This is a genomic window from Actinomycetospora cinnamomea (assembly GCF_003096675.1).
Lineage (GTDB): Bacteria > Actinomycetota > Actinomycetes > Mycobacteriales > Pseudonocardiaceae > Actinomycetospora > Actinomycetospora cinnamomea.
In genome coordinates this window covers 1-56,969 of record NZ_QEKW01000016.1, presented here as the reverse complement: position 1 = coordinate 56,969, position 56,969 = coordinate 1, and the positions used below count along the sequence as shown (strand labels likewise).

Annotated in this window: 52 protein-coding genes, 2 tRNA genes and 1 rRNA gene (1 of these 55 running past the window's edge); 23 read left to right on the top strand and 32 right to left on the bottom strand. The window is 74.6% G+C overall.

Going from position 1 to position 56,969, the window contains the following annotated elements:
• Positions 1-363, top strand: the final stretch of a protein-coding gene (locus tag C8D89_RS23070) for a class I SAM-dependent methyltransferase (RefSeq protein WP_207787378.1). The gene continues 435 nt to the left of window position 1, outside the view; 363 of the gene's 798 nt are visible here — the last part of the coding sequence; its start codon lies off the left edge, out of view; it ends in the stop codon at positions 361-363.
• 39 nt (positions 364-402) lie between these two features.
• Here C8D89_RS23070 and C8D89_RS23065 read toward each other — a convergent pair.
• Positions 403-476, bottom strand: a tRNA-Pro gene (locus C8D89_RS23065).
• A 350-nt stretch (positions 477-826) separates the two neighbouring features.
• Here C8D89_RS23065 and C8D89_RS23060 point away from each other — a divergent pair.
• A tRNA-Gly gene (locus C8D89_RS23060) sits at positions 827-900 on the top strand.
• Positions 901-1,159: 259 nt separating this feature from the next.
• Here C8D89_RS23060 and C8D89_RS23055 read toward each other — a convergent pair.
• Complete coding sequence (locus C8D89_RS23055; RefSeq protein ID WP_133252029.1) at positions 1,160-1,717, bottom strand: dimethylsulfonioproprionate lyase family protein; 558 nt, start codon at positions 1,715-1,717, stop codon at positions 1,160-1,162.
• 386 nt (positions 1,718-2,103) lie between these two features.
• Here C8D89_RS23055 and C8D89_RS23050 point away from each other — a divergent pair, with 386 nt between their 5' ends.
• Complete coding sequence (locus tag C8D89_RS23050) at positions 2,104-2,511, top strand: RidA family protein (RefSeq protein ID WP_116710486.1); 408 nt, start codon at positions 2,104-2,106, stop codon at positions 2,509-2,511.
• Here C8D89_RS23050 and C8D89_RS23045 read toward each other — a convergent pair.
• A complete protein-coding gene (locus C8D89_RS23045) occupies positions 2,472-3,125 on the bottom strand; it encodes a TetR/AcrR family transcriptional regulator (protein WP_116710485.1) in 654 nt (217 codons plus the stop codon). The two genes, C8D89_RS23050 and C8D89_RS23045, sit on opposite strands and share 40 nt — an antisense overlap.
• 135 nt (positions 3,126-3,260) lie before the next feature.
• Positions 3,261-3,530, bottom strand: a complete 270-nt coding sequence (locus tag C8D89_RS23040) for a helix-turn-helix domain-containing protein (RefSeq protein WP_116710484.1) — start codon at positions 3,528-3,530, stop codon at positions 3,261-3,263.
• Between the two features lie 52 nt (positions 3,531-3,582).
• Between C8D89_RS23040 and map the strand changes: the two genes are divergently transcribed.
• On the top strand, positions 3,583-4,410 hold the full coding sequence (gene map / locus C8D89_RS23035; protein WP_116710483.1) for a type I methionyl aminopeptidase: 828 nt from the start codon (positions 3,583-3,585) through the stop codon (positions 4,408-4,410).
• Here the strand turns inward: map and C8D89_RS23030 are convergent.
• Positions 4,364-5,224 carry a helix-turn-helix transcriptional regulator gene (locus C8D89_RS23030; RefSeq protein ID WP_116710482.1) on the bottom strand — a complete coding sequence of 287 codons (861 nt, stop codon included), beginning with the start codon at positions 5,222-5,224 and terminating at the stop codon, positions 4,364-4,366. The two genes, map and C8D89_RS23030, sit on opposite strands and share 47 nt — an antisense overlap.
• 187 nt (positions 5,225-5,411) lie before the next feature.
• Here C8D89_RS23030 and C8D89_RS23025 point away from each other — a divergent pair, with 187 nt between their 5' ends.
• The 3 genes from C8D89_RS23025 to C8D89_RS23015 all read left to right on the top strand — a co-directional run bounded on the left by C8D89_RS23025 (position 5,412) and on the right by C8D89_RS23015 (position 8,819).
• A complete protein-coding gene (locus tag C8D89_RS23025) occupies positions 5,412-6,215 on the top strand; it encodes a DUF3159 domain-containing protein (protein WP_165825892.1) in 804 nt (267 codons plus the stop codon).
• Between the two features lie 43 nt (positions 6,216-6,258).
• Positions 6,259-7,221: an SDR family oxidoreductase gene (locus tag C8D89_RS23020; RefSeq protein WP_116710480.1), complete on the top strand. Its 963-nt coding sequence runs from the start codon at positions 6,259-6,261 to the stop codon at positions 7,219-7,221.
• A gap of 224 nt (positions 7,222-7,445) precedes the next feature.
• Entirely contained in the window at positions 7,446-8,819 is a 1,374-nt protein-coding gene (locus C8D89_RS23015; protein ID WP_133252028.1) for a PP2C family protein-serine/threonine phosphatase, read from the top strand.
• Here the strand turns inward: C8D89_RS23015 and C8D89_RS23010 are convergent.
• Positions 8,804-9,979 carry a serine hydrolase domain-containing protein gene (locus tag C8D89_RS23010; protein WP_116710478.1) on the bottom strand — a complete coding sequence of 392 codons (1,176 nt, stop codon included), beginning with the start codon at positions 9,977-9,979 and terminating at the stop codon, positions 8,804-8,806. The genes C8D89_RS23015 and C8D89_RS23010 overlap by 16 nt on opposite strands.
• Before the next feature lie 168 nt (positions 9,980-10,147).
• On the opposite strand from C8D89_RS23010, the gene C8D89_RS23005 reads away from it, so the two are divergent.
• The 3 genes from C8D89_RS23005 (at position 10,148) to wsfD (ending at position 12,705) form a co-directional block, all read left to right on the top strand.
• A complete protein-coding gene (locus C8D89_RS23005) occupies positions 10,148-10,708 on the top strand; it encodes a DinB family protein (RefSeq protein WP_116710477.1) in 561 nt (186 codons plus the stop codon).
• A 64-nt stretch (positions 10,709-10,772) separates the two neighbouring features.
• Positions 10,773-11,174 (top strand): PPOX class F420-dependent oxidoreductase, encoded by a 402-nt coding sequence (locus C8D89_RS23000; RefSeq protein WP_243418320.1) that lies wholly within the window; start codon positions 10,773-10,775, stop codon positions 11,172-11,174.
• Between the two features lie 64 nt (positions 11,175-11,238).
• Complete coding sequence (gene wsfD, locus C8D89_RS22995; protein WP_116710475.1) at positions 11,239-12,705, top strand: glycan biosynthesis hexose transferase WsfD; 1,467 nt, start codon at positions 11,239-11,241, stop codon at positions 12,703-12,705.
• Here wsfD and C8D89_RS22990 read toward each other — a convergent pair.
• On the bottom strand, positions 12,702-13,061 hold the full coding sequence (locus tag C8D89_RS22990; RefSeq protein WP_116710474.1) for a DUF3140 domain-containing protein: 360 nt from the start codon (positions 13,059-13,061) through the stop codon (positions 12,702-12,704). The genes wsfD and C8D89_RS22990 overlap by 4 nt on opposite strands.
• 69 nt (positions 13,062-13,130) lie before the next feature.
• Here C8D89_RS22990 and C8D89_RS22985 point away from each other — a divergent pair, with 69 nt between their 5' ends.
• Together C8D89_RS22985 and C8D89_RS22980 are read left to right on the top strand one after the other, a co-directional pair.
• Positions 13,131-14,039, top strand: coding sequence for an NADP-dependent oxidoreductase (locus C8D89_RS22985; RefSeq protein WP_116710473.1), 909 nt, complete (start codon positions 13,131-13,133; stop codon positions 14,037-14,039).
• Between the two features lie 257 nt (positions 14,040-14,296).
• Complete coding sequence (locus tag C8D89_RS22980) at positions 14,297-14,575, top strand: hypothetical protein (protein WP_116710472.1); 279 nt, start codon at positions 14,297-14,299, stop codon at positions 14,573-14,575.
• Positions 14,576-14,691: 116 nt separating this feature from the next.
• Here the strand turns inward: C8D89_RS22980 and C8D89_RS22975 are convergent, their stop codons facing one another.
• Genes C8D89_RS22975 through C8D89_RS22960 form a run of 4 tightly spaced genes read right to left on the bottom strand, consistent with a single transcriptional unit; the run spans position 14,692 to position 18,150 of the window.
• Positions 14,692-16,074: a uracil-xanthine permease family protein gene (locus C8D89_RS22975; protein WP_116710471.1), complete on the bottom strand. Its 1,383-nt coding sequence runs from the start codon at positions 16,072-16,074 to the stop codon at positions 14,692-14,694.
• A gap of 43 nt (positions 16,075-16,117) precedes the next feature.
• Positions 16,118-16,690: a TetR/AcrR family transcriptional regulator gene (locus C8D89_RS22970; RefSeq protein ID WP_116710470.1), complete on the bottom strand. Its 573-nt coding sequence runs from the start codon at positions 16,688-16,690 to the stop codon at positions 16,118-16,120.
• 45 nt (positions 16,691-16,735) lie between these two features.
• Positions 16,736-16,930: a ferredoxin gene (locus C8D89_RS22965; protein WP_116710469.1), complete on the bottom strand. Its 195-nt coding sequence runs from the start codon at positions 16,928-16,930 to the stop codon at positions 16,736-16,738.
• 23 nt (positions 16,931-16,953) lie between these two features.
• Complete coding sequence (locus tag C8D89_RS22960; RefSeq protein WP_207787377.1) at positions 16,954-18,150, bottom strand: cytochrome P450; 1,197 nt, start codon at positions 18,148-18,150, stop codon at positions 16,954-16,956.
• Between the two features lie 120 nt (positions 18,151-18,270).
• Between C8D89_RS22960 and C8D89_RS22955 the strand changes: the two genes are divergently transcribed.
• Complete coding sequence (locus C8D89_RS22955) at positions 18,271-18,978, top strand: SDR family NAD(P)-dependent oxidoreductase (RefSeq protein ID WP_116710467.1); 708 nt, start codon at positions 18,271-18,273, stop codon at positions 18,976-18,978.
• Positions 18,979-19,017: 39 nt separating this feature from the next.
• On the opposite strand, the gene C8D89_RS22950 is transcribed toward C8D89_RS22955, so the two are convergent.
• The gene (locus tag C8D89_RS22950; RefSeq protein ID WP_116710466.1) at positions 19,018-19,905 is read right to left on the bottom strand and encodes a LysR family transcriptional regulator; all 888 of its coding nucleotides are present in this window, start codon (positions 19,903-19,905) and stop codon (positions 19,018-19,020) included.
• Positions 19,906-20,048: 143 nt separating this feature from the next.
• Here C8D89_RS22950 and solA point away from each other — a divergent pair, with 143 nt between their 5' ends.
• Together solA and C8D89_RS22940 are read left to right on the top strand one after the other, a co-directional pair.
• Positions 20,049-21,257 (top strand): N-methyl-L-tryptophan oxidase, encoded by a 1,209-nt coding sequence (gene solA, locus C8D89_RS22945; protein WP_165825891.1) that lies wholly within the window; start codon positions 20,049-20,051, stop codon positions 21,255-21,257.
• A gap of 91 nt (positions 21,258-21,348) precedes the next feature.
• Positions 21,349-22,263: a GDSL-type esterase/lipase family protein gene (locus C8D89_RS22940; RefSeq protein WP_116710464.1), complete on the top strand. Its 915-nt coding sequence runs from the start codon at positions 21,349-21,351 to the stop codon at positions 22,261-22,263.
• On the opposite strand, the gene C8D89_RS22935 is transcribed toward C8D89_RS22940, so the two are convergent.
• From C8D89_RS22935 to C8D89_RS22910, 6 genes are all read right to left on the bottom strand, one after another.
• A complete protein-coding gene (locus C8D89_RS22935; protein WP_116710463.1) occupies positions 22,260-22,976 on the bottom strand; it encodes a PIG-L deacetylase family protein in 717 nt (238 codons plus the stop codon). The genes C8D89_RS22940 and C8D89_RS22935 overlap by 4 nt on opposite strands.
• 33 nt (positions 22,977-23,009) lie before the next feature.
• Positions 23,010-23,393, bottom strand: coding sequence for an MmcQ/YjbR family DNA-binding protein (locus tag C8D89_RS22930; RefSeq protein ID WP_116710462.1), 384 nt, complete (start codon positions 23,391-23,393; stop codon positions 23,010-23,012).
• Positions 23,394-23,401: 8 nt separating this feature from the next.
• The gene (locus C8D89_RS29480; RefSeq protein WP_165825890.1) at positions 23,402-23,539 is read right to left on the bottom strand and encodes a hypothetical protein; all 138 of its coding nucleotides are present in this window, start codon (positions 23,537-23,539) and stop codon (positions 23,402-23,404) included.
• A 37-nt stretch (positions 23,540-23,576) separates the two neighbouring features.
• A complete protein-coding gene (locus C8D89_RS28820) occupies positions 23,577-25,001 on the bottom strand; it encodes a hypothetical protein (RefSeq protein ID WP_133252027.1) in 1,425 nt (474 codons plus the stop codon).
• A gap of 142 nt (positions 25,002-25,143) precedes the next feature.
• Positions 25,144-25,926, bottom strand: a complete 783-nt coding sequence (locus C8D89_RS22915; protein WP_116710459.1) for an Fpg/Nei family DNA glycosylase — start codon at positions 25,924-25,926, stop codon at positions 25,144-25,146.
• Positions 25,927-25,966: 40 nt separating this feature from the next.
• Positions 25,967-26,437 carry a ribose-5-phosphate isomerase gene (locus C8D89_RS22910; RefSeq protein WP_116710458.1) on the bottom strand — a complete coding sequence of 157 codons (471 nt, stop codon included), beginning with the start codon at positions 26,435-26,437 and terminating at the stop codon, positions 25,967-25,969.
• A gap of 95 nt (positions 26,438-26,532) precedes the next feature.
• On the opposite strand from C8D89_RS22910, the gene C8D89_RS22905 reads away from it, so the two are divergent.
• From C8D89_RS22905 to C8D89_RS22895, 3 genes are all read left to right on the top strand, one after another.
• Positions 26,533-29,115, top strand: a complete 2,583-nt coding sequence (locus tag C8D89_RS22905) for a glutamate--cysteine ligase (RefSeq protein ID WP_116710457.1) — start codon at positions 26,533-26,535, stop codon at positions 29,113-29,115.
• An 86-nt stretch (positions 29,116-29,201) separates the two neighbouring features.
• Complete coding sequence (locus C8D89_RS22900; protein WP_116710456.1) at positions 29,202-30,977, top strand: N-acetylglutaminylglutamine amidotransferase; 1,776 nt, start codon at positions 29,202-29,204, stop codon at positions 30,975-30,977.
• Positions 30,978-31,032: 55 nt separating this feature from the next.
• The gene (locus C8D89_RS22895) at positions 31,033-32,877 is read left to right on the top strand and encodes a prolyl oligopeptidase family serine peptidase (RefSeq protein ID WP_116710455.1); all 1,845 of its coding nucleotides are present in this window, start codon (positions 31,033-31,035) and stop codon (positions 32,875-32,877) included.
• 52 nt (positions 32,878-32,929) lie between these two features.
• Here the strand turns inward: C8D89_RS22895 and C8D89_RS22890 are convergent, their stop codons facing one another.
• Together C8D89_RS22890 and C8D89_RS22885 are read right to left on the bottom strand one after the other, a co-directional pair.
• Positions 32,930-34,027, bottom strand: a complete 1,098-nt coding sequence (locus tag C8D89_RS22890) for an acyltransferase family protein (protein ID WP_207787376.1) — start codon at positions 34,025-34,027, stop codon at positions 32,930-32,932.
• Positions 34,028-34,032: 5 nt separating this feature from the next.
• Positions 34,033-35,454: an aldehyde dehydrogenase family protein gene (locus C8D89_RS22885; protein WP_243418319.1), complete on the bottom strand. Its 1,422-nt coding sequence runs from the start codon at positions 35,452-35,454 to the stop codon at positions 34,033-34,035.
• Between the two features lie 184 nt (positions 35,455-35,638).
• Between C8D89_RS22885 and C8D89_RS22880 the strand changes: the two genes are divergently transcribed.
• Complete coding sequence (locus tag C8D89_RS22880) at positions 35,639-36,625, top strand: hypothetical protein (RefSeq protein WP_116710453.1); 987 nt, start codon at positions 35,639-35,641, stop codon at positions 36,623-36,625.
• Here the strand turns inward: C8D89_RS22880 and C8D89_RS22875 are convergent.
• Positions 36,622-37,230 (bottom strand): mycothiol-dependent nitroreductase Rv2466c family protein, encoded by a 609-nt coding sequence (locus C8D89_RS22875; RefSeq protein ID WP_116710452.1) that lies wholly within the window; start codon positions 37,228-37,230, stop codon positions 36,622-36,624. The two genes, C8D89_RS22880 and C8D89_RS22875, sit on opposite strands and share 4 nt — an antisense overlap.
• 86 nt (positions 37,231-37,316) lie before the next feature.
• Between C8D89_RS22875 and pepN the strand changes: the two genes are divergently transcribed.
• Positions 37,317-39,893, top strand: a complete 2,577-nt coding sequence (pepN, locus tag C8D89_RS22870) for an aminopeptidase N (RefSeq protein ID WP_116710451.1) — start codon at positions 37,317-37,319, stop codon at positions 39,891-39,893.
• Positions 39,894-39,982: 89 nt separating this feature from the next.
• On the opposite strand, the gene C8D89_RS22865 is transcribed toward pepN, so the two are convergent.
• From C8D89_RS22865 to C8D89_RS22850, 4 genes are all read right to left on the bottom strand, one after another.
• Positions 39,983-40,513 (bottom strand): DUF5130 family protein, encoded by a 531-nt coding sequence (locus tag C8D89_RS22865; protein WP_116710450.1) that lies wholly within the window; start codon positions 40,511-40,513, stop codon positions 39,983-39,985.
• A complete protein-coding gene (ctaJ, locus tag C8D89_RS22860; RefSeq protein WP_133252026.1) occupies positions 40,500-40,754 on the bottom strand; it encodes an aa3-type cytochrome oxidase subunit CtaJ in 255 nt (84 codons plus the stop codon). Before ctaJ ends, C8D89_RS22865 begins: the two co-directional genes overlap by 14 nt.
• Positions 40,755-40,821: 67 nt before the next feature.
• On the bottom strand, positions 40,822-42,228 hold the full coding sequence (locus C8D89_RS22855) for an amidase (RefSeq protein WP_116710448.1): 1,407 nt from the start codon (positions 42,226-42,228) through the stop codon (positions 40,822-40,824).
• Positions 42,229-42,335: 107 nt separating this feature from the next.
• Complete coding sequence (locus C8D89_RS22850; RefSeq protein WP_207787375.1) at positions 42,336-43,010, bottom strand: HNH endonuclease; 675 nt, start codon at positions 43,008-43,010, stop codon at positions 42,336-42,338.
• Between the two features lie 232 nt (positions 43,011-43,242).
• On the opposite strand from C8D89_RS22850, the gene C8D89_RS22845 reads away from it, so the two are divergent.
• From C8D89_RS22845 to C8D89_RS22835, 3 genes are all read left to right on the top strand, one after another.
• Positions 43,243-44,238, top strand: coding sequence for a mechanosensitive ion channel family protein (locus tag C8D89_RS22845; RefSeq protein ID WP_116710533.1), 996 nt, complete (start codon positions 43,243-43,245; stop codon positions 44,236-44,238).
• A 31-nt stretch (positions 44,239-44,269) separates the two neighbouring features.
• A complete protein-coding gene (locus tag C8D89_RS22840) occupies positions 44,270-44,668 on the top strand; it encodes a globin (RefSeq protein WP_116710446.1) in 399 nt (132 codons plus the stop codon).
• Between the two features lie 62 nt (positions 44,669-44,730).
• On the top strand, positions 44,731-45,441 hold the full coding sequence (locus C8D89_RS22835) for a dienelactone hydrolase family protein (RefSeq protein WP_207787374.1): 711 nt from the start codon (positions 44,731-44,733) through the stop codon (positions 45,439-45,441).
• Between the two features lie 44 nt (positions 45,442-45,485).
• Here C8D89_RS22835 and C8D89_RS22830 read toward each other — a convergent pair whose 3' ends face one another.
• From C8D89_RS22830 to rrf, 7 genes are all read right to left on the bottom strand, one after another.
• Positions 45,486-46,070 (bottom strand): DUF8010 domain-containing protein, encoded by a 585-nt coding sequence (locus tag C8D89_RS22830; protein ID WP_116710444.1) that lies wholly within the window; start codon positions 46,068-46,070, stop codon positions 45,486-45,488.
• Positions 46,067-46,549: an acyl-CoA thioesterase gene (locus C8D89_RS22825; RefSeq protein ID WP_116710443.1), complete on the bottom strand. Its 483-nt coding sequence runs from the start codon at positions 46,547-46,549 to the stop codon at positions 46,067-46,069. Before C8D89_RS22825 ends, C8D89_RS22830 begins: the two co-directional genes overlap by 4 nt.
• Before the next feature lie 22 nt (positions 46,550-46,571).
• Positions 46,572-51,521 (bottom strand): NAD-glutamate dehydrogenase, encoded by a 4,950-nt coding sequence (locus tag C8D89_RS22820; RefSeq protein ID WP_116710442.1) that lies wholly within the window; start codon positions 51,519-51,521, stop codon positions 46,572-46,574.
• Positions 51,522-51,656: 135 nt separating this feature from the next.
• The gene (locus tag C8D89_RS30850; RefSeq protein ID WP_165825889.1) at positions 51,657-54,224 is read right to left on the bottom strand and encodes a hypothetical protein; all 2,568 of its coding nucleotides are present in this window, start codon (positions 54,222-54,224) and stop codon (positions 51,657-51,659) included.
• 12 nt (positions 54,225-54,236) lie between these two features.
• Positions 54,237-55,913, bottom strand: a complete 1,677-nt coding sequence (gene ettA / locus C8D89_RS22810) for an energy-dependent translational throttle protein EttA (protein WP_116710441.1) — start codon at positions 55,911-55,913, stop codon at positions 54,237-54,239.
• A 50-nt stretch (positions 55,914-55,963) separates the two neighbouring features.
• Complete coding sequence (locus tag C8D89_RS22805) at positions 55,964-56,584, bottom strand: single-stranded DNA-binding protein (protein ID WP_116710440.1); 621 nt, start codon at positions 56,582-56,584, stop codon at positions 55,964-55,966.
• Between the two features lie 309 nt (positions 56,585-56,893).
• Positions 56,894-56,969, bottom strand: a 5S ribosomal RNA gene (rrf, locus tag C8D89_RS31200); the annotation flags it as partial.

The following is a 56,969-nucleotide window of genomic DNA, read 5'->3' as shown; positions in this document are numbered from 1 at the left end:
GACACCCACGGGTTCGCCCGGGTCCTCGTCGAGGGCCTGGAACGTGCCCTCACCGGCGACGTCCCGGCCTTCCTCGCGCAGGTACCCCACGGTTACGCCGACCCGCAGGTCGTCGTCGGGGACCTCCGGGGAGCGGGGTTGGAGGTGGAGTCGGTCGAGACGGTGACGCTCGAGGGGCGGGCGGCTTCGGCGGCCGACGTCGCGACCGGCTTCTGCACCGGCACCCCGCTGCGCGGAGAGATCGAGGCGCGCGGTGACCTCGACGAGACGACGCGGCTGGTCGCCGCGCACATGACCGCCGTCCTGGGTGAGGGCCCGGTCTCTGCTGCGATGACGGCGCACGTGGTGCAGGCACGTCGGTGAGCACGGGCCCGCACGCGCGTTCGTGCCCGTCCCACACGGTCGGGGTGGCCGGATTCGAACCGACGGCCCCTCGCTCCCAAAGCGAGTGCGCTACCAAGCTGCGCCACACCCCGTGGCGGCGAGTCTAGGGGCGGGGGACCTGGACCGCGGAGGCGCCGCTGCCTCCCGGCCCGTCGCCGGGCGGACCTAGTCCAGACCGCGGACGATGTGGTCGTCCTCCGTGACCTCGACCTGGTCGACGGCCTTCTGTGCGTTGAACATCCCCGACTCCTCTCACTGGATGGGATCCGACGTACCCATCGTGACGATGGAGAGACGCCTACCGGGAGGTATCGGTTGGGTGTCACGCCGGCATGGATCGTTCTGGTCGACCGATCCAGACGCCGCCGACGCGGGGCGGGACCACCGGCCGGGCGGCAGGAGAGGCGTCCGCTACGGTGGAGTGGCGGGCCGAGAGGCCCACGCGGGCGTAGCTCAATGGTAGAGCCCCAGTCTTCCAAACTGGCTACGCGGGTTCGATTCCCGTCGCCCGCTCCACACTGTTGGTGCAGGTCAGAGCACTGGCCCGGCAGGACGCTTGATCATCCGGCGCCGCGTCGACCCCGCCGTCGTGCGAGCAGCGTGCGATTAGGCCGGGATCGCATCGCCGTCACCGCCCTCGCCCTGGAGTGCTCCTGGCCGTCGTCATCACCCTCGTCCTTGACGGGCCGCTCCGGGCCCGGCGGCCGGCGCGGGCACGGCCGGCCACACCCGAGACCTGATGAGCCGCCAGGTCCTCCTCGACTCGACACCTCGATCAGGCGCAGAACCGCGACGGAGTGACAACGTCGCCCGACCATATGTAGAGCAGAAGAGCGGGACGAGCGCCGACTCTCATCGAATGTGGCTGCCAAGGCACGTGATGGATGAGGTCGCCAGGCGCGACCGCCGCGGGCATTCCGTGTCGCTCGTGCGTCCACTCGATGCGTTGTAAGGGGACGTACACCTCGTCCGCCGGGTGCTGATGCGGCGGATACACCACGCCCGGGCCGAGGAGCACCAACCCGACCGCCACGCCGTTCTGACCCGAGACGTCAGACATCGGCACATCGTCAGGAGGACCCAGAAGAGTCGCGTGCGCATAGTTGTCCAGGAACTCCGCGCTCGGCGGGCACTCGACGTACGACGCCGTCTGACGCCACGACGCCGCCAGCGCAAGGACGCCAATTGCCTGCTGGATATCGCTCGAGATCGCCGGGGCCGAGTCCGCCAATGCTGCCTCTAGATGATCAATCACACTAGGCGCGGACTCATTGCATGCAGCCGGCGCCGGTGCCACTTCACCTGCTGCCAGAGCAGCGGCGTGGGCGTCCATGCCAGCACCGCGCAGTCGGTCGTGGAGGTAGCTGGTCAAACGGGACGACGCGGCCCGACGCTGCTCGATGTCTCCTTGCACACCTCCATGATGTTGCCAGTCGACGACACAGCGGCGGGGCGCTCGCCGCCCCCGCACCCCCGGCGACCTGCGGAGAGTGGGCAGGTCCTGGGCGCGAGCGCTGCTCGGGCACGACGGGACGACCTCCTCCGTGCGATTGGCGTGCGATGGCGGTTCCTGCTCCCCGTGCCTGTCGAAGGCCGCGCCGGGCTCGGGTCAGAGGGCTCCGTCGCCGGCAGGATCGTCACCACCGTGCCGCATCGGCCGACCCTTAACATTGCATTGCTGTGCTATGTTCCGGCGGCCGAAGAGAGAGGAGCACGACGATGACCGTCACGCTGGTGCATCCCGAGCGCGTCCACCGGGTCGCCGTCCACCACCAGGTCGCCGACACCCAGGGCTCACGCACCGTGTACCTGGCCGGGCAGGTGTCCTGGGACACCGAGGGCAACCTCATCGGTCGCGACGACCTCGCCGCGCAGGCCGAGACGTGCTTCCTCAACGTCGCCGCCGCGCTCGACGCGGTGGGGGCGACGATGGCCGACCTGGCCAAGATCACCGTCTACGTCGTCGGCCTCGACGAGACGAAGGCCGAGCAGCTGGTCGCCGGACGCGACCGGGCGGCCGCGACGCTGGGGGTCGAGCTCCAGCAGCCCAGCACCTGGATCGGGGTCACCGCGCTGGCCGCGCCGGGCTACCTCGTCGAGGTCGACGCCGTGGCCGTGCTGCCCTGAGGCGGGCGCAGCGCGGCCCAGCCGGCCTCGACCGAGCGTCGGCACGCCGCGGGGTCGTCACCGGCGGCGGTGATCACCGCGGCGAGGAGGGGGATGCCCGAGGCGAGGGTGCGCCGAGAGGCCACCCGACTCACGACCAGCGACACGATCCCGTGGCAGACCGTCCAGACCTCGGTGGCGAGCCGGTCGGGATCGGCGTCCTCGGCAATCCGCCCCCCGTCGCGACAGCGTCGCGCGGCACGCTCGAGGTGACCGAGGGTCGCCTCCGCGGCCTCGAGATCCTCGAGGTCGACGGTCGCATCGAACATGACCCGGTAGAGGTCGGGATGCTCGAGGGCGTTGACGACATAGGCGGCCGCCCCGGCGACGAGGTCCTCGACGGGATCGGCGGGCACGACGAGCGCCTCGAGACGGGCCGCCAGCCGCGTGAAGCCCTCCTGGCGCAGCGCACGCCACACCCCGTCCATCCCGCCGAAGTAGGTGTAGACGGCCATCGTCGAGACCCCCGTCCCGGCGACGAGCGATCGTAACGTGATCGGCTCGCGCTCACGGAGCATCCGCGCGGCACGCTCCAGCAGCTGCGTGCGCACGGCCGGGTCCTTCTGCCTCGCCACCCGGCAGACTCTATGGCATCACATTGCCATGGAAAGCTCAGGTCCTGGCTCGTGCCGCATCGCCACCGTACTGCCGGGCATCGCCGGGCCGGACCGCACCGGATCGATCCCCCGCTCACCCCGTCGGTGACGAGCTCACGCCGTCCTCGGGTGCTCCCCCGGCGCCGACTCGCAGGCCTCGACCAGCTCGTGGAGCGGTAGCGCCAGCTCGCCCGCCAGGGCGGCGATCGTGAAGAACGCCGGCGTCGGCACGCGTCCGGACTCGATCTTGCGCAGCGTCTCCACCGGCATGCCGACCGCGGCCGCCACCGAGGTCATGGACCGGCAGCCGCGCGCCTCGCGCAGCACCTCGCCGAGACGACGGCCTCGATCGCGCTCCTGGGGAGTCAACGGCACGCGGACCATGGGCGTGATAGTAATACCGGGATAGTTATCCCGAGTCGTGGAGCACCGTGCCGTGATCGAACTGAAGACCCCCGGCGAGATCGAGCTGATGCGCAAGGCGGGCCGGATCACCGCCGCCGCCCTGGCCGCCGCCCGGGACGCGGCCGACGTCGGCGTCCGCCTCGACGAGCTGGACGCCGTGGCCGCCGAGGTCATCGCCGCGGCCGGCGCCGACGCGCTCTTCCTGGGCCACCATCCGAGCTCGGCACCCTCGCCCTATCCCGGCGTGACCTGCATCAGCGTCAACGACGCGGTCGTGCACGGCATCCCCGGGTCGTACACCCTCGCCCCGGGCGACCTGGTCTCCGTCGACTGCGGGGCCCGCTACCGCGGCTGGAGCGGCGACGCCGCCGTCTCGTTCATCGTCGGCGAGCACCCCGATCCGCGGGTCACCCGCAGCGACGAAGCGCTGATCGCCACCACCCGGGCCGCCCTCGACGCCGGTGTCGCCGCCGCCCAGCCGGGCGCGAGACTCGGCGACGTCGCCCACGCGATCGGGAGGGTCGCCCGCAGCGGCGGCTACGGGCTCATGGAGAACCACGGCGGGCACGGCATCGGCCGCGAGATGCACGAGGCCCCGCACGTCCCCAACGAGGGCCGACCCGGGCGCGGGCTGCGGCTGCGCCCCGGCCTGGTCCTCGCGCTCGAACCGATGCTGATCACGGGCGGGACCGACGCCTACGTCGAGGACCCCGACGGCTGGACCCTGCGCACCGCGGACCGCAGCCGCGCCGCCCACATCGAGCACACCGTCGCCGTCACCGACCACGGTCCGGAGATCCTCACCCGGCACGTCACGGCCGTGACCGCGCCTCCGGCCGGACCCCCGGGGCGCCGATGACGGACAGCAGCTGGAGCTTCTCGTGACTCTCGCTGCCCGGCACCGCGGTGTAGACGAACAACCGGTGCGACTGCTCCGGGTCGAGCAGCGTCTGGCAGTTCAGCTCCAGCTCCCCGACCTCGGGGTGGACGAAGCGCTTGACGTCGTGTGGCCGGACGCCGATCTCGTGGGACTCCCACAGCCGCCGGAACTCCTCGCTCTGCGCGAGCAGCTGGTCGGCGAGGTGCGCCGCCCTCGAGTCGGGACCGCGCAGGGTGACGAGCCCCCGCAGGCCCGAGGCGTACATGCGTGAGAGGAACTCGTGCTCCTCGGGCGCGTACAGCGTGCGGGAGGCGGGGTCGGTGAACCACCGGTAGCCGCGGCTGCGCGCCGGGCCGGTATAGGCGGTCGCGTCGCCGGTGAGCGCGACCCCCAGGGGGCTCTGGCGCAGCGTCTCCCCCAGCTCGGTGACGATCTCCGCGGGCGTGTCCGTCAGCCGGTCGAGGATGCGCAGCAGGCCGGGACTGATGTGCTCGCTGGCCGGGCCCCGCAGCGGGGGGTGGTGCCCGGCGAGCCGGAACAGGTGGTCGCGCTCGTCGAGGGCGAGGTGCAGCCCCTGCGCGATCGAGGCGATCATCTGCTCGGACGGCTGCGGGCCGCGCTCCCGCTCGAGGCGCGCGTAGTAGTCGGTCGACATGTGGCACAGCGCCGCGACCTCCTCGCGCCGCAGCCCGCTGGTCCGGCGCCGCGGCCCGCGCAGCAGGCCGACGTCCTCGGGCTGCAGCGACTCCCGTCGGCGCCGCAGGAACTCCGCCAAGCCGGCCCGGTCGATCACGACGCGCCCCTCCCGTCCGATGTGCCCCGTTCCTACCGCGGCGGCGCCGCCCTCAGCCACGGATCGGCGATCCACCCCTCGGACCGCAGTGACGGCCCCGCGAGCCACGGATCAGCAGGCCGTGGCTCCCCTCCCGGCAGCGCGCAAATCTCGACGGCACCTCCCCACCGACGACAAGGAGCGCTCCATGACGAACGACCCCGCCACGATCGGCCCGCCCGAGCGACTCACCGGCCGAATCACCGACCGGACCACCGACCGGATCGCCGACGACGAGCCGGTCACCCTCGCCGCGACCCTGCGCCGGACGCTCGCGCGGTCCGGTGGACCGACCGGGATCCTCGTTGCGGCCGCACCTGCCGTTGCGTTCGTCGTGGCCGACGCCCTCGGCGGGCTGACCTGGGCCTTCGTCGCCCTCGCGGTGAGCTCGCCCGTGGCGTTCGGCATCCGGCTCGCCCGCCGCGAGTCCCTGCGGGGCGCGCTGATCGGCCTCCTCGTCGCCGGGGTGTGCGCGCTCGTCGCCGCCCTCTCCGGTGAGGCACGCGCCTTCTTCCTGCTCCCGGCGCTGCTCCCCGTCGGGCTCGGGCTGCTGTTCCTCGGCTCGGTGCTCGTGCGCCGGCCGGTGACCGGGCTGCTGTTCAACCGCCTCGTCGGCGGACCGCAGGACTGGCGCGGCCACGCCCCGCTGCTGCACGTCTACAGCATCACCACCCTGGCCGGCGCGGGGGTGCACGCCGTCAACGCCGTCCTCCGGATCGCGTTCTACGTCGCCGACCAGCCGGCCGTCCTGGCCGCACTCGGGATCGCCGCCGCACCCGCCTTCGCCGTGCTGGCCGCCTTCACCCTCGTCGCGGCCCGCCGCGCCGTCACCTCCTCTCCCGTCACCTCCTCTCCCGTCACCTCCTCTCCCGTCACCTCCTCTCCCGTCACCTCCTCTCCGGTCACCGCCTCTCCCGTCACCTCCCCCGCCACCGCACCGGACGCCGTCTGAGTCCGGCGCCGTCACGCCCGATCACGAACCCCAGGAGGAACCCATGCCCCGCACCCCCGACATCACCGTCCCGAGCCTCGCCGGCAGGCGTGCCGTCGTCACCGGCGCCAGCGACGGCATCGGCCTCGGGATCGCCACGCGGCTCGCCGCGGCCGGCGCCGAGGTGGTGCTGCCGGTCCGCAACCCGCGCAAGGGCGAGGCGGCGGTCGCCGCGATCCGCGAGCGGGTCCGCGGGGCGGCCGTGTCGCTGCGCGCGCTCGACCTGTCCTCGCTCGCCTCCGTCGCCGCGCTCGGCGCGACCCTGCGCGAGGAGGACCGGCCGATCCACTTCCTGATCAACAACGCCGGCGTCATGACCCCGCCGGACCGGCAGACCACCGCCGACGGCTTCGAGCTGCAGTTCGGCACCAACCACCTCGGTCACGTCGCCCTGGTCGCCCACCTGCTGCCGTTGCTACGCGCCGGCCGCGGCCGGGTGACCTCGCAGATCAGCGTCGCCGCGCGCCGCGGCACGATCAACTGGGACGACCTGGGCTGGGTGCGCTCCTACGACGGGATGCGCGCCTACAGTCAGTCGAAGATCGCGATCGGTCTCTTCGGGCTCGAGCTCGACCGGCGCAGCCGGGCCGGTGGCTGGGGCATCACCAGCAACGTCTCGCACCCGGGGATCGCGCCGACGAGCCTGCTCGAGGCACGGCCGGAGATCGGACGGGACGAGCAGGTGCGGGGCCGGAAGGTGATCGGGGCCCTGTCCGCCCGCGGCATCCTGGTCGGGACCGCCGAGAGCGCCGGGCTCCCCGCCCTCTACGCCGCGACCTCCCCCGACGCACGTGGCGGGCACTTCTACGGACCCGCCGGCCTCGGCCACCTCGGCGGGCGGCCCGCGGAGCAGGCGCTCTACGCCCCGCTGCGCAGCACCGCGGAGGCCGAGCGCGTGTGGCGCGTCTCCGAGGAGCTCACGGGCGTCTCCTTCCGCGCGCCGGAGGCGCACATCGGGCGCCCGTGATCCTGACCGGGCGCCTCGTCGGCGGTGCCGCGGACATCGCCGACGGGGCGCCCGTCGTGCTGTCGAGGAGGGCGAGGACGAGGTCGCCGATCGGCAGGACACGACCGTTCGTGACGTACTCTCGGTCCTCCGGGCATCGGGACGGTGCGGGTGCCCGGCCGCGCCTCGTCGGGCCCTCGGCGACGGCCCGACCGCACCGTTCCACCACCGGGGGGTTCGGCCGCATGGGCACTTCTCGCACGGCGGCTCTCCACGCGGACGGCCTCACCGCCGCGGCCTGCCTCGACCTCACCGACCCCGCACGCCTCCGGGCTCTCGCCGACGCGGGGCTCTCGGCGGACCCGGACCCCGACATGGAGCTGTTCGCCGGGCGGGTGCGGCGCTGGCTCGGGGTGCCCATCGCGCTGGTGTCGCTCGTGCGCCCCGACGAGCAGGTCTTCCCCGGAGCCGCGGGCCTGCCCGAGCCGGTGTCGTGGGAGCGGCGGACCCCCCTGACCCACTCGTTCTGCCAGCACGTGGTGCTCACCGCGCAGCCGCTGATCGTCGAGGACGCCCGCGAGCACGAGCTCGTCGCCGACAACGGCGCCGTCCGGGACCTCGCGGTCGTCGCCTACGCCGGCTTCCCCCTGACCGACGCCGCCGGCAACGTCCTGGGCTCGCTGTGCGCGATCGACCACGTGCCGCGTCGCTGGGACCCGGCGCAGCTCGGTGCCCTCGAGGACCTGGCGCGGATGTGCTCGGTGGCGCTGCGGCTCCGCCTCGCGACCGTCGACGCCGAGCGCGAGCGCCGCCGGCGCGACGAGCTCGACGTGCGTCTTCGGCAGCAGCTCCAGCACCGCACGACGGCCACCCACACCCTCCAGCGCGCGATGCTCACGACGCTGCCCCGGGTCGACGGCCTGGCGATGGCCGCGCACTACGCCCCGGCCGACGCGCGGGAGGACGTCGGCGGCGACTGGTACGACGTCGTGCGCCTGCCCGCGGCCGGTGACGGCAGCGAGGGCGGCGACGACGTCCTCGTCCTCTCCGTCGGCGACATCGCCGGTCACACGCTGTCGGCGGCCACCGAGATGGGACAGGTCCGCTCGATGCTGCGCCAGGCCGCGTGGGACCGGGCCGGACGCGCGCCGTCGCAGGTCGTCGCGGCGTTCGAGGACGCCAACGAGACGGTCGGACCGCGGGCCCGCGGGACGCTGGTGCTCGCGCACCTCCGCCGCGCCCCCGACGGGACGACGATGCTGACCTGGAGCAACGCCGGCCACCCGCCCCCGATCCTCGTGGCGCCGGGACGGCCGCCGCGCCTGCTCGCCGGGTGCGACCCGATGTTCGGCTTCCCGCACCTGCTCCCCCGGCCCCGCGCGGACGCCCGCGAACCGGTGCCCGAGGGGTCGCTGCTGTTCCTGCACACCGACGGGCTGGTCGAACGCCGCGGCGGGGACCTCGACGCCGGCACCGACCGCCTGCTGGGGACGCTCGCACGCCTCCGCGACGAGGACGTGGCGACGCTGCCCGAGCGGGTGGTCGCCGAGCTCTCCCCCGGCGAGGACGACGTGGTCGCCCTCGCCGTCCGCCTCGGGGAGGGCTACAGCGCCGCGTAGAGCGCCGACTCGAAGTCGCCGTAGAGCTTCCACGCCTCGTGCTCGCTGATGAACGGCAGCGAGTTGGTGTAGATCGAGGCGCAGATGCCGGTGGTGCGGTCGATGAAGAAGTGGGTGTTGAGCAGCCCGGCCCACGCGCCGCTCCAGGCCCGCCGCCGACCGGGGACGTCGTCGGTGTTGAGCAGGAGGCCGTAGCCCCACGTCCAGCCCGGGCCGAGGTGCAGCGTGTCGGTGGTCGCCGGGTCGGCCGAGGCGATCTCGGTGGGCATCGGGAGCCCGCCGAGCTGGTCCGAGAACGCGGCGTCCACGGTCTCCTGGTGCAGGATGCGCGCGCCGTCGAGCTCGCCGCCGCGCAGGAGCGCCCGCTGGAAGCGGATGTAGTCGCGGGGCGTGGAGTGCAGGCCGTGGCCGGCGGGCCACCACTCGGGCTCGTCCGGGAGGACGTTGCCCGCCGACGTCCACCGGGCGTCCTCGCCACGGACGTGCACCGGGGACTTGTTGCCCTGCCGCCCGTCGTCGAGCAGGAACATCGTCTCGTCCATGCCGAGCGGGCCGGTGACGTTCTCCTTGATCACGACGTCGAGCGTCGCGCCCGCCACGGTCTCGACGACCAGGCCGAGCCAGTCGGTGTTGATGCCGTACTCGAAGCGCGTGCCCGGGTCGGCCACCATCGGCGCGAACAGCGCCCGCCGGTCACCGGGCACCACGTTCGGCAGGCCGGTGACCTGCTCGTACTTCACCAGGTCGGCGTTCCAGAACCAGTAGCTCAGACCGGAGGTGTGCGTGACCAGCTGCCGGACCGTCGCCCGGCTCGCCGGCGCCCGCAGCCGCGGGGTGTCGCCGTCGAAGCCCTCGAGCACCTGGATCCCGGCGAACTCGGGCCGGTAGGTGTCCACCGGCGCGTCGAGGTCGAGCTCGCCGCGTTCGACCTGCTGGAGCGCGGCGGTGGTCGCGACCATCTTGGTCATCGACATGATCCGGAAGTGGGTGCCGCCGGAAACCGTCTCCGAGTCCTCACCCACGACCCGCGGGCCGGCGCCGCCCTCGTAGAACACGCCGTCGGCGTCCGCGGCGACGGCCACGGCGTGGGGCACGTGCCCCGCGTCGACCGCCGCCTGCAGCACACCGTCGATCCCGGAGCCGTCGATCGTCCTGCCCATGGTGTGGATCCTCCTCCGCCGTGATCAGCAGCACACAGTGTGCGGCCGACCACACGGGGTGCGGCCCGTGCTGTCGGCCGCGAGGACCTGCCCGAGGGGAGGGGTGACGGCGGGTGCCGCTGTCGGACCCCGGCCCTACCGTCGCGGGCACCATCACGAGGAGGAGCCATGGCGCTGGAGTGGAACGCGCTGGTGCGCGAGCAGGCCGACTGGCAGTGGCGGGAGTACCTGCGCCCGCGCCTGGACGGCCTCACCGACGAGCAGTACCTGTGGGAGCCCGCGCCGGGCGCGTGGAGCGTGCGCCCCCGGGACCGGGCCGTGACGCCGATGGCGGCGGGCGCCGGCGAGATGGTGATCGATTTCGCCTACCCCGAGCCCGACCCGCCCCCGGTCACCACCGTCGCCTGGCGGCTCGGCCACCTCATCGTGGGCGTCCTCGCAATGCGCGTCGCCGGCCACTTCGGGGGGCCGCCGGTCGACTACGGCAGCCACCACTACGCGGCCACCGCCCGCGGGGCGATCGCCCAGTTCGACGAGGCGTACGCGGCGTGGACGGCGGGGGTCCGCGCGCTCGGCGAGGACGGGCTGGCCGCGCCGTGCGGGCCCAGCGAGGGCCCGTACGCCGACGAACCCATGGCCCTGCTGGTGCTGCACATCAACCGCGAGCTGCTCCACCACGGGGCCGAGATCGCGCTGCTGCTCGACCTGCACCGCGCGCGGGCGGGGTGATCGCGCCATCGCGCGGGTAGCCGCGTGGATGGCCGACACCCGCAACGGAACCGAGCTGCACCCCATGACCGAGGAGCTGGCGACGAAGGGCCGCAACTTCGCCGCGGTCTCGACGCTGCTGCCCAGCGGCCGCATCCAGACGCAGATCCTCTGGGTGGGCATCAAGGACGGGTCGCTGGTGCTCAACACCGAGACCCACCGCAAGCGCTACGAGAACCTTCAGCGGGACTCCCGGGTCACGGTGCTCATCCGCGACGAGGACGACCCGTACCGCTACGCCGAGGTCCGCGGGCGGGTGGAGCGCACCACCACCGGGGACGAGGCCCGCCGCCACATCGACGAGCTGGCGCAGCGCTACATCGGCGGCGACTACCCGCCCGAGGCCATCAAGTCCGAGCGCGTGATCCTGTGGATCACCCCCGAGCGCCAGACGATCATCGACCAGAACGTCGACACGAGCGACTGACGCCGTCCGGCCGCGGGCCCGGCCCGGCCGGCTCCCCCGGGCCCTCGGGCATCATGACGGCGACATGACCGCGACGGCGACCGGCCCCCGTCCCCGCGACCGCGTCCTCCTCGGCGCGGCCGGCGGCCTCGCCGCGGCCCTGCTCGTGGTCCTCGCGCTGCGCCTGCCCTCCGGGAGCCCGCTGGGCGTCGAGGACAACGGGGACGGCTACCGCCTCTTCTGCGGCGCCGGACTCACCCCGCTCACCGCGGACGGGTACGCGAGCTGGCGCGGCGGGTGGACCACCGACTTCGCCGTCGGGCCGCCGACCTGTCCCGGCCCGGTCCCGTCGTCCGCGCTCGTCATCACCCGGATCACGACGTGGTTCGCCGGCGACACCTGGTCGCCGGCGATCCTCGGTTGGACCTACGCCGTGCTCGTGGGCATGGTCGTCGGCCTCGGGGCGTGGGCCGCGTCGGCGGCCGGCCGCCGGCAGGCCCTGGTGGTGGCCGTGCCGGCGCTGCCGCTGGCCGCGGCCACCTTCTCGCGGTTCTTCGTCTCGACCTACAGCGAGCCGGCCGGCCTGCTCGGCAGCCTGACGACGGCGGTGGGCGTCGCCGCCGTGCTCGTGACGCGGCGCGAGCACCGGGCGGCCCGCGTCGTGGCCCTCGTGCTCACCGCGGCCGGGGGGCTGGTCGCGACGACCGCGAAGGTGGCCTACGTGCCGGTGCTGGCCGCCGCGGTGCTCGTGTGCGCTCTCACCGCCGTCGGGGTGCGGCGGCCGCGGCGGGTGGGTCCCGCGCTGGCGGTGGTGACCGCCCTGCTGGCCGTCGCGCCGGTCGTGGACGCCCTCGAGCGCCAGCAGCAGTTCTACGCCGCCGTCAACGCCCACAACCTGGTCTTCACGACGGTGCTGCTCGAGGTCGGGCCCTCCGCCACCGCACCCCTGGGCCTGCCGCCCGACGCGGCGCGGCTCACGGGCAACGGCTACTTCAACGGTCCCCCGCGTCCCGACGGCGTGCCGTGGTGGGAGGGCGCGATCCTCGGCCGGCCCGCGGAGACCCGCGCGGCCGCGCTGGTGCTGCTCGCCGAGCACCCGACGGCGGCCGCCCGCGCGGTGGGAGTGGGGTTGCAGGCCACGACGCTCGCCGACCTTCCCTACCTCGACTCCCTGCCCGCGTCGCCGGCGAACCCCTCGGCGCCCTCGGGCCACCCGGGCTGGGCGGGAGCGCGCCAGCCCGACCTCGCGCAGGTCCTCGACGCCACGCGTCGCCCGCCGTGGCTCCCGTCCGCGCTGGTCGTCGTGGCGCTCCTCGCCGCCGCCACCGCGCGGTGGCAGGGCGCCGCGGGACGCTGGTCGCTCGCCGCCGGCCTCGCCGCGTCCACCGCGCTGGCCCTCGTCGTGGTGGCCGTGGCGGGCGACGGGTACTTCGAGGTGTTCAAGCACGTCTGGCTCGCGGCCTACCTGCTGGCCCTCGCCGGACTCTGCCTCCTCGGCGCCGCCGCCACCGCCCTCGTCACGGCCATGCGGTCCCGCCGCCGACGCGTCTAACGGTCCGTCCGCCGGTCGCCGGCCGGCCGCAGCGGGTCGTGGCCCATGGTCATGAGGAAGCGGCGCCACTGCGCGGAGTCCCCGGCATCGGGCTCGAGGTCCTCGCCGCGCTCCTGGTGGACGATGTCGACGACCCGCTGCATCACCTCGAGGTCGTGGTCGTCGAGGTCGGTCTTGCGCTTGCCGAGGATCGCGAGCACCTCCGCGCCCGTCGGCGGCATCCGCTCGCCGGGAACGAAGTCCGCGTCCTCGGTCGCTTCCTCGGTGAGCAGCCAGCGCTCCAGCTCGCGCGAGTCCATGTTCACCACGCGGTGGAACTCGCTCCAGAGGTCGTCGTAGCCGGTGCTGGACGTCATCCCCGCGGGTGCCCGGACCCGGGGCCCGCACAACCGGCCCCGTCGGGTGGGACCGGGTAGGAACACGGGGTGCGCGCGTTCGGGTTCCTCGGGGTCGGCGGCCCCGCGCAGCAGGCCTTCCTCGACGTCCCCGTGCCCGAGCCGGGGCCCGGCCGGCTGCTGGTGCAGGTGCGGGCGGCGGGGGTGAACCCCGGCGACATCCGGATGCGCCGGGGCGAGTACGACGTCACCGGGCCCGCGGTGCTGGGCCGCGAGGTCGCCGGGACGGTGGTGGCCGCCGGCGAGGGCGTGACGGCCTTCGCTCCCGGCGACGAGGTGTTCGGCGGGTGCCCGGGCATGGTCGGCGGCTGGGCGGAGCAGGCGCTGGTCACCGCGTCGTTCGCCGCGCACCGGCCGGCGGCGGTCTCGCCCGAGGACGCGGCCGCGCTCCCGGTGGCCGCCGGCACCGCGTACGACGCCCTCGAGGCCCTCGCGCTGCCCGCGGGCGCCACGCTGCTGGTCAACGGCGCCGGTGGCGGGGTCGGCCTGCCCACGGTGCAGCTCGCCCGCGCCCGGGGCCTGCGGGTCGTCGGCACCGCGGGCGCCGCCAAGCAGGACCTGCTCGCGGGGCTCGGTGTCGTCCCGGTCGTCGGGGGCGACGGTGTCGCCGCACGGGTGCGCGAGGCGGCCCCGGACGGCGTCGACGGCGTGTTCGACCTGGTCGGAGGCGAGGCGCTGCGCGCGGTGGCCGGGCTGGCCCCGCCCGGCCGGCTGTTCTCGGTCGCCGACAAGTCGCTGGTGGCCGAGCTCGGCGGCCGTGACGTGCCGCGCGACCGCAGCACGGCGGTGCTCGACGCCCTCGCCGCCCGGGTGGCGGCGGGCGGGCTGGACCCCTGGGTGCGCACCGTCGTCCCCTTCGCGCGGGCGGCCGACGCGGTGGCGCGCGTGGAGGACGGGCACGCGCTGGGGAAGGTCGTCATCGTTCTCGACGCGCCGTGATCGGGGCCCGACCAGGAGATGTCGCGCACCGTGAACTCCACCCATGAAGTTTCACTCCAACGAGCGACTCATCATCCCGTCGAGTGTTCCGGGCACCCGGGTGCCGTGCGGCGTTGCGCCGACCGCAGGTCGGCGGTCGGCCGTACGCTTGATCGAGCGTGTGTTCACTGAACGCACCCTCGATGAATCCTCGTTCAGCGACCCGGGAGACTCCTCCCTGCCGCGATCACCGCGGCGACGAACGAGAGGAGATCACCATGACCCGACTGCAGCGCCTGGCCGCGGCCACCGCCCTCGTCGGTGCCGGCAGCCTCGGCCTGTCCGGTGTGGCGAGCGCGACCGAGTCGCACGCCCACGAGGACGACACCACCACCGGGAGCACCACCGGGGACCGCGGCGGTCTGGTGACCGGCCTGGTCGGCGCGGGCGGCGAGCTCGCGGGCGGCGTCGGCGGCCTCCTCGGGGGCGTCGGCGGCGCGGTCGGCGGCGTGCTGGGCAGCGACGCGGTCGGCGACGTCGTCGACGGCCTGCTCTAGCCCCGTCCCGGTCCTCGGGGGACCGGGACGGGATCAACGGGCAGGTGGGCGGGTCCCGGTGGCGCCGGAATCGCCACCGGGACCCGCCCGGCCAGCGTGCCGGAGCCGGCCCCCTGTCAGCGTGGCGGCCGGTCCTCCGCGGCCGCGTCGGCCCCGAGACCGGGACGCTCCTCGGCGCGATCGGACGCGAGGCGGCGGAGCAGGTGGTAGCCGACGACCACGACGATCGTGCCCAGGGCGATCCCCGACAACGATCCGCCGCCGGCCGACAGCGCGACGTCCCCGATGCCGATGACGATCCCGGCCGCGAGCGGGACGAGGACCTCCGGGCGGGCGAAGTCGACCCGGTTCTCCACCCAGATACGCGCGCCGAGCAGGCCGATCATCCCGTAGAGCACGACCGTGATGCCGCCGAGCACCCCGCCGGGTGTCGCGGCCACCACCGCCCCGAACTTGGGGCAGAACCCGATCGCCACCGCGACCAGTGCCGCCACCCAGTACGCCGCGGTCGAGTAGACCCGCGTCGCGGCCATCACTCCGATGTTCTCGGCGTAGGTGGTGGTCGGCGAGCCCCCGACGCCGCCCGCCACCGCGGTGGCGATGCCGTCGGCGGCCAGTGCCCGTCCCAGGTAGGGGTCGAGGTCCTCCCGGGTCATGCTGGCGACGGCTTTGACGTGCCCGGTGTTCTCCGCGATCAGCGCGATGGCCACCGGCACCACGATGAGGATCGCCGAGGCGCTGAACGCGGGCATGTGCAGGCCCGGCGCGTCCGGCGTCCCCAGCGGCAGCCCGATCCACGGCGCATCGGTGACCCCGGAGAGGTCCACGCGCGGGTGGGCGGACACGACCCCGGACGCGTCGGGCGCGGTGATCGGCCCGAGCACCGCGTCGAGCAGCAGCGAGAGCCCGAAGCCGACGACGAGGCCGACCAGCACGCCCAGCCGACCGAGCATCCCGCGCCCGGCCACGGCGGTGACCATGACCACGAGCATGGTCACCAGGGCGACGGCCTCGTCCTGCGGCCAGTAGGTGCCCGCGACGACCGGGGCCAGGTTGAAGCCGATGAGCAGCACGACCGCGCCCGTCACCGCCGGCGGCAGCACCGCGGACACCGTCCGTGCCCCGCCGAGGTGCACCGCGAGCCCGACGAGGGCGACCACGACGCCGCACACCGCGATCGCCCCCGTGATCTCCGCGGGGGTGCCGCCGTCGGCGCGCACCGCGGCCACGACGCCGACGAACGAGGCGCTCGTGCCGAGGTAGCTGGGCACCCGCCCGCGCGTCATCAGCAGGAACAGCATCGTCGCGAGCCCGGAGAGCAGGATCGCGAGGTTCGGGTCGAGGCCCATGAGCACGGGGAAGACGAACGTCGCCCCGAACATCGCCAGCACGTGCTGGGCGCCGAGGCCCGCCGTGCGCCCCCACGAGAGACGCTCGTCGGGCCGCACCACCTCGCCGGGCGCCGGCGCGCGACCGTCACCGTGCACCGTCCATCTCATGGCTTCGCCTCGTGAGCGATCCGGGTCGTCATCACGACCCGATTCACTCACGTGCGCGGAGCGCATCGAGCAGCAGCCCGAGGAAGCGACGGGGGTCGGCGGTCACGACGGCCATGTGCACGACGGTCGGCAGGTCCTCGGGCTCCAGGTCCGCGCGCACCACGCCGGCGGCCTGGGCGCGCCGCAGCAGCTCGCCGAGGGGGGCGAGCGTGCGCGCGGCGAGCTCGGGGGTGAACGCCCCGGTGGCCGAGGCGGCGGTGAGCAGGGCGCGGTGGCGGGTGACGTCGTCGACGAGCCCCTCGAGCACCCCGGCGATCGCCTCCCACGGGTCGGCCACCTCGGCCGCCCGCGCGAGCAGCGGTTCCACCGACGCGGCGACGTGGTCCTCGAGCACGGCGGCCACCAGCTCGTCGCGCCCGGCGAAGCGTCGGTAGAGCGTCGACGGGGCGACGCCCGCCCGCCGCGCGACCTCCTCCAGCGAGACGTCCGGCCCGCACGCCGCGAGGGCGGCACCGGCGGCGGCGAGGATCGCGGCGTGGTTGCGGGCCGCGTCGGCGCGCAGCGGCCGGTCCGCACGGGTCAGCGGGCCGGACGTCGGACCGGACGTCACGGACATCGGGCAGAGGGTACCGGTGGTGACCGGTCGTGCGCGATCGGTCGCTCAGTCCTCGACGAGGCCCAGGGCTCCCGACGGGCACTGCGCCACGGCGTTGCGCACCTCGGCGACCTGGTCGTCCGACGGGTGCTCCTCGAGCACGACGACCAGGGCCTCGTCGTCCTGGTCGAAGACGTCCTCGGCGGCGAGCACGCAGTTGCCGGCGCCGATGCAGACGTCCCGGTTGGCCTCGATGCGCATGGTCCTCCTCGGGTGGTGGTGGATCACCAGGTGACGGGCAGCGCGCGCAGCCCGTGCACCACGGTGGCCGAGCGGAACTCGATCTCGTCGAACGGTATGCCCAGCGCGAGCGGGGGGAAGCGCCGGAACAGGGCGGGGAACGCCACCGCCATCTCCGCGCGGGCCAGCGGGGCGCCGAGGCAGTGGTGCACGCCGTGCCCGAAGGCCAGGTGCGGGGCGACCGTGCGGGTGACGTCGAGCTCGTCGGGGTCGGTGACGGCCGCGGGGTCGCGGTTGGCGGCGGGCAGGCTCAGGACCAGCAGCTCCCTGGCGGCGACGGGCGTGCCGCCGACCGTGGTGTCGTGGCGGACGGTCCGCGGCACGCCGGAGTGCACCACCGACAGGAAGCGCAGCAACTCCTCGATGGCCGGCGCGACGGCGTCGGGCTCGTCGCGGACACGGGCGAGCTGGTCGGGCGCCCGGAGGAGGGCGAGCGTGCCGAGCCCCAGCATGTTGGCCGTCGTCTCGTGGCCGGCGATGAGCAGCAGGTTCGCGACGCCGATGAGCTCGGAGCGCGTGAGGTCGTCGCCGTGCTCGCGCACGAGCATGCCGAGCATGTCCTCGCCCGGCTCGGCGCGGGCGCGGTCGACCAGCTCGCCCATGTACTCGCGACCCTCGACCGCGAGGCGGCCGCGCTCCTCGAGCGGACGGCTGACGTCGAGCTGGCGGGCCGCGCGGCCCTGGAACTCGCCGCGGTCGGTGTACGGGACGCCGAGCAGCTCGCAGATCACCAGGCTGGGCACGGGCAGGGCGAACGCGCTGACGAGCTCGGCCGGCGGGCCCGCGGCGGCCATCGCGTCGAGATGGTCGTCGACGATCTCGGCGATGCGCGGCTCGAGGCGGCGGATGCGCTTGACGGTGAACTCGCCGGTGAGCAGGCGGCGCAGCCGGGTGTGCTCGGGCGGGTCCTGCAGGAGCAGCTGCCCGGCGCGGCGGTCCTCCACGGACTCCTCGTCCGGCAGGGGCAGCGGCGGCATCGAGGCGTTGGAGAAGCGCTCGGCGTCGCCGAGCACCTCGCGCACGTCGGCGTGGCGCGTCACGAGCCGGGCCGTCGTGCCGAACGCGGTGCGGATCGTCGGGAGCCCCGGCTCGTCGCGGGCGGCCTGCGTCTCGGGGACCGGGGCGAACCGGTCGCGCTGCATGTGGCGGGGAATCGTGGGGGTCCCGCTCGTGGTGCTCATCGCCGCTCCCCTGCTCGGAATGGCTCGACCGTACGCGAAGTGGGAGCGCGCTGCCGTTTCTCGGTCCTGAGGTGTCCACCTCACGCGTGCGCTGTCCACGCGGCGGGCACCACCTCTCCCATGAGCGAACGCAACCGCGAGCGCGTCGTCCTCGTAACCGGCGGCGGCCGCGGGCTGGGCCCGGAGATCGCCCGCCAGCTCGTGACGGGCGACGAGCCCTGCACCGCGGTGGTCGCGGCGCGCGACGCCCAGGCCGGCGCATCGGTGGCGAAGGAGCTGGGCGAGCACGCCTGGCCGCTGACCCTCGACGTCACCGACCCCGAGTCGGTGCAGGCCGCGGTGGAGGCCGTCGACCGCCGGCACGGGCACCTCGACGCCCTCGTGAACAACGCCGCGGCGCACTACGACGCGGGCTCGGACCCCGTGGTCGAGGACCTCGAGATCGCCGACGGCGCGTGGCGCACGAACGTGCTCGCGCCCTGGCGGCTCACGCAGGCGTTCGTCCCGCTGCTGCGCGCCGGGCACGAACCGGTGATCGTCAACGTCACCAGTGGGCTGGGCTCGCTGACGCGGATGGGCGCGACCTCACCCGCCTACAGCGTGTCGAAGGCCGGGGTCAACGCGCTGACCCGGGTGTTCGCCGACGCGCTGACCCGCGACGGCATCGCGGTGCACGCCGTGTCGCCGGGCTGGACCGCCACCGACATGGGAGGCCCGAGCGGGCGCCCGGTGGCCGACGGCGCGGCCGGGATCGTCGAGGTAGTCCGCTACCCCGCCTCGTTCCCCTCCGGCTCGTTCCTCCAGGACGGCGAGCACGTGCCCTGGTGACCCATGTGAGCGGATTTCCCGGCTACAGCCGGGCCGCTCTCACGGGGCGGAGGCGCGGGCCGCGTCGACGAAGTGCGCCACGGCCGGCGAGTGGTCGTTGCGGCGCCAGGCGACCTGCAGCGACACCATCGGGACCTCGCCCGACAGCGGGCGGAACACCACGCCGGGCGGGCGCAGGTTCGCGTAGTAGGCCGGCTGCAGCGACACGCCCAGCCCGGCGGCGACGAGCCCGAGCTGGGTCTCGATGTCCGCGCCCTCGGCGACGATCCGCGGGCTGAAACCGTGGTCGCGGCAGTACGCGGTGATGATGTCGAAGAACGCCCGGCCCAGCGGGCGCGGCCAGAGCACGAAGGGCTCCTCGGCCAGGGCCGCGGGGTCGATCTCGTCCTCCCCGGCGAGGGGGTGGTCGCCCGGCAGCGCGGCCAGCAGTGGCTCGGAGACGAGGTGCTCGACCGCCACCGTCGCCGTCGGCGACGCCGCCCGCACCACGCCCACGTCGAGACGGCCGTCGGCGAGCGCGACGAGCTGCGCGGCCGTGTCCTGCTGGGAGACCTCGAGCTGCAGGTCGGGGAACGACGCCCGCATCGCCCGCAGGATGCGCGGGGTGATCGAGGCCAGCGCCGTGCCCACCGACCCGACGACGAGCAGCCCCACCGCCCCGTTCGCCGCCTGCGTGACCAGCGACTGCGCCCGCTCGGCCTCGAACAGCACGCGCGGCGCGGCGTCCAGGAGCACCCGTCCCGCCGGCGTGAGCTCGGTGGCGCGGCTCGAGCGGTCGAACAACGCCGCACCGAGGGTCTTCTCGAGCGCCCGGATCTGCTGCGACAGCGCGGGCTGGCTGACGTGCAGCCGCCGGGCGGCGCGGCTGAAGTGCAGCTCCGAAGCGACGGTGAGGAACACCCGCAGCTGGCGCAGCTCGACGTCCATGCGGTCGATCCTGCCCCGCCGGACCGCTCATAAGCCCTCCCTGATGGGAGCAGTGGCAGGGCGCATCGCCGATCCACACCGCACGGAGGGGTGACGGGCGAAGGTGAGGGCACCACCGGCAGCGCCGACCCGGAGCGATCACCGTGCACAGCACTCGATCACGGTCCGACCACCGCTACGTCGTCGTCGGCTGTGGAGGCCTCGGCTCCGCCGCCGCCTACTGGCTCTCCCGCGCGGCGGGGGGCCGCGTGCTGGTCCTCGAGCGCCACACCCTCGGCCACGACCACGGCGCGAGCCAGGACCACTCGCGGATCATCCGCTACGCCCAGCACCAGGACGCCTACGCCGCCCTCGCCCCCGCCGCGTACGCCGCCTGGCGCGACCTCGAGCGGGTCTCCGGGCAGACGCTGGTCGCCGAGACCGGCGGGCTGGTGATCGAGGACGTGGAGTCCCGGCTGGGGCTCGCCACCGTGGGCCGCAACCTCGGCGGCTACGCGGCCGTCGCCGACCGCCACGGCGTCGACTTCGAGCTGCTCGACGCCCGCGGGGTGATGCGGCGCTGGCCCCAGTTCCACCTCCACGGCACCGAGGAGGCCTTCTACCAGCGACGCACGGGCGTCGTCGACGCCCGCCGCGCCGACGCCACCCACGTCGCCCTGGCCCGCGGGCACGGCGCGGAGGTCCGCGAGCACTCCCCCGTCCGGGCCCTGCGCCCCACCGCCGGGCACGTCGAGGTCGTGCTCGACGACGAGGTGATCCGCGCCGAGCACGTCGTCGTCACCGCCGACGCCCGCACCAACGAGGTGCTCGACGGCCTGATCCGGCTCCCGCTGACGGTCACCCAGGAGCAGGTCACCTCCTACGCCACGCCGAACCTGCTCGACTTCTCGTCGGCGCGCTTCCCGGTGTTCACGTGGCACGGCGCGGACGACTTCCACGACTTCCACGGCTTCCCGGTGCACGGCGAGGTGGCCACGAAGCTGGGCCAGCACAGCGGCGGGCACGAGGTCCCCGCCGACACCCGCACCGACGAACCCGACCCCCTGCGGCGGAAGCGCCAGGAGGCCTTCCTCGCCGAGCACCTCCCCGGCTTCGGCGGCCCGGAGCTGTCCACGAGGACCCGCCTCTGCACGATCGCGCCCGACCAGCACGACGTCATCGACACGGTGCCCGGAACGCCGCGCGTGAGCGTCGCCGTAGGGGCGGGGCACGCGTTCACGTTCGCCTCGCTGATCGGGCGGATCCTCGCCGACCTCGCCACGACGGGGACCACCCGCCACCCCATCGGCGCGTTCGCCCTCGACCGCCCCGCCCTGACCGATCCGTGCGCTCCGCGCACCTCGTGTGGGTGATCGTGCCGCCGCGACGGCGTGACGTCCCGGCCTCCTGTGGGTGTCGAGGCCGACACTGACCGGCGTCGATCTCGGGCGGAGGGGTGACGCGATGCGGACGCGGTCGGTCGTGGCGGCGGTGCTCGTGGGCGCGGCGCTGGCCCTGGTCCCGGCGGTGCCCGTCGCGGCGCTGCCCGCCGGGAGCCCCGCCTCCGGCGGCGACGGCGCCCGCCGGGTGGCGCTCGGCGACTCGTGGGCCGCCGGCACCGCGGCCGGCGGGGTCGAGGCCGCCTCGGGCACGTGCCGGCGCAGCGTCCTGGCCTACCCTGCGGTGATCGCCCGGGCGGGCGGCGAGACCTTCTGGACCTCGCGGGCGTGCGCGTCGTCCACCGGCGGCGGCAACGACCAGTTCACCTCGCTGACCCCGGCCACCGAGGTCGTCAGCGCGACCGTCGGCGCCGACGCGACGGGCCTCGGCGCCCTCGCCGCCGCGTGCTCGGCCGCCGGCACCGCCGCGCGGTGCGACGCCGCCGCGGCCCGCTTCGACCAGGCCCTGGCGTCCCTGCCCGGTGCCCTGGACACCGCCCTCGCCGACATGCGCCGGCGCGCGCCCCGCGCCGCGGTCAGCATCACCGGCTACCCGTTGCTCGCCGAGGGCCGCGCGTGCCCCGCCGGCCCGGCCGACATCTCCCGCGCCACGCGCCTCGACGACGCGGTGACCCGGCTCGACGGCGTCCTCGCCGAACGGGCCGTCGCCGCCGGGATGCGCTTCGTCGACGTGCGCGACACCTTCCGCGGGCACGGGGTCTGCGCGCCCGAGCCGTGGCTCACGCCGCTGACCGGCGCCGACACCCTGCTCGCCGGCGCCCCCACCGCGAGCGGCCACGCGCTGGGCATGGTGGCCGCTCTCGCCGCGCCCGCCGCGGCTGCCCCGCCGCCGGCCACCACACCACCGAGCGCCACCGCGGCCCCGCCCGTCGACGGTCGCGGCGCCGAGGCCGGCGGGCTCCCGCTGTTCACCGGCTAACCGAAGACCTCGAACCGCACCTGCACCGGCCCGTCCTCGCCGCCCGTGGTCATGAGGACGATGTCGCGGGCCTGCTCGGCGACGGGGCGCGGGTCCAGCGCGGCGAGGTAGGCCTTCTGCTCCGACAGGGAGGCGATGGCGGCGTCGCGCCAGCCCGTCACGTCCACGGCATGGGTGGGCTGCGGCGAGTGGGCCACGGCGACGTGCCGCACGCCTGGCCACGGTTCGAAGCCCTCGTCGACGAGCTCGGGGAAGATCCACGCGTTGCCGGCGTCGCCCACCGCGTCGAGTGTCGCGCGGCCGACCGCCCGGTGGTCGGCGCTGTTCCACATACCGGGGCCGAAGGTCTCGTGGTGATTCGTGACCACGACCAGCTCGGGACGCGCGCGCCGGATCTCCCTCGCCAGGTCACGGCGCAGGTCGAGGCCCTCGGTGACGACGCCGTCACGGTGGCCGAGGAAGCGCAGGTCGTGCACCCCGACCGCCGCGGCGCTGCGCCGCTCCTCGTCCTCGCGGATGGCGGCGGCGCTCTCCGGGGGCGTGCCGGCCATGCCGGCCTCGCCGCGGGTGACCAGCACGTACGACACGGACCGGCCCGCCGCGGTCCACGCCGCGACGGCCGCGGCCGTGCCGTACTCGAGGTCGTCGGGGTGCGCGGCCACGGCGAGGGCGCGTGACCAGTCGTCGGGCAGGGGCGGCAGCTCGTCACTCACGTCAGGAGCGTGCGACCTCGACCATGGTCGAGGTCAAGGGCCGTGGGTCTCGAGCTGCGCGACCAGACGGCGCGGGGCCGTGCACCGGTAGGCGTCGGTGACGACCTCGCGGATCTCGTCCCAGTCCGGGCCGCCGGCGACGTCGAGGCGCATCCCCAGCCACCCGCGGTGCCCGACGTAGGGCGGGACGAAGAACCGGTCGGGCTCGGCGGCGACCATCTCGGCCTGGGCGCCCTCGGGCGCGGCCGCCCAGAGCGAGAGGTGCGGGTCGCCGTGGTGGCGGCCGACCCAGCTCACGAACATCCTGCGCACGAACCAGCTCGGCGAGCCGTGGCTGATCTTCTCGGTGACCTCGGGCAGCGCGAGGCACACCGCACGCAGCCGCTCGACCAGCACGTCCGGGTCCACATCGGACATGGTGGCGGCTACAGCAGCGCGCTCACCAGGGTGGCGAGGACGAACACGGCGAGCACGATGACCGTCGTCACGCGGATCCACGGGCGGTGCGGCGTCGAGACGTCGGGCTCCGAGACGCCCTCGGTGGGATCGGTGCGCTTGCTCATCGCGCTCCTCGGTGGCCGGAACCGGACGATGCCCAGGCTACCGGCCACCGCGGACACCGACGGCCGGCGCCTCGTCGCTCGCGTGCCGCCCGCGGGTCCGCTCCCCGCCGAGGCGTCGGGCCGCGACGGGGTCCTCCACGTCGGCCCGGTGTCGCGCGCGGGGCGTCGGCACGGCGCCGTCGGGGGCCGCGTGGGCCCCGCTCCGGCGGTGCGCCGCCGGTCGCTCGCCGCCCGACTCCCCGATCGGTCCCGTGCCGACCCGCGGCAGGCCGCCGGACGGTGTGGGCCGGGCGGGGCGGGCCTCGCGACGTCTCGGCGCGGCGGCGCGCGACGGCCCGAAGGACAGCGCCGATCCGAACTCCGCGGGGACGGGCACGCCGCCGGTCGGGGCCTGCCGGGACGGGGACGGGGACGCCGCACGGACGGTGAAGGCGTCGGTCGTCTCCTCCGGCGCCGGGGCGGCCGGACGCGGCGTCGGCCCGGCCGCGCGCCGCGGCGACGGGTCGGGGGCCGCGGACGAAGGTGCCGGCCGTGCAGGGGTCGAGCGCGTCGGCCCCGGGCGTGCGGGGGCCGGGGGTGCCGGAGCCGGGGGTGCCGGGGTCGGGCGTGCGGGGGCCGGCGACACGAGGGCCATCGCGGGCACCGCAGCGAGCGTCGCTGCCGGCGCCGGGGACCCCGTAGACGACGGCGTGGGGGTCGACGTCGGGACCGACGTCGGGGTCGACGTCACGGTCGCCGCCGCCGGCGTCGGTGCGGGCAGAGGGGCCGGCTTCGGCGCCGCCTGCGGTGCCGGCTTCGGCGCCGGCTTCGGCGCCGCCTGCGGGGCCGGCTTCGGCGCCGCCTGCGGTGCCGGCTTCGGCGCCGGCGTCGGGACCGGCGTCGGCGCCGCCTGCGGGGCCGGCTTCGGCGCCGGCGTCGGGACCGGCGTCGGCGGGGCCGGAGCGGGCGTCGGGGACGGTTGGAGCGCCGGCGTCGGGGCCCCCGGGGCGGGCGCTGCGGTGGTCACCGGCTCGGGGACCGCCGTCGCTCCCGTCGCTCCCGTTGCTCCCGCACGCCGAGCGCGGATGGCGACCCTGGTCGGCTCGGAGGGGGCGGCCTCGGCGGGCGGCGACGCGCCCTCGTCCGGCGCGGGCCCGGACGGCGGGTCCGGCGCCGCGGTGTCCGCCCGCGGCCGGGGGCGGGCGGGGCGCACGGGCACCGGGACGATCTCGTCGAGCGGGGCGGGCGCCGGCACCGGGGCCGGGGTGGGGCGACGGCGGGCGCGGAGGCGCTGGGCCACGGCCGAGACGAGGTAGGCCACGCCCACCACGCTCCAGAACGCGACCACCACCAGCTGCAGCACGGTCGGCGGGTCGGAGAGCATCGCCAGCTGCACGCCGGCGACGGCGAGTCCGGCCAGGCCGAGCACCACGGCGAAGCGCGAGCGGGTGGTCATCTGCCAGCGCGGGCGGGACCGGGCCACGCACACCTCCTCGGGGAGCCCAGGGCTCCGGTCACCCGACAGGACACACGGGATGGACGCGCGGCCCGCTGCCCCCTCCACGGACGGCGCACGTGTCACCCCACTGGGTGATGGATCGTACGCGCGGCGCGAAACGTAACGGTCAGGTCGCGGCCTGACACTCCGGGCACCAGAAGAGGTTGCGGCTGGCGTGCGTCCGGCGCTGGACCTCCGTGCCGCACACCCGACACGGCTGCCCCGTCCGGCGGTACACGTAGTACTCCCGCCCGCCGCCGTCCCGGTGCTCGGGACGCACGGTGTCGATCACGCCACGACGCACTCCGTCGGCGAGGAGCACCACCAGGTCGGCCCACACGGCGTCGAAGCGCTCCCGCCCGAGGTCCCGTCCGGGCAGCAGCGGGTCCAGCCCGTGCCGGAAGAGCACCTCGGCCCGGTAGACGTTGCCGACGCCGGCCATCACCGACTGGTCCATGAGCAACGTCGCCAGCGGGGCCCGCGACCGCCCGATGCGCGCCCACGCCGCCTCCGGGTCGGCGTCGTCGCGCAGCGGGTCGGGGCCGAGCCGCGCGCGGATGCCGTCGACCTCGCCCTCGGTGAGCACCTCGCACGCGATCGGACCGCGCAGGTCGGTCCAGTGCGTCGGCCCCACGAGGCGCATCCGCACCTGGCCGCGCGGCGGCGTCACGTCCCCGGTGTGCATCGTGAACTTGCCGTAGAGCCCGAGGTGGACGTGCACGACGAGGTCGTCGGCGTAGACGTGGAAGAGGTGCTTGCCGTGCGCGTCGGCCGCCCGCAGCACCCGGCCGTCCACCAGCTCCGCGTCGCGGGCGAAGCGCCCCTGCGGCGAGGAGACGGCCACCTCGTGGCCCACGAACCGGCGCGCGTGGGTCCGCGCGAGACGCCGGACGGTGTGGCCTTCGGGCACCGGGCCCGCCTACCCCGGGGCGGGCGGGTTCAGACGCGGGTCAGTCCTCGGGAAGCGCGGGCGGCTCGCCGGTGCGCTCGTACTCGGTGAGCATGTCGATGCGGCGCTGGTGACGCCCGCCCTCGAACGGCGCGGCGAGGAACGCGGTGACGATCTCGGTCGCGGCCTCCGCCGTGTGCATCCGGGCGCCGATGGACACGACCTGCGCGTCGTTGTGGCGCCGGGCGAGCTGCGCGGTCTCGACGCTCCACGCCAGCGCGGCCCGGCAGCCGGGCACCTTGTTGGCCGCGATCTGCTCGCCGTTGCCCGACCCGCCGATCACCACGCCGAGGCTGCCCGCGGCGGCCACGGTCCGGCGTCCGGTCTCCACGCAGAACGGCGGGTAGTCGTCCGCGGGGTCGTACTCGACGGGCCCGACATCGACGACGTCGTGGCCGGCCTTCGCCAGCTCGCGCAGCAGATGGGCCTTGAGGTCGAACCCCGCGTGGTCCGAACCGAGGAAGACGCGCACGCGCGCAGTCTCGCAGGTGTGACGCGGGCCGCCGCGCGGGCCGTGGGAAGGACCTCGGAAACACGCCCGTGACACACCACTCGTAGTTTGCGCACATGGGAGCGCGACCGTCGGACCGCCGTCTGCCACCCGCGCCCGAGGTCGTCCTGGGCGTCGAGGAGGAGTTCCACCTCGTCGATCTCGAGACGCGGTCGGCGGTGCCGCGCGTCCCGGAGCTGCTCGACGAGCTGCAGGCCCTCGACGGCGACGCGTTCGCCGCGGAGCTCAAGCCCTCGATCATCGAGACCAACTCGCGCCCCACCCACGACCTCGCCGACCTGCGCACCGAGCTCGTGCGCCTGCGCGGGATGCTCGCCCACATCGCCGACGGCCGGGGGCTCGGCGTGGTCGGCGCGGGCACCGTGCCGCTGATCGACGGCTCGGCCGAGGGCATCACCGCCTCGCCGCGCTACGAGCGGATGCGCGACGAGTACCAGGTGCTCGCCTTCGAGCAGCAGATCTGCGGCACGCAGGTGCACGTCGACGTCCCCGACCGCGACGCGGCGATCACGGTGATGCAGCACAGCGCGCCCTGGCTGCCGGTGCTCCTCGCGCTCTCGGCCAGCTCGCCGTTCTGGAAGGGACAGGACACCGGGTACGCGAGCTCGCGCACCCTCGCGTGGCACCGCTGGCCCACCGCGGGGCCGCCCGCGCCCCTGCGCGACGCGGCCGACTACGACGCGCTCATCGCCGACCTGCTCGCCTCCGGGACGATGTCCGACCCCGGCATGGTCTATTTCGACATGCGGCCCTCGGCGCACCAGGACACGGTCGAGCTGCGTATCTGCGACGCCGGGCCCAGCGTCGACGGCGTCGTGCTCGTCGCGGGCCTGGCCCGGGCGCTGGTGCGCCACGGCGTGCGCGCCCACCTCGCGGGCCGCCCCAGCCCCCGGTACCGCCCCGAGCTCCTGCGCGCGGCGAGCTGGCGCGCCGCGCGCTCGGGTCTCGAGGGCGACCTCGTCGACGTGCGCGGGCGCGAGCTCGTCCCGCCGTCGCGGGCGGTGCGCCTGCTGCTCGAGCACCTCGACGACGAGCTGGACGAGGCCGGCGACCGCGACGTCGTGCACGAGCTCGCCGTCGACGCCCTCGCGCGCGGCAGCTCGGCGGCACGCCAGCGCCAGCGCGCCAACCGCAGCGGGACCCTCGAGGCCGTCGTCGACATGCTCGTCGCCGAGACCCGCGGGGCCCCCGACTCCCCCGTCGACGCGCCCGTCTCCGAGACCGTCGCCCCGGTCCTGCTCGCCGACTACGCGCCCGCCGCGTACGACGAGGCCGTCGCCGAGGACGGCACCGTCCGCCCGGCGTACTCCTGGCTCGTCTCGACCCTCGAGCGGATCGGGCCCTCGGGGCTGCTCGTGCACGAGAAGAGCCGCGACGCCGAGCAGCGCGCCCGCGGCATGCTCTTCCCGCAGGACGACGACGCCGAGCGCCTGTTCCCCCTCGACCTCGTGCCGCGCCTGATCACGCCCGGCGAGTGGGAGACGCTGACCGCGGGTCTCGTGCAGCGCGCCCGCACCTGCGAGGCGCTGCTGCAGGACCTGCACGGCGAGCGCGCCTGCCTGCACGACGGCGTCCTGCCCGAGGCGGCGCTGCGGTGGATCCCCCAGCCGCACGAGGCGGCGATGAACCTGCATCCCGGTGCCGTGCGCGCGCTGGTCAGCGGTCTGGATCTGGTGTGCGACGGCGAGGGCGAGTGGAAGGTCCTCGAGGACAACCTGCGCATCCCGTCGGGCATCGGCTACGCGCTGGCCGACCGGCGGGTGGTGCGCAGCGTGCTGCCCGAGCTGCAGGCGCCCCACGGGGTGCTCGACGCCGACGAGGGCCCGGCGATGCTGCGCGAGGCGCTGCTGGCGAGCGCGCCGCCCGCCGCGGGCCACGACCCCGTCCTGGCCGTCGTCACCGAGGGGCCCAGCGACGCCGCCTACTTCGAGCACCGCATGCTCGCCGAGGAGATGGGCGTCCCGCTGCTCACGCCCGGCGAGCTGCGGGCGGCGGCCGGCATGATCACGATCGCGGAGAACGGGCGGCCCGTCGACGTGCTCTACCGGCGCATCGACGAGGAGGTGCTCTTCGACGCCCGGGACGCCGAGGGCGTGCGGCTCGGTGGGCCGGTCCAGGAGGCCGTGCGGACCGGGCGCCTCACCCTGTCCAACGCGCCGGGCAACGGGCTGGTCGACGACAAGGGCGTCTACCCCTTCATCTCCGCGCTGACCGAGTTCTACTTCGGCGAGAAGGCGACGCTCGCGGCTGTCCCGACCTGGTCGTGCGCCGACCCCGACCAGCGCGAGCACGTCCTCGACCACCTCGAGGAGCTGGTGATCAAGCCCGTCGACGGCTACGGCGGGCAGGGCATCGTGGTCGGCCCGTACGCGAGCGCCGAGGAGCTCGAGCAGGTCGCGGCGGAGGTCCGCGCGCATCCCGCCGGGTTCGTGGCCCAGGAGACCGTCCGGATCTCCACCCACCCCACGTTCACGGGCGCGGTGCTGGAGCCCCGGGTGGTCGACCTGCGTGCGTTCGTCGTGCTCGCGCCCACCCCGACGGTGCTCCCGACCCCGCTCACCCGGGTCGCGCCGGCCGACTCCCTCGTGGTCAACTCCTCGCGCGGCGGGGGCTCGAAGGACACCTGGATTTTGCGCTGACGCCCTATCGGAGTGCTGCGTGAACTGTGAGTGCTTGTCCGTGCCAGAGCACGGAAAGGCACTCACACGCCGACGGAGGAGGCAAAGTGTGCGGCATCGCCGGTGAGTTCCGATTCGACGGCCGGGCGGCCGAGGCGGCGACGGTGCTCGACATGGCCCGCGTGCTCGAGCCGCGCGGACCCGACGGCTGGGGCATCGTCGGCCACGGCCCGCTGGCGCTCGCCCACCAGCGCCTGAAGATCATCGACCTGTCGGAGACCGGCGCCCAGCCGATGGTCGACAGCGAGCTCGGCCTGACCGCGGTCTTCAACGGGATCATCTACAACTACAAGGAGCTCCGCGAGCAGCTGCACGCCGAGGGCTACCGGTTCTTCTCGACCTCGGACACCGAGGTGGTGCTCAAGGCCATCCACCGGTGGGGCAAGGCGTGCGTCGAGCACTTCAAGGGCATGTTCGCGTTCGCGGTCGCCGACCGGCGCACCGGCGAGCTGGTCCTCGGCCGCGACCGTCTGGGGATCAAGCCGCTCTACGTCGCGCATGTGCCGGGCGCGGTGCGCTTCGCGTCGTCGCTGCCCGCCCTGCTCGCGGGCGGCGGGGTCAACACCGACGTCGACCGCGTCTCCCTGCACCACTACATGAGCTTCCACTCCGTGGTGCCCGCGCCGCGGACGATCCTGCAGGGCGTGCGCAAGCTGCCGCCGGCCACGGTCCGCACCGTCTCGCCCGACGGCGGCACCGACGACTGGACCTACTGGGAGCCCTCGTTCGTCCGCGACCGGGAGCGCTCGGCCGAGGAGTGGGCGGAGACCGCGCTGAGCTCGCTGCGCACCGCCGTCGAGCGGCGCATGGTCGCCGACGTCCCGGTGGGCGTGCTGCTCTCCGGCGGCATCGACTCGTCGATCGTCGTGGCCCTGCTCGCCGAGATGGGACAGAAGGACCTCAAGACCTTCTCGATCGGCTTCGAGTCCGAGGCGGGTGAGGCCGGCGACGAGTTCGACTACTCCGACCTCGTCGCGCAGACCTACGGCACCGACCACGTCAAGTTCACGGTGGCGAAGCACGAGACCGACGACGCTCTCGAGGGCGCCGTCGCGGCGATGGCCGAGCCGATGGTCAGCCACGACGTCGTCGCCTTCTACCTGCTGTCCCGCGAGGTCTCGAAGTCGATCAAGGTCGTGCAGTCCGGACAGGGCGCCGACGAGATCCTCGGCGGCTACGACTGGTACCCGCCGCTGGCCGGCGTGCCCCGCGCCGACGCCGTCGAGGCCTACCAGAAGTCGTTCTTCGACCGCCCGCACGCCGAGGTCGCGGAGCTGCTGGCGCCGGGCGCGCTCGTCGACTCCGACGTCAGCCGCGCGTTCGTCGCCGAGCACTTCGCCCGCCCGGGCGCGGACTCCGCCGTCGACGCCGCGCTGCGCCTCGACACCACGATCATGCTGGTCGACGACCCGGTGAAGCGCGTCGACAACATGACCATGGCGTGGGGCCTCGAGGCGCGCGTCCCGTTCCTCGACCACGAGTTCGTCGAGACGATGGGAGCCTGCCCGCCGGAGTACAAGCTCGCCGACGGCGGCAAGGGCGTGCTCAAGGCCGCGGCGCGCGGGGTGCTGCCCGACGAGATCATCGACCGGAGGAAGAGCTACTTCCCCGTCCCGGCGATCCGCCAGCTCTCGGGGCCGGTGCTCGAGCGGGTCCGCGCGGCCCTCACCGACCCGGCGGCCCGCTCGCGCGGGCTCTTCCGCGCCGACGCGGTGGAGAAGATGCTCGACGACCCCAATTCGGGCCGGACCAACCTCGGCGCCAACGCCCTCTGGCAGGTGGCCCTGCTCGAGATGTGGCTGCAGGCACACGGCATCACCTGACGTACCGTTCCGGGGTACTGGCCTGCGTCGCCCGAACCCGAGGAGGCCCCGCCCGGTGGACGAGTGGATCAGCGCCACGCGCTGCTGGTCGCCCAGCCCCTCCCCCGACGGGACCGCGATCGCGTTCGTGTGGGACGGCGACGGCCGGCCGCAGGTCCGCCTGCACCGCCGGGCCACCGGCGAGGAGTGGTCGATCGACACGGGCGAGGACCTCGTGTCCACCGTCCGCTGGTCCCCGGACGGGGCCTGGCTCGCCCTCGAGACCGCCCCCGACGGCGGGGAGCGCACCAACGTCTCGATCATCCGCCCCGACGGCAGCGACCTGCGGGCCGTGCGCGGCGTCGGCGACGGCGACCGCGGGGCGGTGAGCCTCGACCGTTTCACCCACACCGGTTCGGTCCTCGCGATCACCGAGTCCGACATCGAGACCACCACCGCGTGGCTGGTCGACGCCGACTCGTCGCAGCGCCAGCGGCTCGGTTCGGGGCACGCCCTGAAGATCCTCGACGTGAGCCGGGACCGGCGGCGCGCGCTGCTGCGCCGCGGCCGCCGCGGATCGCGTCACGTCGGCATCGTCGACCTCGACGGCACCGAGGGCTGGCACGAGATCGACTCGCTGCGCGGCCCCGGCGGGCCCCCCGGGGCGGTGGAGCACCCGGTCGCCATCACGTGGGACTCCAGCGTCGTCGCGGGCCGGTTCACGCCCGACGGCACGAGGATGCTGCTGCTCACCGACGGCGGGCGGGAGCGGACGGCCCTGGTGGCCGTGGACGTCGCCACCGACGCGAGCCCGATGACGCCCGAGGTCCTCGCCGAGCGCGAGGACGCCGACCTCGAGGCCTTCGCGCTCACCGAGGACGGCGCGCTCGCCGCCCTCGTGTGGAACGTCGCGGGGCGCAGTGAGGTCGACCTGCTCGACATCGCCACCGGCAAGTCCACGCCCTACGCCCCACCCGGCGACGTCGTCACCAGCGCCGTGTTCAGCCACGACGGCGACTCGCTGGTCATGGGCATCCAGTCACCCGAGGTGCCCGCCGCCGTGTGGTGCCACGAGCTGTCGTCGGACACCACCGCGCTGATCTGCCCGCAGGAGGAGCCGGCCTGGTCGCCCGGCCAGCTCGTGCACCCGTCGCTCGAGGTCGTCACCACGCCCGACGGGCTGCGCCTGCCCGGCTGGCTGTACCGCCCACGCGGGCAGGCGGGCCCGCTGCCGACCGTGATCTACCTGCACGGGGGCCCGGAGGCCCAGGAGCGCCCGGTCTTCACCCCGCTCTACCAGCACCTGCTCGCCCGCGGAATCGCCGTCTACGCCGCGAACGTCCGCGGGTCCTCGGGGTTCGGCCGCTCGTTCGTCAACGCCGACAACGGCGCGGGCCGCTTCGCGGCGATCCGCGACGTCGCCACCTGCGCGGAGCACCTCGTCCGCACCGGGGTCGCCGACCGCGACCGCGTCGGCGTCATGGGCCGCTCCTACGGCGGCTACCTGACCCTGGCCGCGCTCGTCAACCACCCCGAGCTCTTCGCGGTCGGCATCGACGTGTGCGGCATGGCCGACTTCGAGACCTTCTTCGCCCGCACCGAGCCGTGGATCGCCGATGCCGCGGTCGGCGAGTACGGGCACCCGATCCACGACCGCAACCTGCTGCGCGAGCTCTCCCCCGTGCACCGCATGGAGCACCTCCGCGCGCCCCTGCTCGTCGTGCACGGGCGCTGGGACACCAACGTGCCGGTGCACGAGGCCGAGCTCGCCGTCCACGGCGCGAAGGCCGCGGGCGTGCCGCTGAAGTACCTGCTCTTCGACGACGAGGGCCACGAGATCCAGCGCACCGAGAACCGCGTGCGCTTCATCCACGAGTGCACCGACTGGCTGGAGACGCACCTTTGCCCTTCGGGCTCGTGAGTGCTTGCCCGTGCCAGGGCACGGACGAGCACTCACACCTGGCGGCGGGTCGTCACCGCACCTCGGCCCGGCGGAACACCACGACGAACCCGGCCAGCACCACCGCCGGCGCCACCAGCCAGAACGGTCGTGCCAGCACCCACCCGAGGTCAGGCACGCCCCCGGGCGCGAGCCCGAGGCGCTCGACGGCGAGGAACACGAGGGCCCACGCCGTCATGTGCCACACGAACAGCGTCATCGCCACCGCGTTGACCGCCACGACGCCGCGCCACGGCCGACGTCGCCGCAGCACCCGGTCCAGAGCCGGCGCCACGAGCGCGATCAGCCCGAGCTGGAGGACCGCGAGCGCGGCGACGGCCGGGGTCGTCGGCCAGAGGTTGGAGCCCTCGGCCCCGGCCACCATCGACCGCGGGTAGCCGAGCACCCCCGTGAGCACCGCGAGCCCGGCGACACCGGCCACGGCGACGGCCAGCGCCCTGCGCCTCGGGAGTCGCCCGTGGTCGCGCCACAGGTAGCCGAGTTGGTGGACGACCAGCCACACCACGGCGGACGAGATCGCCGCTGCGGCCGCGACGTCGACGGCCCGCCGCACCACCTCGCCCGCCACGACCGCGAGCCCGAGCAGCACCAGGGTCCGGGCCGGGGCGCGGCGGTGCCACCGCGCCGTCACCGGCACCACGGCTGTGACCAGCACATACACCCCGAGGAACCACAACGGCGTCAGCACCCCGGGGAACCACGCCACCAGCGGCGTCGCCGCCCCGAGGAGGAACGCCACGGCCTCGACCGCCGCCCACAGCCCGACCCACACCGCCAGCGGCGCGAGCAGCCGCCGCGCCCGCCGCCGCAGGAACGGCCCGGCGCGGTGGCCCGCGGCGTCCCACCCCGCGAGGTTCGCGAACCCGCCGACGACGAAGAAGGCCGGCATCACCTGCAGCACCCACGTCGCCGCCCAGCCGAGCGGGACGACGTCGACCGGGTTCGGCATCACCACCACGCCGTCCGGACCGCGGTGCGTCAGCGACCCGACCCAGTGCCACAGGACCACCACGACGATCGCGGCCGCGCGGACCGCGTCGACCACCCGGTCGCGCCCGGCCGGCGTCGCGTCCGCGAGGGCCGCGACGCCGCCGGTGGGCGACCCGGTCACCGGTCCTACAGCTGGATCGACTTGACCTCGAGGAACTCCTCGAGCCCGTAGCGGCCCAGCTCGCGGCCGGTGCCCGACTGCTTGTAGCCGCCGAACGGGGCGAGGGGGTTGAACGCGCCGCCGTTGACGTCGACCTGACCGGTGCGCATGCGCTTGGCCACCTCGACCCCGCGCTCCTGCGAGCCCGCGAACACCGCGCCGGCCAGCCCGTACACGGTGGCGTTGGCGATCTCGACGGCCTCGTCCTCGTCGGCGTAGGGCATCACCGACAGCACCGGACCGAAGATCTCCTCCTGGGCGATGGTCATGTCGGGGCGCACGCCGGAGAAGATCGTGGGCCGGACGTACGCGCCGCCCTCGAGCCCCTCCGGGCGGCCGGGCCCGCCGACCGCGAGCTCGGCGCCCTCCTGGACGCCCGTGGTGATGTAGTGCTCGACGCGCTCGCGCTGGCGCTCCGACGACATGGGTCCGATGCGGGTGGACTCCTCGGTCGGGTCGCCGACGGTGTACTTGCCCGACTGCTCGACGGCCATCTCGACGACCTGGTCGTGCAGGGCCTCGGGGACGAGCAGGCGGGTCCAGGCGGTGCACGTCTGGCCGCCGTTGATGAAGCAGTTGCCCAGGCCGAGCTTGACGGCCTGGGTGAGGTCGGCGTCGTCGAGCACGATGTTGGCCGACTTGCCGCCGAGCTCGAGGGCCACCCGCTTGACCGTCGCCGCGGCGACCTCCTGCACGCGACGCCCGGCAGGCACCGAGCCGGTGAACGAGACCATGTCGACGCCGTGGTGCGCGGCGAGCGCCTCGCCGGCCTCGGGCCCGGTGCCGTGCACGACGTTGAACACCCCGGCGGGCAGCCCGGCCTCGGCGGTGATCTCGGCGAGGATGCTCGCGGTCAGCGGCGCGACCTCGCTGGGCTTGAGCACGATCGTGCAGCCCGCCACGAGGGCGGGCGCGACCTTGGCGACCACCTGGTGCAGGGGGTAGTTCCACGGGGTCACCGCGCCGACGACACCGATCGGCTCGCGGACGACCAGCGAGTTGCCGATCTCCTCGGTCCACGGGAACGACTCGGCCAGCCCGGCGACGCCCTTGGAGGTCGCCATCGGCATGCCGACCTGGACCGAGTTGGCGAACTTCGTCGGCGAACCCATCTCCGCGGTGATCGACGAGGCGATCTCGGCGCTGCGGGACTTGATGCCCTCGCGGATGGCGAGGACCATCGCGACCCGATCGGCCAGCGGCGTCGCCGCCCAGCCCTTGAACGCGTGTCGCGCGGCCACCACGGCGGTGTCGATCTCCGAGGCGCCCCCGGCCGGGACCTCCGCGATCGTCTCCTCCGTCGCCGGGTTCACCACCGCGATGGAGCCTGAGCCCTCCTGCCAGGCCCCGTCGATCCAGTGCCGCGAGAGGGTCTCGACGCTCGTCACCTTTGACCTCCGGTCTCGTGCGTGCTTGCCCGTGTCGGGGCACGGAGAAGCACTCACACCCGCGCCCAGCCCCAGCCTGCCGCACCGAGTCCCCGACCGCTGTTCCGTCCCCATCGGCCGAATGCGTCCACAGGGCCGGGCCGACTGTTACCGCTGGTCAGCACGGGTGATGGACGGTCGGGACATGAGAGACGAACTGGCCCTGCGCCGCACCGCGCGGACGCAGGACGACCTGCTGACACGCGCCCAGATCCTGGCGGCCGGCTACACCGACGAGTGGATCGAGGCGCAGCTGACGGCGCGACGCATGCTGCGCCTGCATCGCAAGGTCTATCTGACGACCACGGGCGCGCCGACCGAACGCCAACGACAGCGCGCCGCGCTGCTGTGCACCGGCCCGAGCGCCGCCCTGAGCCACGCCACCGCAGCCGCCCGCCACGGCTTGAGCGTTCCCGGTGACGGTCGTGTGCACGTCGTCGTCCCCTACGGCAGCTCGGCCCACGACCGGGACGACGTCGCCCTGCACCGCTCCCGCGCCTTCGCTCATCTGGTCGTCGACCGGTCCGATCTCCCGACCGTCTCGCGTCCCGACACCTGCCTCGACCTCGCCGTGGCGGCGTCGGACCCGCGGACGGCCATGCGGACGATGCTCCACGCCGCGCTCGGCATGAAGGTCTCGGCGCGGCAGCTGCTGACGGTGATGGAACTGCGCCGACCCCGGCGCTACCGAAAGCCGCTGAAGGACGCGGCGCGGTTGCTGGCCGAGGGGGTCTCCTCGGCGCTGGAGTCGCGTTACACCGTGGACGTCGAGGACGCGCACGGGCTGCCCCGGGCTCGCCGCCAGGCGGCCGTGCGGGTCGGCGGGAGCACGCGGTACGAGGACTGCGAGTACGAGACGCCGGAGGGCCCCGTCACGGTCCGGCTCGACGGATGGCGCTGGCACTCCGACCGGGCCTCCGCGTTCGTCGATCGCGCCCGCGACAACGCGGCCGAGCTGGAGGGCCGTGCCCGGCTGACGTTCGGATGGGAGGAGGTCACCGGCACGCCCTGCCGGACGGCGGCGATGGTCACCGCCATCCTGCGACGACGCGGCCTCCTGCTGCGGACGACCACGGCGACCTGTGAGTGCTTGTCCGTGCCCCAGGACGGACAAGCACTCACGAGACGTTAGTCAAATCGCAGCTCGGTGTCCCGGGTGCGCTTGAGCTCGTAGAAGTACTCGTAGCCCGCGAGAAGCTTCGCGCCGTCGAAGATCTGGCCGGCCTGTTCGCCCTGGGGGATGCGGGTCATCACGGGGCCGAAGTAGGCCGAGCCCTCGACGTGGATGACCGGGGTGCCGACGTCCATGCCGACCGGGTCCATGCCCGCGTGGTGGGACTTCTTCAGCTCGTCGTCGTACTCGTCGGAGTGCGCGGCCTGGGCCAGCGACGCGTCCAGTCCGACCTCGTCGAGCGCCTTCGCGATGACGTCGTCGAAGTCCTTGTTGTCGTTGTTGTGGATCTCGGTGCCCATCGCCGTGTACAGCGGGGCGAGGACGTCATCGCCCTTCTGCTGCGCCGCGGCGATGCAGACGCGGACGGGACCCCACGCCTTCGTCATCATCTCGGCGTACTCCTCGGGCAGGTCCCGGCCCTCGTTGAGCACCGCGAGACTCATGACGTGCCAGTGCGTCTCCACGTCGCGGACCTTCTCGACCTCGAGCATCCAGCGCGACGTGATCCACGCGAACGGGCACAGCGGGTCGAACCAGAAGTCGACGCGGGTCTTCTCAGCCATGACGGTCGGGTTCCCCTTCCTGACGGTCTCACCGGGGCAACCCCGGGCGAGCCCGGTGATGTTCCCGACGGCCGTAGGGTGTCGGCGTGGCTGCCCCGAACCTGACCCGCGACGACGCCATCACGCGCGCCGAGCTGCTCGACGTCGCCTCCTACGCCGTCGACCTCGACCTCACCGACGGCGCCGGCGGGCCCGGCGAGTCCACGTTCCGCACGGTGTCGACCGTCCGCTTCCGCTGCGCCCAGCCCGGTGCGTCGAGCTGGATCGACATCGTCGCCGCCGGGGTCCGTTCCGCCACGCTGAACGGCCAGGCCCTCGACGTCGCCGACTACGACGAGGAGAAGGGCATCGCGCTGCCCGACCTCGCCGCCGAGAACGAGCTGGTGGTCGACGCCGACGGGCGCTACATGAACACCGGCGAGGGGCTGCACCGCTTCGTCGACCAGGTCGACGGTGGCGTCTACCTCTACAGCCAGTTCGAGACCGCCGACGCCAAGCGCATGTTCGCCTGCTTCGACCAGCCCGACCTCAAGGCGACGATCACGATGACCGTGACCGCGCCGCCGAGCTGGGAGGTCGTCTCCAACGGCGAGACCGAGGGCGTCGCCGACATCGACGGGGGGCACGGCGCGAAGCGGCACACGTTCGCCACCACGCCCCCGATCTCGACCTACCTCGTCGCGCTGATCGCCGGCCCGTACGCCAAGTGGACCGACACCTACACCGACGAGCACGGCGCGATCCCGCTCGGCATCTTCTGCCGCAGCAGCCTCGCCGAGCACATGGACGCCGACCGGCTGTTCACCGAGACCAAGCAGGGCTTCGGCTTCTACCACCGCAACTTCGGCGTGCCCTACCCGTTCGGCAAGTACGACCAGCTCTTCGTGCCCGAGTTCAACGCCGGCGCCATGGAGAACGTCGGGGCCGTGACGTTCCTCGAGGACTACGTCTTCCGCAGCCGCGTCACCCGCTACCTCTACGAGCGCCGCGCGGAGACCGTGCTGCACGAGATGGCGCACATGTGGTTCGGCGACCTGGTGACCATGCGCTGGTGGGACGACCTGTGGCTCAACGAGTCGTTCGCCACCTGGGCCAGCGTCGTCAGCCAGGCGGAGGCCACCGAGTACCGCAACGCCTGGACGACGTTCGCCAACGTCGAGAAGTCGTGGGCGTACCGCCAGGACCAGCTGCCCTCGACCCACCCGGTCGCCGCCGACATCCCCGACCTGCAGGCCGTCGAGGTCAACTTCGACGGCATCACCTACGCCAAGGGCGCGTCGGTGCTCAAGCAGCTCGTCAGCTACGTCGGCCAGGAGGAGTTCCTCGCCGGCCTGCGGCTGTACTTCTCGCGGCACGCCTACGGCAACGCGACCTTCGACGACCTGCTCGGCGCGCTCACCGAGGCCTCCGGCCGCGACCTGTCGGGCTGGAGCGCGCAGTGGCTGCGCACGACCGGGCTCAACTCCCTCTCGCCGTCGTTCTCGGTGGGCGAGAACGGGCGGTACACCGCCTTCGAGGTCGTCCAGGGTGGCGCGCGCCCGGGTGCGGGCGAGCTGCGGACCCACCGCCTCGCGGTCGGGGTCTACGGCCCCGAGAACGCAGACGGCAGCGGCCGGCTCGTGCGGAAGCACCGGGTGGAGCTGGACGTCGACGGCGACCGCACCGAGGTGCCCGACCTCGTCGGCGTCGAGGCCGGCGACCTCGTGCTGGTCAACGACGACGACCTGACCTACTGCACGATGCGGCTCGACGAGCGCTCGCTCACCACGCTGATCGACCGCGTCGGCGACATCGGCGAGCCCCTGCCCCGCACGCTGTGCTGGTCGGCGGCCTGGGAGATGACCCGGGAGGCCGAGCTGCGGGCGCGCGACTTCGTCGCCCTGGTCACCGGCGGGATCGCCGCCGAGACCGAGGTCGGCGTGGTGCAGCGCCTCCTGTTGCAGGCGCAGACGGCGCTCGCGTCGTACGCCGAGCCGAGCTGGGCCGTGGCCGAGGGCTGGCCCGCCTTCGTGGCCCGGCTGCTCGAGCTCGCCCACGCCGACCCCGGCTCGGACCACCAGCTGGCCGTCGTCAACGCGCTCGCCGGGTCGGTGCTGACCGCGGAGGCGCTGGACACTCTCGCCGGGTGGCGCGACGGTTCGATGCCACTGGAGGGGCTGACCGTCGACACCGACCTGCGGTGGCGGCTGCTGCACGCCCTCGTCGCGCACGGTGCCGCCGGCGAACCGGAGATCGCCGACGAGTACGCCCGCGACAACACCGCCACCGGCCGCCGGATGGCCGAGCGGGCGCGCGCGCTCGTCCCGACCCCGGAGGCGAAGGCCGAGGCGTGGCGGCGCGCGGTGGAGGACGACACGCTGCCCAACGCGATCAACGCGGCGATCATCATGGGCTTCTCGCACCCGGCGCAGCAGGCCCTGCTCGCCGACTACGTGCCGCGCTACTTCGAGGTCGTCGACGAGGTGTGGGAGCGCCGCTCGTCGGAGCAGGCGCAGCCGATGGTGCAGGGCCTCTTCCCGTCCTGGGCGGTCGAGCAGGCGACGGTCGACGCGGCCGACGCCTGGCTCGCGGGCGACCACCCGCCGGCCCTGCGCCGGCTGGTCACCGAGGGCCGCGCCGGCGTCGTCCGCGCCCTCGCCGCCCGCGAGTTCGACCGCGGCTGAGGCCGTCCCGAACGCAACGAACGCGCTGTTCGCTGCTTCTATCGCAGCGAACAGCGCGTTCGTGCCGTTCCGGGGGTGCTCGGAACTGTCTAGTGGTGGATGTGGCCGGCCTGGTCGGCGAGCATCGTCAGGCCCTCGACCATGCCGCCGACGAGGTCGGACTCCTTGAACGAGGCCACCATGCTCATCACCGCGAGCTTGGCCGCGCGGTCGTCGATGCGCCGGCTGGACTCGGCGCCGGTGACGACCTCGACGACCCGCTCGCCCGGCGAGACGGCCACGACGACCGACTCGGCCGCGCGGTCACCGAGCGAGGCGTGCAGCTCCTCGGCACGCTCCCGCGAGCGGGTGCCGAGCGCACCGACGTACAGCGTGAACAGCAGCCCGGTCTCGCGGCAGGCGAGCGTGAGGGCCTCGTCCAGACGCGAGAGCTGGGACGGCGAGAACGGCGTGCGCGAGTCCTCCGACAGCACGTCCATCGCCTCGGAGATGCGCCCCGACGCGGTGGCGACGCGCGCCTGTCCGTAGATGGGGTCCTCGAGGACGCCCGGACCCTGGTTCAGCCGGGTGGTCTGCCCGGGCTCGTCCTGCCCGGATGCGACGACCTCACCACGTGCCACGAGCGCCTCCTCGGGCGGTGTGCTCGGCGGCCGGGCTCGATGGCACGGCCTCGACGGTCGGCCCGGGGACGCCCGAGCCTCGGGGGTTGCCCATCCACCACAGCGGCTCGTGGTCCCACTCGTCACCGGAGCGGTAGCGCGCACCGCGCTGCGACGGGCGGATCATGGTCGTCGCGGCGATCAGGAGCAGACCTCCGACCGGCGCCACGACGAAGAGCAGGATCGTGGTCAGGGGGCTCACGCGCAGCACCGTAGTGGATGCCGTCGACGACGTCCCGTCGTAGGAGCCTCACCGCGCCGTGGGCGCCTCACACCACCGGCGGGCGCCGCCCCACCCACGGCCGGGCCGCTTCGAGCTCGGCGCCGAGCCCCAGCAGGACCGCCTCCTCCCCCCGGCGTCCGCGCAGCGCGACCCCGATCGGCAAGCCGTCCGACCAGCTCGTCGGCAGCGAGATCGCGGGCTCGCCGGTGAGGTTCGCGATCGCGGTCCACGGGGTGAACGCGATCTGGCGCGCGAAGTCGTCGGCGGGGTCGCCGCCCGCGGTGAACCACCCGATCGGGCGCGGCGGCAGGGCGACGGTCGGGGTCAGGACGGCGTCGTACGCGGCGCGCTCGGCGACGAGGGTCCGCGTCGCGGTCTGCACCGTGTGCAGCGCGGCCATCGCCGCCGCCCCGGCGACCTCGCGGCCGCGGGCGCGCAGGTGCCGGGTCAGCGGCTGCAGGCGGGGCTCGTCGGCCGGGTCCACCGGGTCACCGAGCGAGAGCACCGCCCACAGGGTGAGGAACGCGTCGACGACGTCGTCGGGCAGCCGGTGCGCGACGGGTTCGACGTGGTGGCCGAGGTCCGCGAGCATCGCGGCGGTGTCCTCGGCGGCCCCACGGCACGCGGGGTGGACCTCGGCGCCGTCGATCGGCGGGTCGACCGCCAGCGCGATCCGGCGGGGTCCCGAGGCGTGGCCGAGCCCGGCGAGATAGCCGCCCGGCGGCGGGGGCGCGGGCACGAACGGCTCTCCCGGCGCGGGCACCCCGATCGCGTCGAGGAACGCCGCCGCGTCGGCGACGGTGCGCGCCAGCGGGCCGTGCACCGAGAGCCCGGCCGGGTCGCCGCCCGCCGGCCCGGCGGGCACCCGCCCGCGGGTCGTCTTCAGCCCGACCAGCCCGCACACCGAGGCCGGGATGCGGATCGAGCCACCACCGTCGGTGCCGTGGGCCACGGGCAGGATGCCCGCGGCGACGGCCGCCGCCGCACCGCCGGACGATCCGCCCGCCGAGCGGGTGCGGTCCCACGGGGTGACCGCAGGCGGCGCGCCGGCGGGCTCGGTGTAGCAGGGCAGCCCGAACTCGGGCACCGCGGTCTTGCCGATGCTGATCGTCCCGGCCGCGCGCAGGAGGCCGACCACGTCGTCGTCGTGGACGGGGACGTGCCCCGCGTTCAGCACCGAGCCCCGGGCCGTCGGGACACCGGCGGTGGCGGTGAGGTCCTTGATCGCCGTCGGTACCCCGGCGAGCGGGCCGCCGTCGGCGACCCCGGCCCGGTCGAGGGCGCGCGCCGCGTCCCGCGCCCGCTCGGGCGTGAGCACGGTGAAGGCGCCGAGCCCGGGGCCCAGCCGGTCGGCGCGTTCGAGCGCCGCGTCGACCACCTCCAGCGCCGAGACGTCACCGCGCCGGATCGCCGCCCCGGTCTCGAGGGCGCTCAGCTCGTGGAGATCGCTCACGGATGCTGCATGGTGCCCGATGGCGGGGGTCGGCGGAGTGTCAGCCGTGGGCCATCGCTGACACCCAGTGTCCGCAACGCCACACGCTCGATCGCGACGCGAGGTTCTCAGGCCGCCGTCTCGCCGAGGTAGGGCAGCCACAGCGGGTCGGCGTCGACGAGCCCGGCGAGCAGCCGCCAGTGCCGCCCGCGGGGCGCGGTGGGCATGGTGCGCAGCGGCCAGCCGAGCTCGGCGAGCAGCTTGTCGGCCTTCTTGTGATTGCACCGCGCGCAGCAGGCCACGCAGTTCTCCCACGTGTGCGTGCCCCCGCGGCTGCGCGGCACCACGTGGTCGATGGTCTCCGCACGCCCGCCGCAGTAGGCGCAGCGGAACCGGTCACGGTGCATGAGTGCCGCGCGGGTGAGCGGCACGCGCGCGCGGTAGGGCACGCGGACGTAGGTGCGGAGCCGGATGACGGAGGGGACGTCGACGGCACCGGTGGCCGAATGCAGCACGAGCCCGGCGGCGTCGCCGTGCACGATCTCGGCCTTGCCACACACGAGCAGCACGATCGCCCGGCGCAGCGGCAGCGCGGTGAGGGGCTCGAAGGTGGCGTTGAGGAGCAGCACCCGGCGGCGGCCCCACGGGGGCGACGACGGCGACGGGGCGGGAGCGGACGGGGGAGCGAGCGGAGGAGCGACGGAGAGATCGGGGACGGGAGGGTCGGACGCGCCGTGTGGCGCGGTGGTGGGCGGGACCTCGCTGACCAGCGGAGTCACGCTGCCGGGTTGTCGTTCGTGCACACGACCACCTCCCGCCGAGTTGCGCCTAGTCGACCACACAACCCGCCCGTTCGCACGCGTGTTGGTGGCGTGCGCCACGCGGGTCGACCGGCGTGTCGGCGAGGAGGACGCGGCCGGGACGGGCGGTCGGCTCACTCGACCGCGTGCTCTACCGTCGGTCGACGTGAACGTGCCGTTGCCGACCCCGACACCGGGCAGCTCCCCGGCCGCCCCGGCATCGACCACCGCGTCACTGCCGTTGCCGCCGGGTGCGCCCACCTGCGCCGCCGACCAGGGCTCCATCTGCGCGCGCGTCTTCGAGCTGACGCAGGCCGACTGGCTCTCCCGCTCCGCCGACCAGCTGCTCGCGCACGCCGTGATCGTGCTCCTGATCGTCGTGGTCGCCGTGGCGCTGCGCTTCGCCGTGCACCGGGCCATCCACCGCCTCACGAACGGGGCGGGCGAGGGCCGCGTGCCCGCGCTGCTGCGCCCGCTGCGCGACCGCGCGGTGCGGACGTTGCGCGATGCCGCGCCGGTGATGGTCGAGCGGCGCACGCAGCGCGCCCAGGCGATCGGCTCGGTGCTCCGCTCGTTCAGCACGATCGTCATCTACGGCGTCGCGTTCATGCTGATCCTGGGCGAGTTCGGGGTCGACCTCGCCCCGATCATCGCGTCCGCCGGCATCCTCGGGGTCGCGATCGGGTTCGGCTCCCAGAACCTCGTCCGCGACTTCCTCTCCGGCATCTTCATGATGCTCGAGGACCAGTACGGGGTCGGCGACTTCGTGGACCTGGGCGAGGCCAGCGGCACCGTCGAGGCCGTGGGACTACGGGTGACGACGCTGCGCGACATCGCGGGCACCGTCTGGTACGTGCGCAACGGCGAGATCCTGCGCGTCGGCAACTCCAGCCAGGGCTACTCGGTCGCGGTCGTGGACATCCCCGTCGGCCACACCGCCGACGTCGACGAGGCGCTCGAGATCGCCGAGCGCGCCGCCAACGCCGAGTGCGCCGAGCCCAAGATCGCGAGCAAGGTGATCGCGCCGCCCGAGATGCTCGGCGTGCAGTCGGTGACCGCCGAGGGCGTCCTCATGCGCCTGACCGTGCGCACCCGCCCCGGCGAGCAGTGGGCGGTGCAGCGGGCCGTGGCGGCCGAGATCAAGTCGGCGCTCGACGTCGCCGGCGTCCCCGCGCCGTTCCCGTTCGGCGGCCGTCCCGGCGTCGCGGGCCCCGGGACCCCGGCCGTCTGACGCATCGGCGCGGATCTGGGAATCTGGTGGTGTGAGCGCACCGCAGGCAGGACGGCCCGAGACGTTCTACGACGCCGTGGGCGGGCACGAGACGTTCGCCGCGATCGTGCACCGCTTCTACCAGCAGGTCGCCGAGGACCCGGTCCTGCGTCCCCTGTACCCGGAGGAGGACCTGGGCCCGGCCGAGCAGCGACTGCTCATGTTCCTCGAGCAGTACTGGGGCGGCCCGCAGACCTACTCCCACCAGCGCGGCCACCCGCGCCTGCGCATGCGCCACGGCCCGTTCCCCATCGGACCGCTCGAGCGCGACGCGTGGCTGCGCTGCATGCGCGTCGCCGTGGACGAGGCCGACCTCCCCGAGGAGCGGCGCCGGCAGATGTGGGACTACTTCGAGATGGCCGCCACGAGCATGATGAACAAGAGCTGGTGAGCGCGGGCCGGTGAGCGCGGGCCGCTGAGCGTAGCTGCCTGATCGCTGGTGGGATGGCGCGCATGGCTGTGTCGAACCCCTCTGACAATCCGCTGCAGAACGTCACCTTCCCCAGCAACGGACGCACCGCCCACGGGTACCTGGCGCTGCCGGAGTCGGGCGCGGGTCCGGGGGTCGTGGTCATCCAGGAGTGGTGGGGCCTGACGAGCCACATCGCCGACGTCACCAACCGGCTCGCTGCCGAGGGCTTCGTCGCGCTCGCCCCCGACCTCTACGGCGGCGCCACGACGCACGACTCCGAGGAGGCCGGGCGGCTCATGCAGGAGCTGCCGGTCGACCAGGCGGCCACCGACCTCGGAGGCGCCGTCGACTTCCTGCTCGGGCACGAGGCGGTGGTCGGACGCAAGGTCGGGGCGGTCGGCTTCTGCATGGGCGGCGGCTTCGTGCTCGTCCTCGCCGCGCAGCAGGGCGACAAGATCGGGGCCGCGGTGCCGTTCTACGGCGTGCTGGGCGAGGACTACCCGAGCTTCGCGAACCTCTCCGCCCCGATGCTCGGGCACTTCGGCGAGCAGGACCCGATGGCCCCGCCGGTTGCCGTGAAGGCCCTCGCCGACCGCATCGAGACCGAGGCCGGCCGCCGTCCCGACTTCCGCCTCTACCCCGCCGGCCACGCCTTCTTCAACGACCAGCACGAGAGGGGCACCTACGACCCCGAGCAGGCGCGGATCGCCTGGAACGAGACGCTGAACTTCCTGCGGTCGAACCTGCGCTGACCCCCGACGTGAGCGAACGTCACGGCTACAGCCGTGACGTCCGCTCACGTGAGCAGCGCCAGCCGAGGCCGGCGGCGGCGCACGATCGCCGCGTGGACGGATGCCGGGCCGGCCTCGAGGCGCAGCCACGACCCGTCGTCGGCGAGTGCCACGGGCAGCGCGCCGGCCTGCTCCGGCCACCCCATCCCCGCGACGGCCACCAGGCAACGGGCCGGCACCCGGACCCCGCCGGCCTCCCAGGCCGTCTCGTCGAGCGCCGCCGGACCCGTGCGCCCGACCACGGCGTCGACCTCGCCCGCCGGGATCGCCCCCACCGCGCGCCACGGGCCCTCGCCCGGCAGGTCGCCGCGCCAGCGGTCGTCGACCGCGGTGCCGGGGTCGACCTCCGGGGCGTCCACCACGCCGAGCGCGGCGAGCAGGTCCGAGCCGGGCACCGTGACGTCGGCGGGCATCACCGACCCCGGCGCCGCCGCGGTGACGAGCACGTCGAACGGCGTGCCCGCCCACAGCACCACCCGTCCGCCGCGGTCACGCAGCCGGACCACCGCCGCGGCGTCGAGACGCACCACGCGACCGACGACGTCGGCGAGCGCGGCCCGGTCCGCCGCGCCGGGGACCGCCAGCGTCACGCGGGGTCCACGGTCGAGCCCGGCCCCTCGGCGGGTCCTGCTGATGCGTCGTCGGCGGTGTACTCCGCCAGGAACGCCCGCTCCTCGGCGGTGAGGCGGCGGGGCCGGGCGGTGGCCAGGTCGTAGGGCACCAGCTGCGTGCCGGCGGTCGCGGCGGGTCTGCGCTCGTCCCAGCCGCCGTCGCCGTCGGGAAGCAGCAACCGGTAGGCGACGCGGAACGACGCGGCCCGGACGTCCTCGGCCGTCATCACGACCCGGACCCCCGCGGGCGTCCACGGGATCGGGCGGCGGAAGGCGACGTCGAGGGTCGCGACGAGCAGGCCGGCCTCGAACGCGGCGACGCCCGCCCGGGTGGCCGCGTCGAACAGCAGGCCGGTGCGGGCGTCCTCGAGCAGCGTCACCACGCGGGCATGGTTGACGTGCCCGTAGGCGTCCTGGTCCGACCAGCGGACGGTGACGTCGGTGACGTAGGGGGCCACGCGGCTGCTCTCTCCCGGTTCGTCAGCGGACCATGCTGCGCAGCTGGCGCGCGGCGACCGACACCGTCGCCAGGTCGTCGCGACGCTCCTGCGCGATCTCGGCCAGCGCCGTGCGCGCCCGGATCAGCCGCGACGCGTTCGCTTGCTCCCAGTGCTCGATCTTCTCGTCCACCGACTCCTCCGGTCCGGTGTCGGCCAGGACGTCGAGGGTGATCGCGCGCAGGGACGCGTACAGCTCGTCGCGCAGCGAGAGCCGCGCCAGCGCGTACCAGCGGTCGGTGCGGTCCAGCCCCGCCACGGCGGTGAGCAGCGCGTCGAGCCCGAGGTGCTCGGAGAGCGCGTAGTACAGCTCGGCGACCGCGAGCACCTCGTCGTCGGTGACCTCGCCGTCGTGGACGTGCACGCCGCCCTGCTCGCGCTCGGCGATCTCGGCGATCTCGACGACGTCGAGCAGCCCGAACCCGTACAGCCCGCCGATCGCGCGCCGCGCCAGGTCGACCGGCGCGCCCGCGATCACGAAGTCCTGCGTGCGACGGAAGAGCCCGTCGGCCTCGCCGCCGCGCAGCAGGTCGGGCACCTGCGGGGCGAGCTTGGCGAGCCACGGCCCGAAGCGGGCGATCTCCGCGCCCACCGCCAGCGGCTGCGGGCGCTTGGTGAGGAACCAGCGCGCCGCGCGGTCGAGCTGGCGCCGCGCCGCCAGCGTGATGCGGTCGGAGACGTAGGTCGGCAGCACCTGGTCGGCGGCCGCGAGATCGTCGGCCAGCTCGTCGAGGCCGAACACCGCGGTCGCGACGTGGTAGGCGCGCACGGCGTCGGCCGGCGACGCCGCGACCTCCTGCACGAGCCGGTGGACGAAGGTCAGCCCGCCCCCGTCGACCACCCTGTTCGCCAGCATCGTGGTGACGATCTGCCGTCGCAGCGGGTGCGCGGCCACGGCGTCGGGGTAGCTCTCGGCGAGCACCGGCGGGAAGTACGCCGGCAGCCGGCGCGCGAACACCTCGAGGTCGGGCAGCTCCGAGGCGGCCAGGGCGTCGGTGAGGTCGAGCTTGACGTGCGCCAGAAGGGTGCACAGCTCCGGGCTGGACAGGCCCTCGTCGTCGGCGGCCCGGGCCGCGAAGCCCTCCTCGTCGGGCAGCACGTCGAGCTCGCGGTCCAGCCGGCCCCGCGCCGCGAGGTCGGCGACCAGGTCCCGGTGCACGTGCAGCATCCCGGTCGCGTGGGCCCGCGAGACGCCCAGCACCTCGTTCTGGGAGACGTTGTCGGCGAGCACGAGCGCGGCGACGTCCTCGGTGGTCGCGGCGATCTGCTGGTCCCGCTCGGCCGGGTCGAGCTCGCCGCGCTCGACCAGCGAGTCGAGCAGGATCTTGATGTTGACCTCGTGGTCGGAGCAGTCGACGCCCGCGCTGTTGTCGACCGCGTCGGTGTTGACCTTGCCGCCGTGGCGCGCGTACTCGATGCGCCCCCGCTGGGTCAGCCCGAGGTTGCCGCCCTCGCCGACCACCCCCACGCGCAGCTCGTCGGCGTCGACGCGCACCGCGTCGTTGCCCTTGTCGCCGACATCGGCGTGGGTCTCGGTGGACGCCTTGACGTAGGTGCCGATACCGCCGTTCCAGAACAGGTCTGCCGGCGCGCGCAGCACGGCGCGGATCAGCGTCGGCGGGTCGAGGTCGCCGGGCTCGACGCCGAGCACCTCCGCCGCGCGGGGCGACACCGGGATCGACTTCATCGTGCGGGGGAACACCCCGCCACCGGCGCTGATCAGCGACTCGTCGTAGTCGGCCCATGACGAGCGTGCCAGCCCGAAGAGCCGGCGCCGCTCGGCGTACGACGTCGCCGGGTCGGGATCGGGGTCGAGGAAGACGTGGCGGTGGTCGAACGCGGCGATGATCTTCAGGTGCTCCGAGAGGAGCATGCCGTTGCCGAAGACGTCGCCGGACATGTCGCCGACCCCGACGACGGTGATCTCGTCGGTGGCCACGTCGCGCCCGAGCTCGCGGAAGTGGCGTCGCACGCTCTCCCACGCGCCGCGCGCCGTGATGGCCATGGCCTTGTGGTCGTAGCCCACCGAGCCGCCCGAGGCGAACGCGTCACCCAACCAGAACCCGTAGTCGGCGGCGACGGCGTTGGCGAGGTCGGAGAACGTCGCGGTGCCCTTGTCGGCCGCCACCACCAGGTAGGGGTCGTCGCCGTCGTAGCGCACCACGTCGGACGGGGTGCGGATCGCCGAGTTCGCCGCGTGACCGGCCCGGTCGTCGACGAGGTCGAGCATGCCGGAGATGAACATGCGGTAGCAGGCGACGCCCTCGGCCCGGGTCGCCTCCCGGTCGTGCGCCGCGTCGCCCGTGGGAGCGGGCGGACGCTTCACGACGAAACCGCCCTTGGCCCCCACCGGCACGATCACCGCGTTCTTCACGGCCTGCGCCTTGACCAGCCCCAGGATCTCGGTGCGGTAGTCCTGCAGGCGGTCCGACCACCGCAGCCCCCCGCGCGCGATGGGCCCGAAGCGCAGGTGCACGCCCTCGACCCGGTTGGAGTGCACGAAGGTCTCGATGGCCGGCACCGGCTCGGGCACCCCCGGCACCTGCGCCGGGTCGAGCTTGAGCGACAGGAACGCGCGCGGCGCCCCGGCCGCGTCGCGGCGGAAGTGGTTGGTGCGCAGCGTCGCGCGCACGACGCCGAGCAGCGCCCGCAGGATGCGGTCGGCGTCGAGGTTGGTGACCTCGGCGATCGCCGCCGTCACCCGCTCGTCGATCTCCGCGACGAGGTGCGCGCGGTCGTCCTCGCCGAGCGCGGGATCGAAGCGGGCCTCGAACAGCTCGACCAGGCCCACCGCGACGTCACGGTGGGCGCCGACGACGTCGGTGATGTAGCTCTGGCCGTAGGCGCTGCCGACCTGGCGCAGGTAGCGGGAGAACGCGCGCAGCACCGCCGCCTGGCGCCACGACAGGCCCGCGCGCAGGACCAGCGCGTTGAACCCGTCGGCGCCGACGTGCCCGCTCCACACCGCGTCGAACGCCTCGGCGAACCGCTCGGTGAGGTCGTGCTCGGTGCCCGGCCGCACGGTCTCGGTATCGCCGAGGCGCAGGCCGAAGTCGTTGATCCAGCACGTGACGCCGTCGCTGCGTGTGACCTCGTAGGGCCGCTCGTCGACCACCACGACACCGAGCGACTGCAACGCCGGCAGCACCGACGACAGCGTCGCCCGACGCCCGGCGAGGTAGAGCTTGAGCCGCCGGTCCCCCGCGTCCGGGTTGCTCGGGTGGTAGAGCCGCACGGCGGTGTCGCGACCCTCGCCCTCGCTCCCGGCCGGGGTCAGGCCGTCGAGGACCCGCAGGTCGGCCAGGCCGCGCTCGGGCGGGAAGTCCTCCTTGTAGGCCTCGCCGAACGGCTCGCCGATCGCGGCGAGGACCGCGCGCTCCTCCCCCGTCGCGCGCTCGCGCAGGCGGTCCGACCAGGTGCGCGCCGCCTCGGCCAGGTCACGGGTCAGCGCGTCCAGGTCGGGCGTCACCGGCTCCTCGCGCCCCGTGTGCACCGTGACGTGCAGCAGCGCGAGCTGGTCCTCGGTCACGCGCGCGGTGTGCTCGAGGTCGGTGCCGCGCAGATCGCGCATCAGGACGTCCTGCATGCGCGTGCGGGTCGCGGTGGTGTACCGGTCGCGCGGCAGGTAGATCATGCAGGAGAAGTAACGGCCGAACGGGTCGCGGCGCAGGAACAGCCGGACCCGCCGTCGCTCGGCGAGGTCGAGCACGCCCGTGGCGGTCGCCTCGAGCGACGCGCGGTCGGTGCACAGCAGCTCCGCGCGGGGGTAGGTCTGGAGCACCTCGAGCAGGCGCTGCCCCGACCACGAGTCGACGGGCAGGCCGGCCTCGGCCACCACCTCCTGCACCCGCCGCGACACCACCGGGATGCCGAGCACGTCGGCGTGCCGGGCGGCGACGGTGAGGATGCCGAGGAACCGGTGCTCGCCGACGAGCCGCCCGTCGGCGTCGTGGATGCTCACGCCGACGTAGAGCGGGTGCTCGGGGCGGTGCACCGTCGAGCGCGCGCTGGCGCGCGTGAGCACGAGCAGCCGGCGCGGTCCCTCGTCGCCGGCCACGCCGGCCGGGGTGACGCTGTCGGGGCTCGCGGTCAGCGTGCGGGCGACGAGGCTGTCGCGGCGCAGCACGCCCAGCCCGGTGGCCAGCACGCCGCGCAGCGCCGGGCCCTCCGGGGTGTCGACGACCTCCTGCCGCCGGTAGCCCAGCATGATCAGGTTGCCTTGGGCGAACCACCGCAGCAGCGCCACGGTGTCGGCGGTCTCCGCCGTGTCGTCGCTGCCGCCGGCGGCGGCGAGCTCGTCGGCGAGGGCCCGCGCGGTGGACACCATGCGGTCGCCGTCCTCGACGACCTCGCGCACGTCGACGAGGACGCCCGACAGGCGCGCGTGCAGGTCGGCGGCGAGGTCCCGGGCCGGATCGGAGCCGGGCAGGTCGCCGAGCTCGATGTTCATCCACGACTCGGCGACGGTGCCCGGCGGGGGCGCCGCGGGGTCGGCGAGCGGCAGGATGTCGAGCAGCTCGCCACGGACGTCGCGGCGCACCACGATCACCGGGTGCACCACGCGGTGCACGCTCGCGCCCGTCCGGTCGAGCTCGGCGAGCACCGAGTCGATGAGGAACGGCATGTCGTCGGTGACGACGAGCACCGAGATGCGGCCCGCCGCGCCCGGGGTGTCGAGGACCGCGGTGACCGGCTTCCCCGGCACCCGCAGCCGCGCCAGGCTGCGGTGCGCCCGCACCGTGGCCAGGGCATCGGCGGGGTCGGCGACGAGCTCGGTGTCTGGCACCCGGGCGAAGTAGGTGACCGCGAGCTCGCCCAGCGTCGAGTCGGGCGGGTCCTGCGTGGCCGCGACGGCCCGCAGGGCCCCCCGCTCGGCCGGCCAGCCGTCCGCCGTCTCCGGCGTCGCGACGTCCCTGCTCGTGGTCGTGGTCATCGGGCGCCACCGCCGGTCGTGGGTCGGGGCCGTCGGGTCGAGGGGTCGTCCGGACGCGGCCGCGCGTTCACGCGGGCCACCCTAACGACGCCGTCCGCGGGCACCATCGTGCTTGAGGAAGGCTTGACGTGTCCCTCATCTCCGTGCCCGCCGGTCGTCGGCGGCCGCATGCCCGGACCCCGACCGGTGGTAGACGTCCATCGCGTCGGCGAGCAGGTCGGCCAGGCGTGGACCCGCCTCGTCGGAGCGCCGGAGCGGCGGGACTCCGGAGCGGTCGCCGCCCGCGGGCCGGTCGCGGGGTGCCGTCCCGTTGGTGGTCGGACGGGCGGCCGAGCCGATGGCCTCACCGTGCGGGCTCCCGGGCCCGCCGAGCGGGACGGCGGGATTCTGGTACTCGGCCAGCAGGTCGACCAGCGTCAGCGCCAGCTCCCGGGCGTACTCGTCGTCCGTCCCGCCCGGGCCACGATCCCGGGCCGGCGGGACGACACCCGTCGCGGGGTCGGGCTCGTCCCCCGGAGGCCGCCGGTCGCCGGCGCCCCGTGTGTCCTCGCGGCGCGCGTCGTGACCGTTCACGAGCCCGTTGCTCCCGCCGGGCGGCGACGAGGAGTCGTCTCCGACCGGGAGGCGGTCCTCCCCGCGCCGCGGCAGCAGCGACTCGGGCACCTCCCAGCGTGCTCGCGCGCGGGCGAGCCGCCGGCTGCGGGACGCCGCGCCGAGGTCGATCGCCGGCGGTGCCGGGACCGCCCCCCGGCCCCCCGGGTCGTCGCCCAGGTCGCGCTCGTGGGCGACGGCATCATCCGTCGGGTCCTCACGGTCCGACACGGGCCCCGAGGTGCTGTCCGGAGCCTGCGGTGCGGCGCTGCCCGGGCGCGGGGCGTCGGTGGCGGACGGTGGGGAGAGCGGATCGAGGCCTTCGCCCGCGCGGGCCGCGAGGGCGGCGGCGAGCAGCTCGTCCGGCTCGGCGTCGTCCCGGTAGCGCGCGCGCCGCCGGCGCCGGCCCGCCTCGCGCGCCGGCACGGGCTCCTCCCCGACCGCGCGCGACGACGTCGCGGACTCCCGCGCGAGCTCCTGTCCGATGCTGGCCGCCATGGCCGTGTCCCCGTCCGAGGCGCGCTCGAGCTCCTCCCACAGCGACAGCCCGGCCCGCGCCTCGGCCGACGGCGGGGCTGCACCGGGCGCACCGCTGTCGGGGATCGCGGGCCCGCCGGCGTCCGCCCGCTCCGCGGTGGCCCCGACCGACGCGCCGGGTGTCGACTCCGGCCCCCGAGCCTCCGACGGCTCAGGCTCGGCGTGCGTCGAGGTCCCGAGCCCCGATCCCGGGGCGCCGGGCGCCGGCTCGTGGAGTGCGAGCTCGTCGGGCACGGGCGCGGCGAGCAGGGCTTCCCCGAGCGCCGCCTGCCCGGCGCCGACCCCGGCGGCCCCCGACACCTGGCTGCCCGACACCCCACGCACCGCGTCCCCGACCACCGCGTCCCCGACCACCGCGTGCCCGACCACCGCCTGCCCGACCACCGCCTGCCCGACCACCGCCTGCCCGACCACCGCGTGCCCGACCACCGCGTGCCCGGTGGGTGGCTCCCCGAGCGCGGCGGGGGTGACACCAGCCCACCGCCGCGCCGACTCCTCGGTCACCTCGTCACGCGGCGGCACGGCACCGGGAAGGCGGTCCTCCTCCCGCGCCAGGGCGGCGGCGAGCGCCACGCGCGCCCGCGTCACCTCCTCGCGCGCCGATGTCGCGAGCTCGTGGGCGCGTCGGAGCTGCCGGAGCACGTCGGCGGCGTCGCCACGACGCTCGGCGACCGCGGCCAGCACCTCGAACGCCTCGGCCAGCTCGGCGGGCTGATCGCGGCGGGCGAGGTCGTCCTCCGCCTCGCGAGCCAGTCGTTCTGCGGTGTCGAGGTCACCCGCGGGCAGGTGGACCACGCGGGCGAGGGCGCAGCGCACGCGGCCGAGGGCGGCCGCGGTGGTCGGACCGGGCGGGGTCGCCAGCAGCGGATCCCCGACCTCCCGGGCCTCCCCCACCCGCCCCAGTTCGCCCAGCACCTCCACCGCGTCGGCACCGAGCAGCGCGGCCTGCCGGCCGCCGTCGCCCGCCGTCGGGACCGGGCCCACCCCCAGCAGCACCGCGGCGGCAGCCGAGACGTCGCCGGCCAGCCGGCGAGCGCGTGCTCGGGAGCGCTCGACCGCGACGCGACGGGCACCGTCGGCCGCCTCCCCGTCCCCGGGGAGCTCTCCCATTCGCCGGGCCGCTGCGTCCACCCCCGGCACGTCCCCGCGACCGGCCCGGGCTGCCGCCCACGCCACGAGGGCGTCCGCCCGCACCGCCACCGGCAGCGACCGGCCTCCGGCGAGCGGCTCCAGCAGCGTCTCGGCAGCATCCGCGTCGCCGTGGTGCGCGGCGGCGAGCGCGATCTCGCACCTCAGGGCCGCCGCGTCGGCGGTACGACCGGCGCGCTCGGCCTCAAGGAGGTGCGGCAACGCCCGCACGACCACCTCAGCCGGCCGGTCGAGCCGGCCCAGGGCCAGCACCGCGGAGCGCTCGGCGGCGGACCGGGCACGGGGGTCGTCGCCGGCCGCCCGGGCGACGTGCTCGGCCAGCGCGACGCTCAGCTGCGGGTCCGACCACCGCAGGCCCTCGGCGACCTGCAGGATCGCGCTCGCGGTGAGGCCGTGGGCGGCGGCCTGCCGTGCCGGCACCTCCACCTCGCCGGGTCCTCAGTCCCGGGTCAGCTTGCGGTAGGTCACGCGGTGCGGGCGGGCGGCCTCCGGCCCGAGACGCTCGATCTTGTTCTGCTCGTAGTCGGCGAAGTTGCCCTCGAACCAGAACCACGACGCGGGGTGATCGTCGGTGCCCTCCCACGCCAGGATGTGCGTGCACACGCGGTCGAGGAACCAGCGGTCGTGCGAGACGACCACGGCGCACCCCGGGAAGTTCTCGAGCGCGTTCTCCAGCGACGACAGCGTCTCGACGTCCAGGTCGTTGGTCGGCTCGTCGAGCAGCAGCAGGTTGCCGCCCTGCTGCAGCGTGAGCGCGAGGTTCAGCCGGTTGCGCTCGCCGCCGGAGAGGACGTTGACCGGCTTCTGCTGGTCGGGGCCCTTGAAGCCGAACGCCGAGAGGTACGCCCGCGAGGGCATCTCGACCTGCCCGACCTGGATGTGGTCGAGCCCGCCCGACACGACCTTCCACACGGTGTCGGTGCCCGAGAGCCCCTCCCGCGTCTGGTCGACGTAGGACAGCTTCACCGTCTCGCCGACCCGCACCTCGCCCGAGTCCGGCTTCTCCAGCCCGACGATCGTCTTGAAGAGTGTCGTCTTGCCCACGCCGTTCGGGCCGATGACGCCGACGATCCCGTTGGGCGGCAGCGTGAACGACAGGTCCTTGATCAGCAGGCGGTCGTCGAAGCCCTTGTCGAGGTGGCTGACCTCCACGACGACGTTGCCGAGACGCGGGCCCGGCGGGATCTGGATCTCCTCGAAGTCCAGCTTCCGGGTCTTCTCGGCCTCGGTCGCCATCTCCTCGTAGCGCTGCAGGCGGGCCCGGTTCTTCGCCTGCCGCGCCTTGGCCCCCGACCGGACCCACGCGAGCTCGTCGGCCAGGCGCTTGCGCAGCTTCGCGTCCTTGCGGCCCTGGACGGCGACCCGCTCGGCCTTCTTCTCGAGATAGGTCGAGTAGTTGCCCTCGTAGGGGTACGCCCGGCCACGGTCGAGCTCGAGAATCCACTCGGCGACGTTGTCGAGGAAGTACCGGTCGTGGGTGACGGCCAGGACGGCGCCCTCGTAGGACGCCAGGTGCTGCTCGAGCCACTGCACGCTCTCGGCGTCGAGGTGGTTGGTGGGCTCGTCGAGCAGGAGCAGGTCGGGCTTGCTCAGCAGCAGCTTGCACAACGCCACGCGCCGCCGCTCACCGCCGGAGAGGTGGGTGACCGGCGAGTCGCCGGGCGGGCAGCGCAGCGCGTCCATGGCCTGCTGGAGCTGGGAGTCGAGGTCCCAGGCGTCCGCGTTGTCGAGGTCCTCCTGGAGGCGGCCCATCTCCTCCATGAGCTCGTCGGAGTAGTCGGTGGCCATGAGCTCGGCGATCTCGTTGTACCGCGCGAGCTTGGTGGCCACGTCGCCCGCGCCCTCCTGGACGTTGCCGAGGACCGTCTTCTCCTCGTTGAGGGGCGGCTCCTGCTGGAGGATGCCGACGCTCGCGCCCGGGGCGGAGAACGCCTCCCCGTTGTTGGGCTGATCGAGTCCTGCCATGATCTTGAGAACGCTCGACTTGCCCGCCCCGTTGGGGCCGACGACACCGATCTTCGCGCCGGGCAGGAAGTTCAGCGTGACGTCGTCGAGGACCACCTTGTCCCCATGGGCCTTGCGAACCTTCTTCATGGTGTAGATGAACTCAGCCACGCCCACGATGGTAGTTGCCACGATTCGGCGTCCACCGGCCCCGGGGCGGGTCAGGCGCTCGCGCGGACGGGCTCGCCGCGGCGGGGTTCGCCCGCGTCGGTGCGGGTGGTCGCGGCGCCCGTCGGCTCCTCGAGCGGGGCGTCGGCGTCGGGGCCGGTCGGGACGAGCGGCCGGGCCGCGCGGGCGAGCTCGCCGTCCGCCTGGGGCCGCACCGGACCGGACTCGACGGGCAGGTGCGCCACATCCGCGGTGCCGTTCCCGGCGGTGTCCGCCGTCGCGGCGGTCTCGCCCGCTTCCGCGCCCGCTCCGCGGCGCCGCCGGACCTGCGCGGTGCACCGCGAGAGGTCGGGTCCGACCGCCGTCGCCGCGATCTCGGTCATGTAGCGCCGCACGCCCTCGACCTCGTACTCGCGCACCGACAGCCGGCCGGTCACCACCACCGGGTCGCCCTTCACGAGCGAGTCCCGCGCGCCCTCGGCGAGGCGACGCCAGCAGTTCACCGATGCCGTGAAGCGGTCGCCGTCGATCCACGACTCCGCGGCCTTGTCCCACCGCCGCTCGGAGCTCGCGACGCGGAACGTCACCAGCAGGTGCTCCTCGTTGCCCCCCACCCGGCGGGCGATCACGTCGCCGGCGACGTTGCCGGTCACCGTCACGATCGTCTCGTTCACGTCGTCCTCCGCTCGTCCGCCGCCGGGGCGACTCCCCGGCGGGCTCCGAGCAGCATCGGGCGGCGGGTGTGCGGAACGGGAGCCTCGAGCGTCCTCCTGGGGACGGACGCGAGGGGTGTGGACGGGCCGGCGTCACGGTGAGCGCGGGTCTTCGGCCGATCGGATCAGGGGCCTACCCATCCGGCCGTGCGGGTTCGAGCTGTCGGGACGGCGCACTCCTGCCGCCGGCTGAAAACACAACACAGGAGAGCGGGTGTCCCGCTCTCCTGTGTCGTGGGTCCTGCATGAATGTGTGGGGGTGGTCGGGTGTTCCGGCGGTGTCCTACTCTCCCACGACCTGTCGGTCGCAGTACCATCGGCGCTGGAGGGCTTAGCTTCCGGGTTC

Bases quoted from the DNA above. Each gene is read 5' to 3' on its own strand.
- C8D89_RS23055 (WP_133252029.1), bottom strand. From the start codon at position 1,717: ATGGACGCCCACGCCGCTGCTCTGGCAGCAGGTGAAGTGGCACCGGCG.
- C8D89_RS23050 (WP_116710486.1), top strand. From the start codon at position 2,104: ATGACCGTCACGCTGGTGCATCCCGAGCGCGTCCACCGGGTCGCCGTC.
- C8D89_RS23040 (WP_116710484.1), bottom strand. From the start codon at position 3,530: ATGGTCCGCGTGCCGTTGACTCCCCAGGAGCGCGATCGAGGCCGTCGT.
- C8D89_RS23025 (WP_165825892.1), top strand. From the start codon at position 5,412: ATGACGAACGACCCCGCCACGATCGGCCCGCCCGAGCGACTCACCGGC.
- C8D89_RS23020 (WP_116710480.1), top strand. From the start codon at position 6,259: ATGCCCCGCACCCCCGACATCACCGTCCCGAGCCTCGCCGGCAGGCGT.
- C8D89_RS23015 (WP_133252028.1), top strand. From the start codon at position 7,446: ATGGGCACTTCTCGCACGGCGGCTCTCCACGCGGACGGCCTCACCGCC.
- C8D89_RS23010 (WP_116710478.1), bottom strand. From the start codon at position 9,979: ATGGGCAGGACGATCGACGGCTCCGGGATCGACGGTGTGCTGCAGGCG.
- C8D89_RS23005 (WP_116710477.1), top strand. From the start codon at position 10,148: ATGGCGCTGGAGTGGAACGCGCTGGTGCGCGAGCAGGCCGACTGGCAG.
- C8D89_RS23000 (WP_243418320.1), top strand. From the start codon at position 10,773: ATGACCGAGGAGCTGGCGACGAAGGGCCGCAACTTCGCCGCGGTCTCG.
- wsfD (WP_116710475.1), top strand. From the start codon at position 11,239: ATGACCGCGACGGCGACCGGCCCCCGTCCCCGCGACCGCGTCCTCCTC.
- C8D89_RS22990 (WP_116710474.1), bottom strand. From the start codon at position 13,061: ATGACGTCCAGCACCGGCTACGACGACCTCTGGAGCGAGTTCCACCGC.
- C8D89_RS22980 (WP_116710472.1), top strand. From the start codon at position 14,297: ATGACCCGACTGCAGCGCCTGGCCGCGGCCACCGCCCTCGTCGGTGCC.
- C8D89_RS22975 (WP_116710471.1), bottom strand. From the start codon at position 16,074: ATGAGATGGACGGTGCACGGTGACGGTCGCGCGCCGGCGCCCGGCGAG.
- C8D89_RS22970 (WP_116710470.1), bottom strand. From the start codon at position 16,690: ATGTCCGTGACGTCCGGTCCGACGTCCGGCCCGCTGACCCGTGCGGAC.
- C8D89_RS22965 (WP_116710469.1), bottom strand. From the start codon at position 16,930: ATGCGCATCGAGGCCAACCGGGACGTCTGCATCGGCGCCGGCAACTGC.
- C8D89_RS22960 (WP_207787377.1), bottom strand. From the start codon at position 18,150: ATGAGCACCACGAGCGGGACCCCCACGATTCCCCGCCACATGCAGCGC.
- C8D89_RS22955 (WP_116710467.1), top strand. From the start codon at position 18,271: ATGAGCGAACGCAACCGCGAGCGCGTCGTCCTCGTAACCGGCGGCGGC.
- C8D89_RS22950 (WP_116710466.1), bottom strand. From the start codon at position 19,905: ATGGACGTCGAGCTGCGCCAGCTGCGGGTGTTCCTCACCGTCGCTTCG.
- C8D89_RS22940 (WP_116710464.1), top strand. From the start codon at position 21,349: ATGCGGACGCGGTCGGTCGTGGCGGCGGTGCTCGTGGGCGCGGCGCTG.
- C8D89_RS22930 (WP_116710462.1), bottom strand. From the start codon at position 23,393: ATGTCCGATGTGGACCCGGACGTGCTGGTCGAGCGGCTGCGTGCGGTG.
- C8D89_RS29480 (WP_165825890.1), bottom strand. From the start codon at position 23,539: ATGAGCAAGCGCACCGATCCCACCGAGGGCGTCTCGGAGCCCGACGTC.
- C8D89_RS22905 (WP_116710457.1), top strand. From the start codon at position 26,533: ATGGGAGCGCGACCGTCGGACCGCCGTCTGCCACCCGCGCCCGAGGTC.
- C8D89_RS22880 (WP_116710453.1), top strand. From the start codon at position 35,639: ATGAGAGACGAACTGGCCCTGCGCCGCACCGCGCGGACGCAGGACGAC.
- C8D89_RS22875 (WP_116710452.1), bottom strand. From the start codon at position 37,230: ATGGCTGAGAAGACCCGCGTCGACTTCTGGTTCGACCCGCTGTGCCCG.
- C8D89_RS22835 (WP_207787374.1), top strand. From the start codon at position 44,731: ATGGCTGTGTCGAACCCCTCTGACAATCCGCTGCAGAACGTCACCTTC.
- C8D89_RS22820 (WP_116710442.1), bottom strand. From the start codon at position 51,521: ATGACCACGACCACGAGCAGGGACGTCGCGACGCCGGAGACGGCGGAC.